Genomic DNA, 57,545 nt, shown 5'->3' with positions numbered 1-57,545 from the left:
GAAACGGAAATGCTTCAGCATCAAATGGGGCCATCGCCAAACTTGATACCGCTTCCTCAATTTCTACTGCGTTCATGAAGCTCCTCGGGATAGAACTCGTATTCGTATAGACCAATCAAAGGGGCTTTGTCCCTGAAATCATGCAAACACAGAAAAATTTAAAATCGCGCCGCCAGTAACTTACCAAGATTTACTGCTCGATCGTCAACGGCAACTCTTTTAACTGCGTTGCGAACGGCTTCTTGGCAACCAACCAGCACGATCTGCTTTACCGAGCGCGTGATAGCCGTGTATAGCATTGAGCGCTCAACGTTCCTTGCATCCGCCATTACAGGCATCAGCACGCGATCCCACTGTGATCCTTGAGATTTGTGCACAGTTATTGCGTAAGCCAAAGAAACGTTTTGTAGGTCCGATTGATTTGCCTCGATGCTATTTCCCTCAAAGCTGATAGTGCAGAGTGTATCTTGAGCTTCGCGTGCTTCATGGACCGCTGAAACCAGCCCCATAGAGCCGTTTCGCAAATCTCTATCGTAATCATTGATCTTAAATATCACTGGGTCCCCGACTCGGTACCGCCCAAATGCAATCTTGTCAGAGAGGTTCACATCCGAGTGCCATGACGCAATTTCCGATGAGCTGTTATATTTTTCTTGGCAACGGACATTTAATTCGTCACAGGCCTTAACCAATGGAGCAATAATCTGAACGCTGCCCAGCCCCAGCAAACGTCCGTAAAGATCTACTACCGTATCGAGCGGAGACCCTGAATTAATAAAAAAAACGCCCTCTTCAGCAGACAAGTCACCAACTTCGCTGACTCCAATCTCAGGCCACTTTCCTTCCCTAACATTCCCAGCTACTAGTGGGATGCCAGTTTTACCCGATTGACGCTTAACGACTTTCAATTCGACACGACCCAATGAAGGAAGATCAACAAGGGCATTCAACACCTTTCCCGGTCCGACTGGTGGCAATTGATAGGGGTCGCCAACTAGGACTATACGGCATCCGCTTGGAAGACGAGATAGGATATTTGCGAAACTCAACACATCAACCATGCTGGATTCATCGATCACAATCCATGATCCAGGCGGTATGTTGTCTTGATCGTTATTCTTGGTGAAAGCACATATCGTGCTCGCTGGCCTGGCCGTTGCATCGGTCATGCGTAGTGCCGCTTTCCCGGCCAGAGCCATTTGATAGATTTGAGCGAACGGCTCTGAGGCGTTAATGACCTGATACAAACACTTGAGGACCGTTGTCTTCCCAGTGCCGGCACCGCCTATTATCAAGCATAGCTTGTTAGTAGCCGCCATTCTCACTGCATCTTTTTGCTCTGCAGTGAGCTCGTACCCTTCCTCGACCTCAAACTTTGCGATAGTCGCGTCAATTGAAGGATGCTTGTTTGAAAGTTGCAGCTGGGACGCCTCCATCTTAGCGCCGGCAAGCAATTCTATATATTGAGCTACGCTGCGTTCTATCAGCCAAGACCCTGTAGTAGCCAGCATTTGATCATGCTCTACAACATTGCCACTTTCGGCAGCAATTGTGAGAGCGCTCTCCGATAACTTAGAGTCACCCAGGATTGAGTCAACAAGCTTTCTCTTTACTTGCGTACGAGACGCGCACGTAGAGCCAGTCTTCAAAATTCGGTAGAGCGCTTCTTCAACTGCCGCGCATAGGCGCCTCGTGTCATTTATCTTCACACCGACCCGCTCTCGCGCAAAGTGATCAACACGATTCCATTGTGACTCGAAACTGAGCATTCGATACGGGTTGCCCGTTATCTTCTTTTCCGCTTGGTCGCCGTAAAAATTCAAGATTTTTGTGGCAACATTTGGCTTTAGACCGACGCTATCAAGCCACGAAATTGTAGCTATCTTTGACTCTGCCAATAGCGCATCACAGAGGGTTTCAGAAGCTTCTGGTGTCAACACTCTAGACAGTGCGGCCACATCTCGCGCCCGAATTATTTCGATGAGCGAATCCCCAAACTCTTTAGTGAGCATCCATACCTTCTTGCTCCCAATACCTTTGCAAGCGGGGCTACCCGAGATCCAGCGAGCCAGGTTGGGTTGGCTAGGCTTCAGAGCATAGGCTTCTTCTGCAGACAACCAGTTTTCACGGCGTGTATAACCTCCTTTTTTCACGAGTACACTTTTGACGGGACCCGATACAAACCAAATTTGCCCCGGATGCAGGTGTTCGTAGTTTGGGAGTTGTTTAAAATTCAATGCTACCGCGTACTTTCTACCGTAGATGCACTCGCCCCAGAAAATGCCTCCGCCATTGTCCCCCTTGCTACGCCTTCGGAGCACTTCAACTTCGAGAGTAACCTCCCCACCAAACTGCGCCGAAACATTGTGCTCGTCGGCGAAGGTCACAGCGGCAAAGCTCTCCCCGTTTCAAATAGATGTGCTTCAAACAAATTGGCCTTTTTCAGTCTCTCCTTCAGACTCTCGCACTCTGCTCGAAGCTCCGCATTTGCGGACTCTAATTGCATTATTCGTTGTTTATCCTTGCTCAGAGAATCCCTATGAACACGTGGCTCAAACCCCTGATCAACCGGTGTTTTGAATACACCTTCAGATCTTAACCTCTTCTCAAGTTCCTCACGGGATGCACGGATGCGAGAATTTTGGCCAAGCGCTCGCGCATTAAAGCCAAGTTTTGTAGATACCTTTACGGGACTAAAAACCGTCAATGTTTTATCCGCGAAGTCTATCCAATCTAGTCTCTGTTCTCTGACCCTGACGAACTCCTCCCAAAGCTCAAAGTTCTTATCCCCGGCCGTCTTTGTTGCTTTTCCCTTGATAGGCTTCTTTGGACTATTCATCGTTGCTTTCAATAACACGGCGAAGAGGGACCACCTTATTTGATGTATCAACCCTTCGATCTTCGATCATCAACAAATCTCGCACCAAGGGACTAAACTTTTCGGCAGCTAATCGAACCACTTCAGCCGCGTTAACACTCTCCTGTTCCTTAAGTCTCTGCTCTGTGGTTCGAACCCGCGAAACAAGCACTTCTTTTTTTTCAGCGATACGCCCACGCCCACGGTTCTCAGCCACTTTCAAAAGTCTGTTATTCTTCGCAACCTCAAGCTCTGCATTGACCTTTGAGAGATAAGATCGAAACTCTGGTGCAAACGAAGCATCTCTACTTAGATACGACTTTTCTAAACCTACGCCCATAGCAATCGTCGCACTAAAGATATGCCATGTTTTCTTCGCTTTAAAATGATGCCTCTTAGTACTTTTTAAGATGTAAGCTAAACGCTCTTGCTTAGCTTTCTCTGTGTAAACAAAAGCCATCTTCCCTCTGTCGTTCGCACGCGCCCATTCAGGGATGTCTAAGTCGTCGTCAGAGAGCCTAGCCAAATCCTCGAAGTAATCCATATCTATATATTCTCCCGGTCAACATCTCCTAGCACATCGCGATATTTGGAAATAATCGCGTGCTGCGGATTCATCTCTTGGATACGTGATAACGCTTGACGAAGAAACTTGCGCGACTCCGCCAGAAACTCCTCTGGAACATCGCCAGCTTTCGATGATTGCAACAACGCCATATGTGGCTGAGAGCTAAAAACAATGTAATCGATGTTAGAGGACTTGCCGAAGTAGTTAATGCACCCTAGACACAACGACGGCGACGCTCTGTTCGTGTTAGATTTTTTATCGCTAGCACATTTGGAAAGGTGATCAGTCGATTCGCGAACGATACAAAAACCCCACGGATTGGCGCTCAGGGACACGATGTTCGGGATTATGCCATCCAGACTTTCAGCAATAGAAACATCATTGAGAACGGTTGTGGCAGATACTGCTCTCGAGAGAAATTTGTGAAACTTGCCTGCGTAGCCTTGACCTTCTTCTACCAGCCATCCGTGCACAAGATTGGATACAACCTTACCCCTTAACGTTTCGTGAACTCGTTGGCTATCCTTTGACTGGATATATGCAACAAACATTGCTCGAGAAATATGCTTAAAATTACTTCTTATCATCCAGCCCGCATCACCATCGAATCGACGGTAAACAGCTTCGGCCCACATGTGTCTGAATGCATGTGGCGTTGGATATAGACAATCACCTATGAGCTCCTCCGCAAGCTCCTGACTAAGTTCCCTGTCAAGTTCATTAGACTTGAGAAACAACTTTGATTCTTCGGAGAGGTGCTCGTCTAAAGTTGCAATATCAAGCACAGAAAGCTGGTGCTCATCGCCGCGCAAGTACGCTTGGTAATGTTGCGGCCAAATGTTTGCACCAGTGCGTGAGTGTAAAGTCACACGCTGCAATTCGTTTGAGGCTCGATGAAGCTGTAAATTCAACAAACGATCTTTTCGGAAAAGATCGAATGATTCCCAGTCAAAATCTGACAATGCGGTCCTCGCATCTTCGCCGTAATCCTCGATATATTGGAACCCTCGGCGAAGGATCTTGAACGGCGGGTAATCCTGTACGAAGGCTCGCCAATTCAAAGGAATCCGCAGGCGCACCCGCTGAGAACAAAGCTGCTTTGAAAAATTGTCTTTCGAGGCTGAACGAGACCCATAGCCAAAGAAAAGATAAGGCTCACTATCTCCTTGACTAGATAAAAACATACCGATTTGATGAATCAACACGCGAGCACGCGCCGTAAGCTCACGGGCCACCTTAACGTCGCCATGTGTTTTAAAAACATGCCAACTGACCTGGTATCGAAACGGGCTCGCATATTGATCTATGGGGTCTTCATTTGGCAGTGTCTCAAGAGACGACTCGGGAAACCCAAATTCGCTTGCGCGCCACCCAAGCATGGCTACGATCGATGTAATACCCGCAGCATGTACAGAGACGGGGAACGAGTAAGCGTCGCTCTGTACACCTTTCAGCGTCGGGTCAGCAGTGCTAGGGGCCACATCACCCCATTCAGGAATCTCATGTTGCTCGATTGCCTTCTCAACACTTCGAACAGCAGATTGAAAGCTTTCTAGTTTTATTGGGCGTTTGAAACGTCGTAATAAATCACTTAGATCGCTGTCAGTGCTATTAACCGAATTTTCAAAAATAACCGTTCTCAATCTATCGATATCGGTCTCGATATCAAGCTTATTGCGTGAACCATCACTTATACCTAACTGACAAGCGACTGATGTAACTCCCGATTCAGACAGAATATAAAATCTTCTTGAAAAGCTTCGATAATGTGATTCAAACTCAGAGCGGATCAGGGGTCGCAAAGTCGAAACATGCTGCTCACGCCCACTCGACATTTTTCCTTTTGGGGGGACATACGAGGCCCAGCGTGATATGGCTTCGTGATTGTTCGTTAGAAGATATCCAACCACGGAGCTGTGGTTGAGCGATATCCCGGCTTTTACCAGTATTTCCTTCGAACTCGCTATGGTTTTCTGCATTGCGTACGCAAACGCTGCGTTACGCTCGAAGTACTCTAAACAGTGATGAACGTAGTATCGACCCATATCTAACGAAAGGGTATCCAGCGACCCTCCCTTCTTCCATTCATCGAAATTCAGTTCCCCGAGGGAAAGAACATCGACTAATTTCTTTACTTCCTGAATAAAAAGACTTTCGCTCAGTTCTCGATCCACAACCGGAGGAAAGTCTAAAACAGACGTAATCGTTCTGAGTTTTGAAAGAAACACCAAAAAGTATTTGAAAAACACGTAGCCTTTTAGTCTTCGTGTTGGCCTTATTCGGTCGTTTACGACTGAGTGGGTTAAAACGAATTCAAGAAAATCACGGAGATCTTCTCGTCTAATGGTCTTTTTACCCGAATCTGCTAAATATCTTAGCGTCAAAACTAGAGCTGCACGGTCATCATTCGGCCTCGAAAAAGATCGAATTTCCTCTGTAAAAACAAGCTTTGCAAAATCTACAGCTGCCAAATTGCAGTGGCGTAGGTATTCAATACCGGAGAACTGAGCTTGATTAAAAATGCCGAAGTCGATCGAAAATCCAGAATTTCGATAGACCCACTTCTGCGACTCCCACGAGCAGACCTCGCTCTGAAATTTCGCTTCGAACAGCTTCGCAAAATTCCCCTTAGATTGCTCTGCGAGAAAATTAGCTTCAATCATAAGCCGTTAATCCATTAGCTATTTCGTCAACAAAAAGTGGGGGCAAGACGCTCTTTATTTTCTGGTATTTATCAGATGCAACCGCAATATTTTTTCGCGAGAAAACACTTAGACAATGGTGAATCCACTCGACGTTAACAACAACAGTTTCACAAAAAAACGCCAAATTTCGACGCTTCAATGCGTCAGCATTCCGATCAGCTTCCGCCAAGTAATGAAACATCGTTACTGCTGTATTGACGGAGTCATATACAATCCGTTCATCTCCGCTGTCATCATCCATGAGCAACGGACTCAAAAGCTCTGACCTTAGGCGAAGGTCAGTTGAATTTGTCGTTGACATCACTTTGGTGGCTAGAATTTTTTCACGCGCATCGAGATCAATATCATATAAATACCTTTGCCCTAAGACGTTAGTGATGTCATCGATAACAAGGCGAGTAATTCGACCGACCTGATTAACCCAATCTTTATTGTCGTCAGTTAGATAGGACAGCTTTTCCGTTTGGGAAGAGTGCGAATTGGCGTCAATCAAGTCTTCATCTCGATAAGCATCAGTTCGAGCGTGAACTGCGCTGTTCTTTATTAATGATGGGCCATAGATAAATTGCGGCAACGGTTTTGACGCCGCTTGCCTAAAAACGGGGTGGCCAATACCTGATTTGCTGCTCCATTCTTGTGTATCAGGCCCGCACATCGCATTGATAGCATCAACAAAGACATGCCCACCAGTCGGTAACGAACTCCTCAGAATTTCCCTAATAATTGGATTCGTCAAAAATTGTGTAAACGACCTCGCCGCGCCGGAATAGCTATGAGTTATGTAGGGGTTTCTGAATCTGAACCTGACTACCTCGATGACCCCGTTCTTCGATGCCGCTTCGTCCCTAATTGCTGAGAAAATCCATCTGAATCCTCTGTCTTCTACAGCTTTCAGATACCTTAAAAAAACTCGGGCAACCGGGTCACTGGCATTCAGCAGCGGCGTCTCATACTTTTTGTTAGAGCGACCTTTAAAATAGACAATCTGGAGCGAGCGGACACGGCCGTTAGGCTTCTTTGTGATAACGAAGTTAGAGCTTTTGAGGTTTATGGCGTCAGACGGCTGGACTGTTTGTGCAACCACTAGGTGATACACAAGCAATTCGATTAAGGCAGAGATATCGGGTGTTAATGCATGGGGGCGCATAAACACAGTCAACTGTTGCTTTCCGAGTGCCTCATCGCGCGTCGCATACCAATGATTTTTCATGAATTTATCGATGCTACTACCAGCGTCACTACCCGATAAACACTTAAGCGATTCCTCTGGCAGTTTCTCGAGATGCTTCGGCGCGATAATTTCGGCAATCATCACTTGCTGCAGCAACCACATATTTCTCGATGGCGGCCCTACTTGAAGAGACGACATTAGTTCGCTGAATAGTTTTCGGCCGTTCGCTTTCCGATTGCCGACATCACTTTCGACCAAAACCATTGCGGAATAAGCCGAAAGTAACGTTGGTCTTCGGAGTAACTCGTCTCTCGCCTCGAGCAAAACGTCGGCCAAATTGGAATAGGCAAGAAGAAAAGACTTCATCAAGCGCTTAGGGCTTGCAAGCGCTATGTAGGCATCACCCATCACCTCTCTGATCCAACCCACCTGGGCAAACCAACTACCAAGACTTCTCGATTCAACTTGCCATGCGGATTTTTTTGTAAGATTTCTCGAATTGTAGATGTTGCGAACAATCAATAGTGTCTTGCCTGAAACCATTGACTGCTTAATGATGTGCGCGAAGACTGTGGTTACAAAACGCACAGAGGATGCCTGTGGCTTTAGTCCTCGCTCGACATCTCTTTTTTCTATGTCACCGAGCAATGTGTATGGGACTGTCGGCATCTCAGACAAGTATTCTAAAAACTTACTTAAAGCAAAGTTTTTAGTTGCTTTCGACTTTTCAGCTAGTCCGCGATACTTAGAGCTACACAGATATGCCCCAATACCCTGAACGATAGCCTTGTGCTCAGCTGTGTCGTATGGGACTGACCCTAGAGCTACACCATTGACCATAATCTTCGCGATCGATGGTGTGGGGAATACAATCACCTCGTCGGATACCTCGCGCGCCCCATCAGAAAGGTCATTTAATAGATAGTCTTTTTCTTTGAAGTTATCCTCGATTTGATTTTCCTCATTCATCAATCGATATCCTCAATTGCGAGCATTGCATCTTTTAGGCGGATATATCTGGTAGTAACCTCTCCGGGTCTACCATCTCTACCCAGCGCATGTCCTAAGCGCTGGGCGACGATCAGAAGAGCGGCACTCTGTGATCGCGTTTCATTGCCGTGCCGGTCGAGAAGGCTCTGATGGTATAACTCGGTTGCGAACGTATGCCGTAAATCGTGGTACCCCAGAAGTGGATCAAGGTGTGGAACGAGTTTTTTGTAAGTCGAAAATCGATCCGACGCTAGACGGTCCGAAATTGGATGCCCAGCAAACCGACTATCGTTGTTTAAGAAAAACTCATCTGGTTCCGGGTAAACGTTGCTATTTTTGGCAACAGTTTGTCTCTCACCTAGGTAGTACGCGCGCATGGCCGTGACCAAAGATCTACTAAAATAAATTAATCGAGACTTGCCGCCCTTGGTTTTTGCACGCAGTAGATACTCAAATTGGTTAACACCGGAGAAATTAGAGTCATCCAGCTCAGAAAACACCCGCAGCAGTGAGTCTTTTCGTGACCTCTTCGAACCCTCGAGAAACAACCCGCAGTTTTCACGAGCTCGAAGCCCCACCTCAAACCCCATACGCAAGATAAGCACGTCCCTGAGGCTTGAACACTTTTGGAGCAATATCGTGCGATGGTCTCTAGCTACGTATTGCAGGTAGTGTTGAGAATCCTCGTTGGAAGCAGCCGCTTGACGCGCTCTTCTCTCAACCTCTATTGCAAAAGATTCACGGATCCCTACTCGATCAATAAAAGTAAAATATGCTTTTAAAGCTGCTGCATGGGCATGCAGTGACGATGATGCCAACTCACCTGGAAGAACTCTATTTACGTATTCACGAACTTTTGATGCTTGAATCTCGTGTGCGTTGTGAACGCATGGGAAGCCTTGTTCGCCACTTAGGTGGTTATTTTCAACGTATCGCAAAAATCGGAATAGGTGGTTTTGGTAGCTTTGCGCAGTATCCCTGCTCACAGGCTCAGGCTTCCACAGCGAGCCTCTTTTTCCATCGACCTTGATGTCTTGGACTACGATTACGCTCCCGAACGTATCGAGGTGGAGGGAGTAGATCAAAGGTAAGAGCAGTGGCACTCCATCGCAATCAAAAAACACCTGGATGGAGTTGTATGTCCGGGATTCAAAGGTAGCGCCCTGTAGCCGGAAATTCTTTAGCTTAGTTTTTCGCAGAGGAATCCTCTGAGGAGGTAACGTCCTCGCGAGTAGTACAATTAATATGACTAATTAAATACAACGCCTATTCTCAGGTAATCTAAACAAAAATACAACTAAATAGACAGCTAAATAATACAAGCCATAACACGAACAACACACATTGCCGACCGGCCCCACGCTCAGCCTCGCCCACGGACACGGCCTCACGGATGGCTTTGACGCCGTCCATAACGGCCGAAAGCTTGACCATGCGACTGCCGCTGGCATCGCAGAGGAGCTGCGCCAGCGTGGTTTTCCCCACGCCCGGCGGCCCCCAGAGAATCATGGAGTGCAGGGGCTCTCCCCGCAGGCAACGCGCCAAAGGCTTTCCGTCGCCGAGAAGATGACTCTGCCCTACCACCTCTATCGCCGCTGTCGGTCGCAGGGCCGCCGCCAGGGGCTGGGCCGGCGCCGGTTGTGCAAACAGATCGTCACTCATGGGGACGCTTAGTAGTCAGAGGGTTCGTAAACATCGACGCCCGGGGGCGGCGTGAATTCGAAGTCCCCTGCTGTCAGAGCTGCGGGAGCTGCATCAGGGGTCAGGGCAAGATCAATCGTCTGCCCGCTGCGATCCACGACCGCCATAGCAACAACCGCCTCGTCCTTCCAGGTGATATCCACAGAGGCAAAGCCCGCCTGAGGAAAAGTCGGCACCAGGCGTACCTGCCCGGGGCCCAGGACCTGGGTGGTAAATTTTTCTCGCAACTCATCGCTATCGCCGGCGAGAAGCTCCAGAGGCGTAAACTCATTGGTCTGGGAGGTATCCCGCCGCGTTGCAGCGGCCAGATCGCGATCGTAATGCCAGAGGTCGGTGCCCGACACGACGATTAACTGCTGATCGGGTTCCTGTATTTCCCACCGGAAAAAGCCCGGCCGCAGCACTGCGTAGCGGCCCCGGGTGCGTTCCAGGAGCTCCCCGTCTTCATCGGACAGCTCCTGTACAAAGCTGCCCCGGGCCTGGGACTGGGAAGCGAGGAGCGCCCACACGTCATCGCTCTCGCTCCGGGCGAGTCCAGGGGCCGCGTTGAGCAACAGTCCTGCTGCTAGCGCTCTGATAATTGCCTTGAACACGTTGTTAATCCTCAAGGGGAGGCGGTGCGATGACCTCCCGCTGACCATTGCTGCCCATTTCCGTGACCACACCGGCCGCTTCCATGGCTTCGATAAGCCGCGCTGCACGGTTGTAACCAATGCGCAATTTGCGCTGAACGCTGGAAATCGACGCCCGCCGGCTCTTGGTGACAAAGTGCACCGCCTCATCGTAGAGGGCATCACTTTCATCATCACCCTCCGATGCCTCCGACTGCAGCTCTCCCGGCGTCACCGCCGTACTGCTGCCCTCGTCCAGCAGCCCCTCGATATACGCGGGCTCGCCACGACGCTTCCAGTCGGCAACCACACGGTGCACTTCGTCATCGGACACAAAGGCACCGTGTACCCGCGTCGAGAGACTGCTGCCCGGTGGCATGTAGAGCATATCGCCGTGACCCAGTAGCTGCTCAGCACCGCCCTGATCAAGAATCGTGCGGGAATCGACTTTCGAACTCACCTGAAAGGCAATACGCGTAGGGATGTTGGCCTTGATGAGGCCGGTGATGACGTCCACGGAAGGACGCTGGGTGGCAAGTACCAGGTGAATCCCCGCCGCCCGTGCTTTTTGCGCGATACGCGCGATCAGCTGTTCCACCTTCTTGCCGACGATCATCATCATGTCGGCAAATTCATCGATCACCACCACGATAGCGGGAAGCGCTTCCAGCTCCGGAGCGCTCTGCTCCTCCACGGGCGTCATGGACAGTTGATCGGGCACCCATAGTGGATCCTCAAGCGGCGTGCCCGCCTTCGCCGCGTCCTGAATCTTACGGTTGTAGCCCGCGAGATTTCTGACGCCAAGAGATGCCATGAGTTTGTAGCGCCGCTCCATTTCCGCGACGCACCAGCGAAGCCCGTTCGCCGCATCTTTCATGTCCGTAATTACCGGCGTGAGCAAATGGGGAATGCCATCGTAAACGGACAATTCCAGCATCTTTGGATCCACGAGGATCAAACGCACATCGGCCGGCGTGGACTTGTACAGCAGACTGATGAGCATGGCATTGACGCCCACGGACTTACCGGAGCCGGTGGTACCCGCTACCAGCAGGTGTGGCATGCGGGCGAGATCTGCGACCACCGGTTGACCGGAAATATCATGGCCGAGGGCCAGAGTCAGCGCAGACTTGGACTGGTCGAAGGTGCGCGAGGACAAAACCTCGCGGAAATTTACAATCTCCCGATGCTCGTTGGGGATCTCGATACCGACGACGCTTTTGCCCGGGATCACCTCCACCACGCGCACGGAAATCACCGCGAGGGATCGCGCCAGATCCTTGGCGAGATTCGATATTCGCGAAACTTTCACGCCGGCCGCCGGCTGGATTTCAAAGCGTGTGATCACAGGCCCGGGGTACACGGCGGTCACCTCTGCGGTGATGCCAAAATCCGCGAGCTTGAGCTCAAGAAGCTTGGAGAGTTTTTCCAGGGCTTCGGGGGAATACCCCTCGCTGGCATCCCGCTCCGCGGGATCGAGAATCTCCAGAGGCGGCACTTCTCCGGTCACCGGGGCATCAAACAGCGGCACCTGCTTTTCCCGCTCTACCCGTTCGGACTTCTCCGGCGGCGGTTTCAGCGGTTTAATCTTGGGTGGCGTGCGTTTTTTCTCTTTCTCGACGTGTTGGTCGATGACCTGCCGGCGGGCTTCGAGCTGTTTTTCCCGGGCTCTGCGCTCGGTGATACTGTCTCTAAAAGCCAGAACACGGGTCTTTGCCTCTCCCGCGCCGTGGAGTGCAAGACCGCCGAGGCGATCCATGAGCCGCAGCCAGCTGAGATCCGTAAAAATGGTCATGCCGAACAGAAACACCGCCAGAAGAATCAGCCGCGCGCCAAAACCACTGAAGGCCGTATCCATGGCTGAGCCCAGAGCCAGACCGATGATGCCCCCGGCACCCTGAGGTAAAGAGACCACACCGCCCATATTCAAGGCCGCCAGCGCTGTTCCCGACGCCATAACAAGAACCAGCCCCAGGGCCCGCACACTCAGCACCGCGCCGGAAAACGCACGAGGCTGCTGTCGCTCGGCAAACAGCAGCGCAGCGCGGTAAGCAAGCATCAGAGGAAAAAGGTAGGCCAGGTAACCCACCAGGGAAAAGCAGACGTCCGCAAGCCAGGCCCCCGTAGGACCTCCCAGGTTCTTTACCGTGCCGCCGGAGCCCGTGCCGGACCAACCGGGGTCTGCCTGGGAGTAACTGACGAGACTGACCAGCAGATAGGCGCAGATCGCCGCCACGGCAATAAGCAATCCCTCCCGCAGACGCGGGGAGACAGTATCCTGAGCCTCTGTCTGTTGCCGGGGCATTTCAATAACCTCTGTAGCGAGGGCCTAGTTTCACGATGTTTTCTATTTTATTCAATAGCTTAACGTAATTTCCTGATATTAATTTGATCTTTGCTCGATGCGCGGTGTTCCATTACCATGAGCGCCTTTTTACTTGAGACCTCTACACCATGGCCGACGTTCAACATCACAAGCTGATCATACTGGGTTCCGGCCCCGCGGGTTACACGGCAGCCGTCTATGCGGCCCGCGCCAACCTCGACCCCATAGTGATCACGGGTATGCAGCAAGGGGGACAGCTGACCACCACCACGGAGGTTGAGAACTGGCCCGGCGGCGCCCACGATCTCCAGGGTCCCGGCCTCATGCAGGATATGCTCGAGCACGTGGAGCGTTTTGGCACCTCCGTGATCTTTGACCATATTGATTCCGTGGACCTCAGCTCGCGACCCATCCGGCTGAAAGGTTCCGGAGAATACAGCTGCGATGCACTGATCATAGCCACAGGGGCGTCGGCACAATACCTCGGGCTTCCCAGCGAAGAGCGATTCCTCGGTAAGGGCGTCAGCGCCTGTGCCACCTGCGATGGCTTTTTCTATCGCAACAAACGCGTCGCCGTCGTGGGCGGCGGAAATACCGCGGTGGAGGAAGCCCTGTACCTCTCAAATCTTGCGGAGAAAGTGATCCTTGTGCACCGCCGCGACAGCCTACGAGCGGAGAAAGTACTGCAGGACCGTCTGTTTGCCCGGGAGGCGGAAGGCAAGGTTGAGTTTCGCTGGAACCATACCCTTGCCGAGGTCCTCGGCGATGACTCGGGTGTGACCGGTATGCGCATTGCCCCCACCGATGGCAGTGCTCCTGAAGATGTGGAACTGGAAGGGGTATTTATCGCCATTGGACACAAGCCCAACACCGATATTTTTGTCGGACAGCTGGAGATGAATGGCGGTTATATCAAGGTCCACAGCGGTACCGAAGGCAACGCCACGGCCACCAGCGTACCGGGCGTGTTTGCCGCCGGTGATGTCGGTGACCATATCTATCGACAGGCGGTAACCTCCGCGGGCTTCGGATGCATGGCGGCCCTGGATGCCGAAAAGTACCTCGATGAGATAGCCAACCAGCAGGCCTGAAGAATTAGTGCCCCTCCTCCATTATCTGGAGCCCGGCGAGGATTTCCCTCCCAGCAGTGAAGCCCTCGCCTACCCCAGCGGTCTTCTGGCCGCCGGGGGTCGCCTTGACAGTGCGACACTCCTCAAAGCCTACGGGCGCGGCATTTTTCCCTGGTACGAGGCACCTCAGCCGGTGCTCTGGTGGACTCCAGACCCCCGTTCCATTTTGCCTCTCGAAGACCTCCACGTTTCCCGATCCCTGCGAAAGACCCTTCGTCGCGACGCATTGACCCTCAGCATTGATAAGGCCTTTGCCGATGTGATGGAGGCCTGCGCCGCCCCTCGTGACGGTCAGCGGGGAACATGGATCGACAGGGACATGATCCAGGCGTACCACAGGCTCAGTGAGGAAGGTCATGCGCACTCCATCGAAGTGTGGCGTGAGGGAACCCTCGTGGGCGGCCTGTATGGCGTCGCCATCGGTGGGGCCTTTTTTGGTGAGAGTATGTTTTCCCGTGAGACGGATGCGTCCAAGATCGCTCTGGTGGCTTTGGTGTGGGTCCTCAGGAAGCGCGGCGCCGTCTTTATCGACTGCCAGATTGAAAGCGAACACCTGAACAGTCTCGGGGCAAGGAACGTGTCCCGAGTGGACTTTGAGAATCGACTTCAGCACACTGTGGACATGTCGCCAGCTACAGACAACTGGGTCCTGCCCGAGAGTACCGGAGCGCTCCTTTGACGCCTCCAGCAAGCTTCAATGCGAGAGCGATCGCATGACTTCCTCACTCCGCGACCTTAAGGTGTACACCACCTACCCGCACCGCTGCAGCTATCTCGAGGAAGAAGAAGCCACCACCCTGTTCATCGACCCGCGCCAGTCGGTGGATCAAACCCTCTACAGCAATCTGTCGATGCTCGGATTTCGGCGCAGCGGCAACCACATCTATCGCCCCCACTGCAGTCATTGCAACGCCTGTATCCCTGCCCGGGTGCACGTCAATGATTTCAAAGCCAACCGTAGTCAGCGCCGCTGTCTGAAGCGCAACAGGGATTTGGAAGTCACCATACGCACCTCGGTATCCAACGATGAGAGCTACGCGCTCTATGATCGCTACATTCGTGCTCGCCACGCCGATGGCGATATGTATCCCCCGGATCGCGATCAGTTTGAGTCCTTTCTCAATAACCCCTGGGACTGCACCGAATACTGCGAGTTCCGTGCTGAGGGGCGACTGGTGGCGGTTGCCGTTGTCGACATGATGCTCGACGGACTCTCTGCGATTTATACTTTTTTTGACCCCGACGAAACCACCCGAAGTCTGGGCCGCTACGCAGTGCTCTGGCAGATTGAGAGAAGCCGAAGTCTGGGACTGCCCTACGTGTACCTCGGTTACTGGATCCGCAACTGCGACAAAATGTCCTATAAATCGGACTACCAGCCCCTCGAACTACTGATTAATAATCAGTGGCAGCGTTCCACGGAAGGCTTGATAGAAACCTTTTAGGCAGGTACCCAAGTGCCAGTTTTCACACACTTTTACGGTAGCTCTTGGAGGGCTTTTCGGGCAGAATGCGCGCTGATTTTTTACTGTAGTACAAGATGAATGGCTAAAGAAGACCAAATCGAGATGGAAGGCGAAGTGGTAGACACCCTGCCCAACACCACCTTCCGCGTCAAACTCGAAAACGATCACGTGGTAACCGCGCACATCTCCGGAAAGATGCGCAAGAACTACATTCGTATTCTTACCGGGGACAAGGTGCGCGTAGAACTGACGCCTTACGACCTCACAAAGGGTCGTATTACTTACCGCGAACGCTAGTACCGCGAGCGCCAGGATTACCTACGTCACCGGTTTCATCCGGCTATGACGCCGCGGGGCTTAACGCCCCGTAACTCCAAGCCTTAACTTACGGTCATCTCATCTTTGGTGGAGTCTTCCGCCTCGGGGACCGTAACTTCCAGCCCGTCGCCGTCGGCATTCAAACGCACCAGTGCTGTGCCCCCGGAGTTCGACAGCGCCCCGAACAAGACCATCTCTGCCAGGGGTTTCTTGATGTGATCCTGAATCACGCGGTCCATGGGTCGGGCTCCCATGTGCTGGTCGTAGCCCTTCTCTACCAGCCACAGTCGTGCGTCTTCATCCACATCCAGCGTGATGCGCTTCTCATCCAGCTGCCCCTGAAGCTCCGCGAGGAACTTGTCCACCACCGTGAGAATGACATCCTCACCGAGGGGCTGGAACTGCACGATGCTGTCCAGACGGTTGCGGAATTCCGGCGTAAACATGCGGCTGATGGCCTCCATGCCATCGGTGCTGTGATCCTGAGCAGTAAAACCAATGGAGCGACGACTGATGGTCTCCGCACCCGCGTTCGTGGTCATGACCAGAATAATATTGCGGAAGTCAGCCTTGCGACCGTTATTGTCGGTCAGGGTGCCGTGATCCATCACTTGCAATAGCAGGTTGAACACTTCCGGGTGAGCCTTTTCGATCTCGTCCAGCAACACCACGGCGTGAGGATGCTTGGTAGCCGCGTCCGTAAGCAAGCCGCCCTGGTCAAAGCCCACGTACCCCGGCGGCGCACCGATGAGGCGTGACACCGTATGGCGCTCCATGTACTCGGACATGTCAAAGCGAATCAGCTCAAGGCCCAGTATCTTGGCCAGCTGCCGCGTAACCTCGGTCTTACCCACGCCCGTGGGTCCGGCGAGAAGGAAGGAGCCGATGGGCTTGTCACCGCCACGAAGTCCCGCCCGCGCCATCTTGATGGACGTAGACAGGCTGCTTACGGCATCGTCCTGCCCAAAGACCACCATCTTCAGATTGCTCTCCAGCTTGAGGAGCACATCCTTGTCGTTGCGGTTCACGGACTTTGGTGGGATTCGCGCAATCTTCGCGACCACGGCTTCCACATCGTGCTTGCCAACGACTTTCTTACGCTTGGAAGGCGCCTGAAGCTGCTGAAAGGCGCCTGCTTCGTCGATGACATCAATCGCTTTGTCGGGCAGGAATCGGTCGGTGATATAGCGAGCCGACAGATCTGTCGCTACCCGCAGCGCCTGATCCGTGTAACGCAGACCGTGATGCTCCTCAAAACGGGACTTGAGGCCCTTGAGAATCTTGTAGGCATCGTCGGTGCTGGGCTCCATGACATCGATCTTCTGGAAACGACGACTCAGGGCCTTGTCCTTATCAAAGATTCCCCGGTATTCCTGAAACGTTGTGGACCCAATGCAGCGAAGCCTGCCGGAGGTCAGCAAAGGCTTGAGCAGATTGCTGGCATCCATGACCCCGCCGCTGGCCGCTCCCGCGCCGATAATGGTGTGGATCTCATCGATAAACAGCACCGCCCCCTCGCGGCGCTTGAGCTCCGCCAGAAGGCCTTTGAAACGCTTTTCAAAGTCTCCACGATACTTCGTTCCCGCCAGCAGTGAGCCCAGATCCAGGGAATAAACCTCAGCACCTTTAAGCATCTCAGGCACGTCGCCATCTTCAATGAGCTTAGCCAGGCCCTCGGCGATAGCGGTCTTGCCGACACCGGACTCACCCACCAACAGGGGGTTGTTTTTGCGTCGGCGCGCCAACACCTGAATGACGCGCTCCACCTCCGCTGAGCGCCCGATAAGCGGATCAATGCGTCCTTCGCGGGCTTCCTCATTAAGATTGGTTGCAAAGCTGTCCAGAGGATTGCTCTCGCCCTCTTCTGCCGCGCCCTCGGTTCGCTCCCCTTCGGGTTCACTGGCGCCACTGTCTTCGCCCTCGTCGACTTTGGATATGCCGTGGGTGATGTAATTGACGACATCGAGGCGGGAGACGCTCTGGGTCTTCAGAAAATAGACGGCCTGGGACTCCTGCTCGGAGAAGATCGCTACGAGCACATTGGCGCCGGATACTTCGCTGCGCCCGGAGCTTTGCACATGAAACACGGCGCGCTGAAGCACGCGTTGGAACCCCAGAGTTGGCTGGGTCTCCCGCTCCTGCTCCTCTTCGGGAATCAGGGGTGTGGTGGAATCGATGAACTCCACAAGATCGCCTCGAAGCGCGCTTAACTCAGCGCCACATGCCTTGAGCACTCGGATAGCGTCGTTGTTATCCAGCAGTGCGAGTAGCAGGTGCTCCACCGTCATGAATTCGTGTCGGCGTGAGCGCGCGGAACGAAATGCGTCGTTCAGCGTCTGCTCTAATTCTTTACTTAGCATGCACTATCTCCTTCGATGCGCTAGTCCTCGGATGCTTCGATTTCACACAGCAACGGGTGCTGATGGTCCCGAGCATACTGATTGACCTGTGCAGATTTGGTCTCCGCGATGTCCTTGGTGTAAATCCCACAAACCCCCTTACCGTGGGTATGCACGGTGAGCATGATCTGCGTAGCCTGTTCGCGGTTCATTTTGAAAAACACTTCCAGTATCTCAACGACAAATTCCATGGGCGTGTAATCGTCGTTAAGAAGTACCACCTTATAGAGGGGCGGCCGTTTAACTTTTGGCTTTGCTTCCTGCAGGGCGAGTCCACCGTCGTCGCCGCCATGCTCCTCGTTTTTGTCTGCCGACATGAGCCAGGGCCTCGCACGATGAGCGTTGGCACCCATGAAAGGGGCCGGGTTGTAAGCCGGGTTCATCGCCGGGTTCACTGCGTCAGTTGACCCGGTCACAGGAATTGGAGGAGCCGTTTGGTCAGGGCCTTGAGCAGGTTCAGCGCTTTGCTGGGCAGCCGCGGGCGGCTGCATAAAAGCGTGATCATACGACCCGTGTGCACCGCTGGATCCGGTGGAAACTGGCAGCGGCTGCCCAGGCTCCCCGTTGGTATTTTGCGGAGCAGACGGCGCTTTGATTAGACAAATATGGCTTTGCATTGTCTCGATTATAAAGCTTTTGAAAGGGAGCGCGAGGCTTCGGGAGCAATGCTTTCAAATTTCTCTCAGCCACTGGCTTTCTGGGCTTATGGGGGACTCAGACGCAAAAAAACCCGCACGGGTATTCCCGGCGGGTTTCAGCGCTAGCACGCTCTGAGGCGATCCAGCGAGGGAAACTGAGCGGAACCCAGGCGTGAGAGATAAGCCCGGGTTTCCGCCGGACTATCACATCGCAGCGATGATTTTTTCGCCAAATCCCGAGCAACTAACCAACGTTGCCCCTTCCATCAGACGCTCAAAGTCATAGGTGACCGTGCCGTTCTGAATCGCTCCGTTCATGCCATCAATGATGAGGTCGGCGGCTTCATTCCACCCCATGTGGCGGAGCATCATCTCGGCGGAGAGAATCAGGGAGCCGGGGTTCACCTTGTCCTGACCTGCGTACTTGGGCGCGGTGCCGTGGGTCGCCTCGAACAGCGCAATCTTGTCCGACAGATTCGCTCCGGGCGCGATACCAATACCGCCAACCTGGGCAGCCAGGGCGTCAGAAAGGTAATCACCATTGAGGTTCAGGGTGGCAACCACGGAGTAATCCTTGGGCCGCGTCAGAATCTGTTGCAACATCGCGTCGGCGATGACATCTTTGATGATGATCTCCTTGCCGGTGTTGGGGTTCTTCACCGATACCCAGGGACCGCCATCGAGCAGCTCGCCACCAAATTCTTCCTGAGCCAGCTCGTAACCCCAGTCCCGGAAGGCGCCTTCCGTGAACTTCATGATGTTGCCCTTGTGTACCAGGGTAACCGAGGGGAGATCCTGGTCGATGGCGTATTGAATGGCCTTGCGCACCAGGCGTTTGGTCCCCTCTTCGGAAACCGGCTTGATGCCGATACCTACGTTGGTGGGGAAACGGATTTTCGTGGCGCCCATTTCCTTGATGATGAAATCGACGACCTTCTTCGCCTCGTCGGTCCCTGCTTCATATTCAATACCCGCATAGATGTCTTCGGAATTTTCCCGGAAAATCACCATGTTGCAGTCACCAGGCGCCTTCACGGGCGATGGCACGCCTTCGAACCAGCGCACAGGACGGAGACAGGTATAGAGATCCAGCTCCTGACGAAGGGCCACATTCAGGGAACGAAAACCGCCCCCTACCGGTGTGGTCAACGGCCCTTTGATACCCACGGAGTATTCTTTAATGGCTTCCAGGGTCTCTTCAGGGAACCAGTCGCCTTCATAGAGCTCTGCCGCTTTCTCTCCCGTGTAAATCTCCATCCATGAGATCTTTTTCTTGCCGTCATACGCTTTGGCGACGGCCGCATCCACCACATCAATCATCACCGGGCTGATATCGACGCCGATGCCATCGCCCTCGATGTAGGGGATAATGGGATTGTCAGGCACATTGAGGCTGTTGTCGTCGTTAACGGTGATGCGTGTGCCGCTGTCTGGCACCTTGATATGCTGATAACCCATAAAACCACTCCAGATTTGCTTAATGACTGATTACTGGTAAACGATATCGAGCCCTGCCCTTTTTTTGAAGGACGGCTCCTTTGAGACCGTTTCTTTCGTTAGGCGTCTTATTGCTGGTATCGCTGGTGTTACTCGTGTGTTACTCGTATCAGCGCTCGTAGCAATAAAAAGCGTTTCGCGTTTTTTGATCGGGAGTACCCCGCAAAAAATCGCGGCTCATGTTATCAGAACGGAGGGCAGCATGGCGGCCTTTTCACTGAATTTCCATTGATGTCAGAGCTGATTCTTTTTCATAAACCTTACCGGGTGCTGAGCCAGTTTACGGATTCCGAGGGTCGTGGCACCCTTGGGGACTTCATCACCAAGGCCGGATTCTACGCCGCCGGACGTCTCGACTATGACTCCGAGGGCCTGCTCCTGCTGTGCAACGATGGACGGCTGCAGCAGCGTATCGCCGACCCGCGCTTCAAGCTGTGGAAAAGCTACGCGGTGCAGCTCGAGGGAGACATAACGGAAGCGGCTCTTTGCAGCCTCAGGGACGGCGTTGAGCTGAAGGACGGCGCGACCCTCCCGGCCCGCGCCTCGATCATTCGCACACCGGCGTTCTGGCCGCGGAACCCACCCATCCGGGAGCGCAAGACCCAGACTACAAGCTGGGTAGAAATCAGCATTCGCGAAGGTCGCAATCGTCAAGTGCGCCGCATGTGCGCAAAAGTGGGTTTTCCCGTGCTCCGCCTCATCAGGACCCGTATTGGCGATTGGGGCCTCGACGACCTGGCACCGGGAGAGTACCGCACAACACAGGTCAATCTGCCCACAAGCGACGGCAACACTAAGGCGTCTTTTAAGAAGCGAAGCCGCAGGCGCTCTCCATGAGAAAGGCCCCATGCGCCCCGTTGAAACAACGGCCAGACATGGCGTCATTCTGTTAGAATGCAGCGCCTTAAAATTCGCTGTCACAGTCGGAGTAGGTGCTTAACGCCCCTTCGATTTTTTCAGCAGCAACGTCACTTACGACCGGAGCAGTCTTAAGGCTTTGGCAACTTTCACGGCACAGTCATGACCGCACCCGCTAAAAACACAGAAAAAGTTATTGTCGGCATGTCCGGCGGCGTAGATTCGTCCGTGGCGGCCCTGATACTGCTGGAGCAGGGCTACGACGTGGAAGGCCTGTTCATGAAGAACTGGGACGAGGACGATGGCACGGAGTACTGCACCGCGAAGGTCGATTACGCGGATGCCCAGGCCGTAGCGGACAAACTGGGGATTACCCTCCACGCAGCGAACTTCGCCGCGGAGTACTGGGACAACGTCTTTGAGCACTTTCTCGATGAGTATCGCGCCGGACGCACGCCCAACCCCGACATACTCTGTAACCGGGAAATCAAATTCCGGGCTTTTCTGGATTACGCTCTGGAACTGGGTGCAGATCGTATCGCCACGGGTCACTATGCACGCCGGGGCATGAGGCATGGACGGCCTGCGCTCTGCAAAGGCCTCGATAACAACAAGGATCAAAGCTATTTTCTCCATGCCGTGGGCCACGCCGAGCTGTCGAAAACGCTATTTCCTTTGGGAGAGATCGAAAAACCTGAGGTTCGAGCCCTCGCCGAGCGCGCGGGCCTGCGCACTCACGACAAAAAAGACTCCACGGGTATCTGCTTTATCGGGGAGCGACGCTTCAAAGACTTTTTGCAGCAGTATCTCCCCGCGCAACCCGGCATCATCAAGACCCTGGAGGGCGATACCATCGGCGAACACAGCGGCCTGATGTACCACACCATCGGACAGCGTCAGGGTCTGGGCATCGGCGGCCTTGCAAGGCATAACGAGGCACCCTGGTACGTGGCGGGCAAAGATCTCGCCAATAACGTTTTGCTCGTTGTCCAGGGCAATGATCACCCCGCCCTGTTTTCTCAGGAGCTGTGGACGGACACGCTTTTCTGGATCGCAGGACAGGCGCCGCAATTCCCCCTCCACTGCGCAGCCAAGGTGCGCTACCGCCAGGCGGATCAGAAATGCACCGTATTTGAGGACGGGGGTCGTTACCGAATCAACTTCAGCGCCCCCCAGCGGGCCATCACACCGGGGCAATCCGTGGTGCTCTATGACGGGAACATCTGCCTGGGGGGCGGCGTCATCACCACAACCACGGCTGCCCTGGCACTCGCAGCATGAGTCTTTTACGTGAGCAGACCATCGCCCTCGCGGGCGTCGCACAGGCGGCGCGCATCGTCGATCAGATTTCCAAAACCGGCAGCTATCCCCTGGAGTTTCTCGAAAGCTCCGTAAACAGCCTCTTTGTCTTCGATCTCGAGCGTGCCGAGGATATCTACAAAGGCTTGCCCGGGGTCAGGCTCGGTCTCCAGAATCTCTGCGCCCTCCTCGCCAACCAGGGCGATCAGGAGCAGCGTGACGCGGTGCGTTATTTCTTCAACATCCTGCACCTGGAACGCCGTTTCGCCTCCGATGAGCAATTGCGCGAGGTTGTGCGGTCACGGTTGGAGCACGCCAGTTTCCGGGCCGAGCACTTCGCCGGCAATGTCGGTGACATTTGCCATAGCGTGTCCGGGGTGTATCAGGACACCTTCAGCAAGCTGCCTCAACGTATTAAGGTGATGGGCAGTGCCCAGCACCTTGAGAACCAGAAAAACGCCGATATCGTGCGCAGTCTCCTCCTGGCCGGTATACGCTCCGCATACCTGTGGCGGCAATTGGGCGGGCGGCGCTGGAAACTGGCTATGCAACGAAAAGCGATGCTGAGAAACGCCCAGGAACTCTCCCGCGGTCTCGGCCTCGTCTAACGACAAAAACCAGACTCAAATAGAAGCTCGGAAAGGAAACGCCATGTCCACAGACGGCCTCACGCTTACCCCCCTCACTGCGGTTACGCCCCTCGATGGGCGCTACGCCAGCAAAACCCGCCCCCTTGCGGAGGTTTTCAGTGAGTACGGCCTCATCCGTCGCCGCGTCCTTGTCGAGGTTCACTGGCTCCTGGCCCTGTCCCGGGAGCCTCAAATCACGGAGGTTGCGCCCCTGTCCCCTCAGGCGGTCGCAAAGCTCGAGGCCATTGCCAACAATTTCTCTGTCGATGATGCAGCGCAGATTAAGGCCATTGAGGCCACCACCAATCACGACGTAAAAGCCGTTGAATACTTCATCAAGGAGCGCTTTGAGAACAACGACGAGCTGCAGCGCATCAGTGAGTTTGTACATTTCGCCTGCACCTCCGAAGACATCAATAATCTCGCTCACGCCCTGATGCTCCGCGATGGGCTCACGGAGGTACTGGTACCGGGCTTCGAAAGCCTGGTAAGGACCCTGGCGGGCATCGCCCACGACCTGGCGGATCAACCCATGCTGTCGCGGACTCACGGACAAACGGCCAGTCCCACGACCATGGGTAAGGAAATTGCCAACAGCGTTGCGCGCCTTAGACGTCAGCTGACCCGTATTAACGGGGTGCCTCTCCTGGGGAAAATGAACGGCGCAGTGGGTAACTATAATGCGCACCTGGCAAGCTATCCGGATATTGACTGGCAGTCGTTCAGTGCACACTTCATCGAGGGTCTGGGGCTGGCGCAGAACCCATACACCACGCAGATCGAGCCCCACGACTATATGGCTGAGCTTTTTGATGCCATTGGCGGCGCAAATACCGTGCTGCTGGATTTTGCTCGGGATATTTGGGGCTACATCTCCCTCGGTTACTTCAAACAGAAAACCATCGCCGGGGAGATCGGCTCCTCCACAATGCCCCACAAGGTGAATCCCATCGACTTCGAAAATGCCGAGGGTAATCTGGGCCTGGCCAACGCGGTCTTCGCCCATCTGAGCGAAAAACTACCCGTAAGCCGCTGGCAGCGCGATCTCAGCGATTCCACAGTGCTGCGAAATATGGGTGTGGGTTTTGCCTACACGCAGATTGCCCTGGAGTCCCTGGCCAAGGGCATTGGCAAGCTCGAAAGCAATCCCGCGCGCATGGACGATGATCTCGATGCCAGCTGGGAAGTCTTGGCAGAACCCATACAGACGGTGATGCGGCGCTACGGTGTCGAGGAGCCCTACGAAAAACTCAAGGACCTCACGCGTGGGCAGCGCGTAACAGCCCAACGCATTCGCGATTTTATCGACACCCTGGATATTCCCGAGACAGCGAAGGAGTCTTTGCGGGAGCTGACGCCCGCCAGCTACGTGGGTAATGCCGCCGAACAGGCAAGAAACATCTAGCGGCGTGCCGGACTATCACCTGAAACTGGATGTAGAGCACTTCCTCGCGAGGCACTGGCAGCGTGAGCATCTCTTCATCCCCGGAGGCTTCGGGGATTTTGAGGTACCCGGTGATGGGGATGAGCTGGCGGGATTGGCCATGGAAGCCGACATCGACGGCCGCATTGTCACCACTGACGGTAACCACTGGCATCAGGAACGCGGCCCGTTTACGGCAGAAAGCTACCAGCGCCCTGGTCAATGGACCTTGTTGGTACAGAGCGTCGATCAGCATTGGGACGAGGCCGCTGAGCTTCTGGGCGCCGTATCCTTCCTACCCTCCTGGCGCCTCGACGATATCATGATGAGCTACGCCACGGATGGCGGCAGCGCGGGCCCCCATTACGATAATTACGATGTGTTTATCATCCAGGGTGAGGGCCAGCGGCGCTGGCAGATAGGCCCCCGATGCGACAGTAACAGTCCCCTCATGGATAACACCGACCTACGGCTCCTCGCTGACTTTGAACCCCGCTGCGAGTACCTGATGAACACCGGGGATGTGCTGTACGTTCCGCCCGGCGTGGCGCATTACGGCGTCAGTGTGGGCGAGTCCACCAGTTTCTCCATTGGCTTCCGGGCACCGCGACAGAGTGATCTCCTGGCCCGCTGGGTCGACAACACCCTGAACACCGTCGAGGACGACGCTCTGTTTGAGGATCCTGCGCGGGAACCGGCGCACCGTAGCGGTGAAATCACCCGGAAAGATCTGGAGCGTGCCCGGGGGCAGCTGCTCCGGGCCTTTGATCAAAAAGATGCCCGCTGGTTTGGTGAGGTGGTGACGGAAACGGGCACGACCCCTTCGGAGTCATCGGAATCCCCACCGGACTTCGACACCGCCGTGGGATGGATTACGCGAACACCGGGTAGCCGTATTGCCTGGCATCGACTGGATGACGAGCTTCTGGTGTTTGCTCACGGCAGCGCTCGCGAAGCACCCCTTGCGTTGCAGCCGCTGCTGGAAACCCTATGCAGTCACCATGACCTTGATGTTGCGGAGGCACGCGAGGCCCACGATGGGGCGTCGGGATTCCTGCGCTGGCTCCATGACGAGGGAACGGTTCTTTACTATGAATAGTCCTGACAAGCCTCGGGTTCGGGAAGCAGTTTGGCCGGCAGATGCCCGTGAACTAGAGCGCATCCGCAGCGCTGTTTTTGTCATGGAACAGGGAGTGCCTCGGGATATTGAGTGGGACGGGCGCGACAAAGACGCAGCTCATGCCATCGCCGAACTTGAGGGCGCGGCAATCGGATGCGGACGTTTGCTCACCGATGGCCGTATTGGCCGCCTTGCCGTGATTGCCCGGTACCGCGGTCAGGGTGTCGGCGCGAAGCTTTTACAGTGTCTCCTGGGTCTCGCCCGCCAGCGAGGGCAAAAAGAGCTTTACCTTCATGCTCAGGCTGATGCCGTAGCGTTCTATGAGCGTGCAGGTTTTATAGCCCGGGGGGAGCCCTTTGAGGAAGCGGGTATCACTCACCGCGATATGCATCTGTCCCTGGATTATAGCGACTGGAACGAGCCTATCCCCCATCTGCAATACCCCCGACCCTTCTCGGAACTGGTGGTCGCCCAGGCTCGTCTGGCGCGTCGGGAGCTACGTATTCTCAGTCCCAGACTGGACAACAGGGTCTTTGATCAGGAAGACCTGGTATCAGCGATACGCCTGTTTCTGCGCGACGGCAATCTCAATAACGTTCAGATTCTGGTGCAGGACGCGCGCGCCATCGTTCAACGGGGACATCGTTTATTGGCCCTGAGCCGCCGCCTGCCCAGCAGAATAGAGATTCGCCGGCTTGGGGAGCATCCCCAATGGAATGATGACACCCTGGTGCTTCGCGATAGAGACAGCGTCCTGGAGCTGCCCGGAGAAGACGCCGATGCCGGTTTTTATCGGCCGCAGAACCGGCCCAGAGCGGAAGCGGCTATCAACCGCTTTGATGAACTTTGGCGCCTGGGACAGATTGATCCGGAGTTTCGAGCGCTGTCTCTCTAGAGGCCCTACTCATCTACACCGACGCTATTACCCTCGTAAACCAAATCGTGGATTTTAAGAGAAGCGCAGATTGCCGGTGACGGAGCCCCATCCTTCAGAGAAAACTGTAGCTGATGTTTAGGACAGATGAGCATCCCCTTGTCGATGGGTGCCGCATCCAGAACCTGCCCCTGATGGGGACAGTGGCGATCCACGAGTCGTAGAACGCCCGCCTCCTGAAAAAGTAGGGCCTGGCGTCCCGCGACTTGAACAGCCTTGCGGTAACCGTCGTGGAGGTTGATGAGCTTCTCAAGGGCGCGATAAGCCATGCTCAGCCTTCGTCCATCAGCTCAATTACCCGCCGGGCAGCGGCATAGGGCGTTATCGTCTGGGACTCAACATCCATTTCCAGTTTGGGCAACGCCGCAGCAACGCTGGGGCTTTCCTTGAGGCGCTGCATCAGCAGGGACTGCACCAGCTGCTGCATCCACTGACGATTTTGCGTGGCGCGCTGTCGCTCAAAAAACCCGGACTCCCGGGTTGAGGCGACATAGGATTGAATGGTGTCCCAGACTTCCCCGAGACCGGTGTTGGCGAGGGCGGAGCAACGCATTACCACAGGCGTCCAATGACTTTCGTTCCGCAAAAGGCTGAAGGCGGACTGGTACTGGGTCTGGGTTGCCGCGGCGATACCGGCGCCCTCGCCGTCTGACTTATTGATCACCAGGGCATCCGCGAGTTCGACGATGCCCTTCTTGATTCCCTGAAGCTCATCGCCGCCGCCCGGCAGCATCAGGAGCATAAAAAAGTCGACCATCCCGGCAACCTGGAACTCCGACTGCCCCACGCCTACGGTTTCCACGATAATGACATCATAGCCCGCGGCCTCACAGAGGAGCATGGTCTCTCGGGTTTTTTGCGCAACACCTCCCAGGGTTCCACCCGAGGGTGTGGGACGAATAAACACGTTTTCTTCCCGGGACAACTGCTCCATGCGCGTCTTGTCACCCATGATGGAGCCACCGGCGACGGGAGAGCTGGGGTCTACGGCCAGGACTGCGAGGCGTTTACCCGCCTTGAGAAGCAGTTGACCAAAAGATTCGATAAAGGTGGATTTTCCAACGCCGGGCACACCGCTGATACCTATGCGAATGCTGTTCCCCGTGTGGGGCAGCAGGGCTTCGAGCAAGCGCTGAGACTCTTCACGATGGGCCCCAAGAGAGCTTTCCGTGAGCGTTATCGCTTTAGCGAGCGCCCGCCGGTTCCCGTCGAGAATACTTTGGGGATCAGGCGCAGGCACGCTCTACTCCGCGGCGGCGTTTACCGCCTCAAGCACCTCTCTGGCGGCAACCGGTATCGCTGTTCCGGGACCAAAAATACACTGGACACCGGCCTCGCGCAGGGCTGGATAATCCTGCTCGGGAATCACCCCGCCGGCAATAACCACGATATCCTGAGCGTTGAGCTTGGCGAGCTCTGCTATGAGTTCTGGCACCAGGGTCTTATGCCCCGCGGCCAGACTGGAAGCACCGACGACATGGACGTCATTTTCCACGGCCTGCCGCGCAACTTCCGCGGGCGTAGAAAACATCGGCGACAGATCCACATCAAAGCCTACATCTGCAAAGGCGGTAGCGACGACCTTAGCGCCGCGGTCGTGGCCGTCCTGGCCCATTTTGCAGACCAGCATGCGCGGGCGCCGGCCGTGGCGCTCTACAAAGCTATCGATATCGGCACTGATCATGTTCCAGTTCTCGTCTTCCTGAAATGCCGCGCCATAAACGCCAGAGACCGTCTGCGCGTGGGCGGTGAACCGCCCGAATTCTGACTCCATAGCGTCGGATATCTCGCCCACGGTAGCACGGAGACGCACGGCATCAATCGCCAGTGCGAGGAGGTTACCCTCGCCGCCCGCTGCGCAGGCCGTAATCTTTGCGAGGGCCTCGTCCACGGCGTTCTGATCCCGGGATTCGCGGATCTTTTTCAGTCGCGCAATCTGCGAATCGCGTACCGCTGCGTTATCGATATCCAGAATATCAATGGGGTCCTCCTGAGAGGACGCGTATTTGTTCACGCCGACAATGACATCGTCGCCCCGATCGATACGAGCCTGCTTCCGCGCCGCCGCCTCTTCGATGCGCAACTTGGGCATTCCCGTTTCAATCGCTTTAGCCATGCCACCGGCCTCTTCCACCTCGGCAATGAGCTCCCGCGCCTTATCAGCGATTTCCTGGGTCAGAGACTCCATCATGTAGGAACCTCCCCAGGGGTCTACGACCTTTGTAATGCCCGTCTCTTCCTGAAGAATCAGCTGCGTGTTGCGGGCGATCCGCGCGGCAAACTCCGAGGGCAAAGCGATAGCTTCATCCAGGGCGTTAGTGTGCAGGGACTGGGTGCCCCCGAACACCGCAGCCATGGCCTCGATGGTAGTGCGTATGACGTTATTGTAGGGATCCTGTGCCGTCAGGGACCACCCGGAGGTCTGGCTGTGGGTGCGCAGCATGGAGCTCTTGGGATTCTGTGGCGAGAACTCCGCAACAATTTCGTTCCACAGGAGCCGCGCCGCGCGCATCTTGGCGATCTCCATATAGAAATTCATGCTCACACCCCAGAAGAAGGACAGCCGCGGTGCAAACTCATCGATACCCAGTCCCGCAGCGATGGCCGTGCGAATGTATTCCTTACCGTCTGCCAGGGTGTAAGCCAGCTCCAACGCCGCGTTCGCCCCGGCCTCCTGGATGTGATAACCGGATATGGAAATGGTATTGAAACGCGGCATATTCCGGGAACAGTAGGAAATAATGTCACCAATAATGCGCATGCTGGGCGCCGGCGGGTAAATGTAGGTGTTGCGCACCATGAATTCTTTGAGAATGTCATTCTGAATGGTGCCTGCCAGCTGATCCTGCGCAACGCCCTGCTCTTCCGCAGCGACGATGTATCCCGCCAGCACGGGGAGCACCGCACCGTTCATGGTCATGGAGACAGAGACTTTGTCGAGGGGAATCTCATCAAAGAGAATCTTCATATCCTCGATGGAATCAATGGCAACGCCCGCTTTACCCACATCGCCCGTTACCCGCTCATGGTCCGAGTCATAGCCGCGGTGGGTAGCCAGATCAAAGGCAACGGAAATACCCTGTCCCCCGGCCGCGAGGGCTTTGCGATAAAAGGCATTGGACTCTTCCGCCGTGCTGAATCCCGCGTACTGGCGAATCGTCCAGGGTCGGCCGGCATACATCGTTGCCTGGGGGCCCCGCAAATAGGGCGCCATACCCGGCAGGGTGTCGGCATGCTCGAGGTTCTCGATATCAGCCGCAGTGTAAAGGGGCTTTACGGGGATACCCTCGGGTGTATCCCATATCAAGTCGTCGGGGCTTTTGCCCTTCATCTGCTTTGTCGCCAGGGCATCCCAGGCAGCGAGCTGTTCCGGCGTGGCCTTGTTACTGTCGCTCATAGCTATTTCTCAGTGTTCGTCGGCGGGCTGATTCAGTTCCACAAGAATACCGTCACAGCTTTTGGGATGAATAAAAATGGTGAGTGAGTTATGCGCACCGGGAGACGGCGCGTCGGTGATAAACGCATAGCCCTTGGCCTTGAGCCGCTCCACATCCGCATAGATGTCGTCGGAGCGGAAGCACAGATGATGGAGTCCGCCTCCCCGTTTCTCCAGATACTTGGCGATGGGGCCCTCACCATTGAGGGGGTGGACCAGCTCAATATTGGTGGGTGGCAGCGGTATGAAGGCCGTGGAGGTCTTGGCAGCTTCCACGTCCTCCGTACCATCCAGGGGAAGTCCAAAGTCCTCACAAAAACGTTGGATCGCTTTTTCGAGGTTGGGCACGGCGACGGCGATGTGGTCCAGAGCGGTGATCATAGCTTGAAACTCCTGAAGTGGCGCATCTACTGGGATACTAGATTATTTCGAGATAGCGGGCCGTCGCAGCACGCCGTCGCGCGGCAATCTCCTCGGGGGATTCCACCACTATTTTTTCGTCGGGGGTGATCCGGAATACCGGCTGCCCCTTGCTGATAATCATGCCATCCCCCTCAACGAGCACCTCATCGACGGTGCCGGCAAACGGCGCATAAACCTTGTTGAACATTTTCATGACTTCGACGATGTACAAAGGATCACCGGCGTCAAAGTGATCGCCTTTTTCCACGTACAGCGGTGAATCCGGTGTTTCTCTGCCGTAGAACATACCGCCGCTGGCCGCGATGATTTCGTCGGACTTGGCAAGGGGGGGCGGCACAAGGACCTTGGCCATGGCGCTCTGGAGCTCGGCGTCGTTGAGGCGCTCGGGAATATCAATGGTGAGATCGTCATTCACGGCCAAAGAGAAGTAAGCCGTGGTCTCGGCGATAGCGGGAAGCACACTGAGGATAGAACAGCCGGACTGATAGCCGCGATGGGCAGATTGCACCGCCGCCCATTCCTCCTCTGAAAGCGCCACGCCCTCGGGCGCATGATCCTCGGAAAGCAGGGTTTGCATGGCCAGCCAATCCTCCGCCGGCAGGATGGCGTCGAGTCGGGCGTAGAAAGCCTGGGCGTCGCTCAGAATGTCGTGATCATGCTCCCAGATCATGCCTGCCGCCGGAGCACCGGACACCAGATCCATGTTCAGGTAGTGATAGATGTCCGCCAACAGCTCCATGGGGTTCTCATTCCAGCTCACATGACCGTTGATCATGGTGTAGCTGTCCCGGTGGATGCTCAGCCAGCCGCTAAGGAGATGGGGCTGGTCCAGAAGAATTTGCAGGGGTCGCAGCAACAGGGTGTGTTTGAGATCCAGGGTCAGGGCCAGGGAAGCATCGTCGGAGCCTTCTATACCTCCACCGTTTGCACCTTTGGCACCTTCGATCTCCCTTGCGCTGAGCTGTCGCCAGGCGTGTTCCAGGTCGATGTTCTGAGCTTCGCGCTTCAGCTCACCCACCGCCGTTAAATAGGGCACGATAAAGCGCGTGGTTGGCCGCGCATTGATGTTCTGGCCCAGGAACCAGTTCACCAGGCCATAATGAAATTCGAGATTCGTGGCGAGGTCCTTACCACGCATTTGCGTCTGACGGATGGTTTCGGCCATGCCCTGATAACATTCCAGCCGCGTGTTCCCCACGGTGAGGAGCAGCGCTATGTTGGAATCGTAGGCGCCCGCCAGGGTGTACTTCATGAACACATCCGTGTCCGGATTGTGCAGACTGATGCCCTGGTCATCACGAATCTCGCCATCGATGGCATCCGACCAGTATTCAATGACGCCGCCGGCACTGGGCTGCAGCGCCTGGTTTGTCGCGTTGAGGCGAGCCTCCACGCTGTCATTGTGCCGAGGTACGCGGTGGGGTTTGGGAAGCCTGGGACCGTGGGCCGCCAGAAGCACCATCGCCTCTACCAGGGACTCCACGATAAAGTGATCCTCGGAGTTTTCAGGATTCGCGAAACGCAGGGCGTAGCAGAGTTCGGTGACCCGATGCTCAACCTGTATGCGCGTATTCATCTCCATAAAGAAGTGCTTGTCGCGGTCAACGATGCATTCGAAGGTCGACACGGAGTCCAGTCCCACGGCCTCACCGAAGCGCGCCGCCTCGTCCTCCATCTGAGACAAAGTATGGATATCCTGCTCCAGTACCGCCGCTTCCGTGGTCTTGCCCTGTGCTTTGGCCTCCTCGAGGGCCAAGTGCAGGGACTCCAGGGTCACGGAGACCTCGAGGAGCTTCTGCTCGTGCATCTGTAAAGAGCAATCGCGGCCACCCAGACTCATGCTCCATTGACCGTTACCAATCACCTGAATTTCCTGGTGACGCGTGGTTTCTATGTTCAGCTCCACCAGAACGTTTTTGTTATCGCCGACCCCGGTGGTTTTTACCTCGTTAAGGATCTCACGCACCATTTCGCCGGCGCGCTCAGCCTCACCAATGCCGAGGATTCGCTGTCCTTTCCCCCCGCCACCGCTGATAGCCTTGAGGCGCACGCGGTTGCTGGGATAGTCCTCGCTCATGCGCAGTACGGCTTCCGTCACGGTTTCGCTGAGCTCATCAACGGTGTAAAGATCCACGCCTTTGCTGTAACTCGCTGCCAGCACCTGATCGGCGGCCGCTTCGAGATCCTCATCCAGGTTTGCCGGATCCAGGGGCAGACCCTCGCTCTCAATGAGCGCTTTCAATGCTGCGTGATCGGGGTGACGTTTGAGCAGCGTGAGCGCCGTGGCGTTATCAATACCCGGCGTCACGGATACACCGGTCTTCAATGCCGTGCGCTTCGCCTCGTCCTTCAGGCCCGCATCATGCACCGTGCGCGAGCAGGGACCGATGAAGTTCAGTCCGGCGGTCTCCATGGCAGCCACCATGGTCTCGTCCTCTGCCATAAAGCCGTAGCCGGCAAAGATGGCGTTGTATCCGTTGTCCCGGGCAATGCCGATGATCTGCTGGATGCGCTGATCACGCTCTTCTTTGTTGACACCGGTGTAGTCGGGCACGCGATGGACCCGTTCGGGGTCCGGCATGACACGTAGCTCCGGGGCCAGCGCGTTCTGATAAACGATGGAGTCTTTCTCGGACAGTAAAATGCCGATATGCCGGATCCCCATCTCCCGAAAAACGTCGATGGCCTCCTTGCGAATGGGTCCCCGGCAGATAATCAGGGGCCGGATATGGGTGCAATCGAATTGACTCACCCAGGGACTGCTTCGTCGCCCAAGCTGTCGATCGCTGTGAATCAGGGGATTGTGCAAATAATGTTCGTTAGACACGGCAGCCGGTCCTTAGCAAATTGGTAGGTATCAATGAAATTCCCGCTGAACGCCTTCCATGGGCGCAGGCTCGTAATTGCGGAGACAGAAGTCCATGTGCTCCGCGAGCACCTGGCGCAAATCTGAGGGCATCACGATCTGGGAAATAGAACCGAGGCTGAGCGCCTCATTGGGATTCATGAGCTCCCGCTCGTAGCGCTGCGCCAGAAGATGCTCTTCGGCCTTGACCCAGCCATCCACAAGCGCCTTGGCCGCCTCCGCCGCCTCAGAGTCGCCGAGTCCCGCGGCCTTCTGCGCCTCCGTTTCCTTGAGCAGGCGCGTTTTTGCCTCGCCGCGAAGCTTCCGCAACTCATCCTTGTACACGTACTCCACGCCCGCTGGCCCCATCACAGCGACACGCGTAGTCGGCAGTGCTACTACAAAATCAGCACCCGTGGGATAGTTGTTGTAGGACGCATAAGCGCCACCGAAGGCGTTGCGCACAAGCACCAGAAAACGCGGTGTACGCAGATCGACAATGGCGTCGAGCATTGCCCTGCCGGCCTGGACGATGCCTCGGGACTCCTGTTCCTTACCGGGCAAAAAGCCCGTGGTGTCCTCGAGGAAAATAATGGGAATGTTGTAGAGATTGCAAAAGCGGATAAAACGCGCGTTCTTGTAAGCCGCGCCGATATCAATTTGCCCCGAGGCCACCGCAGAATTGTTGGCCACAAAACCGATGACATTACCGCCCATGCGTCCCAGGGCCGTGATGGTGTTTCGGGCGCGCTCCGCCTGCAGCTCGAGAAAATCGCCATGATCGCAAAGCTGCTGGATCAATACGGTGATGTCGATGGGGGTATTGAACCCCGTGGGGGAGTTAAAGGCTTTTTTCAGGAGAATGTCGATATCCCAGGTCTTTCGCGAAATGGGATCCGATGAGGGCTGATGGGGCGCCGCCACGCCGTTGTGGCTGGGCAGGTAATTGAGCAGTGCCCGCACCTTTCTCAAGGCTGCGACTTCATCGGGCACCACAAAATCGGTCACCCCTGACTGGCTGTGAACCCCGGGGCCGCCCAATTCGTCGGGGGTAACATCCTCACCCAGTACCGACTTCACCACACCCGGCCCCGTGAGGCCAAAGAAGGTGTCGTTGGGTTGAATCAGAAAGCTCCCCTGTCTCGGAAGATAGGAGCCTCCGCCCGCGTTAAAGCCGAACATGCACATGATGCTGGGCACGATGCCGCTTATCTTGCGAAGGGCGGTGAAGGCGTCAGCGTAACCATCCAGTCCGCCTACCCCCGCAGGAATGTAGGCGCCTGCCGAGTCGTTCAAGCCCACCAGGGGAATGCGCTGCTTCGCGGCCAGCTCAAAGAGTCGCGCCAGCTTTTCACCATTGGTGGCATCCATGGAACCGGCCCGCACGGTAAAATCGTGCCCATAGATCGCGACGTCTCGACCGCCCACGCGAATCAGGGCCGTTACCAACGATGCACCATCAAGGTTGGGGCCCCAATTCTGGTACAGAATGCGGGGAGGCTCATCGGCAAGACAATCGATACGCTCCCACACGGTCATGCGTTTTTTGAGGTGCTGGCGCTGTATACTTTGTACGCCCGCGGCGGTGTGCGGTCGACGTTGGAGGGCAGCACCCGCCTTCATGGCCTCTTCAAACAAACCAGGAGCACTCTGAATCTGCCCCGGCACTTCGAAATGCTGTTCCTCTGCACCTCCGAAGGGATTGGCCAAGGTGGCAAAAGGCGTCTTGGGATTGTCTGCTTGGTCCTCGCCGGTTAACTGCTTCTGTTTCGGGAGGTGGCCGTTCGATGAATCACTCATAGATGCGAATAACTCTCTGCGGAAGAATGCGGTTGCCGACGGCGGGCCGTCGATTTTATGTTCTTGTGTAACGCGTCTTGTTTCTTGTCCGCCGAGGCGGGATGTTCAGACCTGTCTTGCAAGCCTTCGACAGGGCTCCGTTTGGACAACACATCAAACGTGTCAAACCAAAGAACACAGCGGCCCGCGTTTTGAGCCAGTACGCGGAAAAGACGCGGGCTTAGACTAGTTATCAGACAATTGAAAGTCAATTTAAACAATAGCTTATGTCAACTATCGGCATGAGCCGTGAGCATCGAATCCATGGCCCCTGAGACAGCAGGCAGACGGGAACGAAGCATCCCGGTCCCCTACTTTGCAGACCCCTGCTCCCTCTACGACAGGATCCGCTCCCTGGGGCAGGCTGTGCTCCTGGACAGCGGCGATGATGCATCCCGGGGTCGCTTCGACATCGTGGCCGCGCAGCCCGATGCGTCGAGGGGTCTGCGGCTGGAAGCAGGCTGTTCCGGGGAGGCCTTGCATGAGGCGCTGAGCGGCTGGCAGCGCATGGCCGAAGAGCAGGCCCCGTCCTCTCCCCTGAGGGACCTGCCCTTCACCGGCGGCTACATCGGTCATTTCAGCTACGAGCTTGGCAGAAGACTGTTGAAACTCCCGGCCACGTCCCCGGGCGCTTTGCCCATCGCGGTTGTTCATTACTACCCCTGGGCGGTGGTACAGGACCGTCTGGAACAGAAGAGCTGGCTCGTGGGAGAGCCCGATGCCGTGGACGGGATAACAGACACGGTCCAGAACCTCCTGGGTAACGGTGAGGCCAGCGAGTCGCCCCCCGGGTTCAGACTGGAGGAGCCCTTCCGTCATCCGTGGTCCCTCGAGGCATACCGCCAGTGCTTCGAGAAGGTTAAGCATTACATTGCCAGCGGTGACTGCTATCAGATCAATATAGGTCAGCCGTTTTCCGCCGCCTTTACCGGCGACCTGTTCCAGGCCTACCGCCAACTCAGAGCGATCGCGAAAGCCCCCTTCAGTGGTTTTTTTCCCCTGGCACGGGATCACGCCCTCCTCTGCCTGTCGCCGGAGCGCTTTCTTACGGCAGATCAAGGGCGCGTGGAAACACGGCCCATCAAAGGAACGCGCCCCCGTCACGAGAATGCGGAAACAGATCAAGCCCAGGCTCAGGCGCTCATGGGCTCCCCCAAGGAGCGCGCGGAGAACCTGATGATTGTGGACCTGTTGCGCAATGACATCGGCCGCTATTGCCGCCCGGGCACCGTGCGCGCCGATGAGCTGTTTTCTCTGGAAAGCTACTCCACGGTGCATCACCTGGTAAGCGTTGTGACAGGAGAACTTGCACCGGGCCGCAGCGCGCTGGATTTACTTCTTGGCTGCATGCCCGGCGGGTCGATTACCGGCGCACCCAAACGGCGTGCCATGGAGATCATCAATGAGCTGGAACCCGCTCCGCGGCAATCCTGGTGCGGCGCTCTTTTTTACCTGTCCCGCCATGGCCGACTCGACAGCAACATCACGATCCGCACCCTGTACAACACCGGGGATATGCTCCATTGCTGGGCCGGCGGCGGTCTGGTGGATGACTCCCGGCTTGAGGCTGAGTATCAGGAACAGCGTGACAAGGTGGGTGCGTTTCTCACCGCTCTGGAGAAAACACTATCGTCCGACGGACACCCCTAGGAACTAGTACTCGGGCAGCTCCAGATCACCAAAGAGCTCATCAAGTTCTGCGCGCGTTTTTCGTTGAAAGGCGTCCTTTACCAGGTCACGGCTCAGGTGCGGTGCGAAGTCCTCAATAAAGTCATACATGTAACCGCGAAGAAAGGTTCCCTTTCTGCAGCCGATGCTCGTCACACTGCTCGCAAAAAGGTGTCGGGCGTCCAGGGCGACGAGGTCATCATCGATCTCTTCGTCATGGGCCATATCCGCGACAATGCCTATCCCCAGTCCAAGGCGCACGTAGGTCTTTATGACATCGGCATCCGCGGCGGTAAAAACGACGCGCGGCGTCAGTCCCGCGGTAACAAAGGCATCGTCGAGACGGGAGCGCCCCGTAAAACCGAACACGTAGGTCACGATGGGGTGCGCGGCCACATCCTCCAGAGAGAGCCTCGACACCTGGGCCAGGGCGTGATCCCTGGGCACGATCACGCAGCGGTTCCAGCGATAGCACGGCATCATGATGAGATCACTAAAGAGCTCCAGGGCCTCCGTAGCGATAGCAAAATCCACGGTGCCATCGGCCGCCATCTCGGAGATTTGCATGGGTGTTCCCTGGTTCATATGTAGGGACACCTCGGGATATTTGCCGATAAAACTACGAATCACATCCGGTAACACGTAGCGCGCCTGGGTGTGCGTGGTGGCAATGGACAGCGCTCCCCGCTTTTCATCGGAGTATTCCTGGGCGACGTGCTTGATGCTTTCGACCTTGCGAAGCACCTCGCCAGCGGTCTCAAGAATCACCTGTCCTGCCGGTGTGACGTGGGTCAGATGCTTACCGCTTCGGGAAAAAATCTCGACCCCCAGCTCATCCTCCAGAAGACGGATCTGTTTACTGATGCCGGGTTGCGAGGTGTAGAGGCTTTGTGCGGTCGCCGATACGTTGAGATCGTGGTGGGCGACCTCCCAGATGTAGCGGAGTTGCTGAAGCTTCATAACATGAGTGCCTCTGACGTCTAAAGAACGGGCCGTTGGGACCGTACGTTAGTCAGAATAGCCATTAGCCACCAAGACTTTCAAGCCTTTTGGATATAAGGCCCCAAATTTCTCCTTAGCGCTCGTTGGCAACCCCGTGGGGAACATGGCCCGTGGCAATATGCGGGGACGCCAATGCGCAGTGGGCCGGCTGGTCATCAAAAAACACATCCGCCTGATACGCACGGAGGAATTCCGTCTTATCGAGCCCCCCGAGGAAAATCGATTCATCGATTCGGATGTTCCAGGCCCGCAGGGTGCGTATCACCCGCTCATGCGTGGGGGCGGACCGCGCGGTCACCAGAGCAGTTCTGATAGGCGGGTCCTCTGCAGGCAGGGCCTGCTGGATATCGTGGAGGGCCGAGAGAAACGACTTGAAGGGGCCGCCGGACAAGGGCGTACGCGCCGAGGCCTGCTCGCTGGCCGTGAAGGCATCGAGTCCCTGGGCCTTAAACACGCGCTCGGCCTCATCGGAGAACAAGACCGCGTCACCGTCAAAGGCAAAACGCAATTGATCCGTGGATCGATTGGCGCCCTTGTTGGACACCAGGGTCGCCGCTGCAACCCCGCATTCCAGGGCGTTACGTACGTCCTCCGCTTCACTGGACAAAAACAACTGACAGCCAAAGGCGTTGATGTAACGCCAGGGGCTCTCTCCCCCGCAGAAAGCTGCGCGACTGATGGTAAGTCCATAGTGCTGGATAGAGTTGAAAACGCGAAGACCGGTATCGGCGCTGTTGCGCGACAGAAGAACAACTTCGACACCCTTGTCATCACCGAGACGGGCGTTAATCCTGAGCATCTTCTCCACCAGGGGAAAGGCCTCCCCAGGCTCCAGGGGCTCCTCCTCGTGCTCAATCTGATAGTCAGAGTAGGCGTTAAGCCCCTCTTCCTCGTACACCTGGTGACTTTTGCTGAGATCAAACAAAGCCCGCGAGGAAATCGCGATGACCAGTTTTTTATCCAGTGTGGCACCCATGTCCTGAGCATACCCTCCCGGGTGCCAGCGGCAAAACGAAAACTACCTCGTTAAACCGCCGGTAGTGGCGAAAACAGGCCTAGCGCTGGAAGTATTCCCTGGACAGGCGGAACACCAGGGGCCCCAGGAGCAGCAGCGCAATAAGATTGGGAATCGCCATAAAGGCGTTGAGGGTGTCGGCAATCAGCCAAATGAGATCCAGTTGCACCACCGTACCCACGGGAATGGCCAGCACCCAGGCCAGGCGGAAGGGTATTACGCCTTTTGTGCCCACAAGAAATACCACGCAGCGCTCTCCGTAGAAGGACCAGCCAATCATGGTGGTGAACGCAAAGATACAAAGCCCGAAGGTGACGATGATGTCGCCACCCGGAAACGCGTTGCCAAAGGCCATGCTCGTGAGACTGGCGCCGCTCACGCCGCTAGGAATCACGTCCATGATCACGATCACCAGACCGGTGATGCTGCAGACGATCAGGGTGTCGATGAAGGTTCCGAGCATAGCGATCATGCCCTGCTCCACCGGCTGGTCCGTGCGCGCAGCCGCATGGGCGATGGGCGCACTCCCCAACCCGGCTTCGTTAGAGAAAATACCCCGGGCCACGCCAAAACGAATCGCCGCCCAGATGGTGGCGCCGGCGAAGCCGCCCATGGCCGCAGAGCCCGTGAACGCTGACTCAACAATGGTGGCCACAGCGGAGGGTACGGCGGTGATGTTCATGGCAATGACGATGACACCCATGAGGAGATAGCTGCTTGCCATGAGCGGCACAAGCAGACTGGCGACGCTGGAGATGCGCCTGATGCCGCCCAACACCACCGCCCCCACGAGGACCATAAGGGTCAGGCCGGTGTAGATCGGCTTGACCGCGTAGCTGTCGTTCAGGACCTGAGCCACGGAGTTGGACTGCACCGTGTTGGCAATACCGAACCCGGCAAAGGCTCCAAAGAGCGCAAAGGCAAAGGCAAGCCAGTGCCAGTGGGCAGCAAGACCGTTGCGGATGTAATACATGGGGCCCCCACTGTATTGCCCCTCGCTATCCTGCTCCCGGTAATGCACCGCACACACCGCTTCGGCATATTTGGTCGCCATACCAAAGAGCGCGGTAATCCACATCCAGAACAAGGCGCCGGGACCGCCAAGAGTGATCGCTGTTGCCACGCCTGCGATATTGCCCGTGCCGATGGTTGCCGACAGGGATGTCATCAGCGCGCTGAACGGTGAGATGTCGCCGGCGCCCGCGCCTGTGCGGCCACCAAACAACAGGGCAAAACCCGTGGGCAACTTACGGAGTGTCAGGAAACCCAGCCCCAGAGTGAGATAAATACCGGTGCCCAGGAGCAGCACCAGCATAACGGGCCCCCAGGCGATGCCGTTGATGGTGCCAATCAGTTCAGCCATGGGTGCAAGGTCCTTGTGGGTTCATTGGCCTGGAGTCACAAATGTCCGTAGGAAACAGGTGCGGGGAATCAGCCGATACTTTTGAGGGTTCCCTTGGGAAGCACGGCATGGATGTGCACACGCTGGAACTTGAGCTCAACCTTCTCGCTGACGTTAAGCACGACGTAGTTATCATCGAGGCTCACGATCTTGCCGAGAATCCCCGAACTGGTCACTACCTCGTCACCCTTGCCCAGGGCCGCCACCATGGCCGCGTGCTCTTTCTGGCGCTTTCGCTGGGGACGGATAGCAATGAAGTAGAACAGGACAAACAGGCCAACGAGAAAAATAATCTGAAACAGCTCCCCTCCGGCGGGGGCGCCTGCCGCGGCGGACTGGGCATGGGCTGATGCTATAAACACGGTAACTCCTTACGAGTAGTTCACGGTAGTCTCATGAGTAACTCACGAGGGGTTCATGCTTGACGAGTGAGTCAGTCACGAGTCGCTCATGAGTCATTTACAAGCCAATGAAATGTTATTGCTAAGTCGCCGGCGGGCTCTGCCTCTTGAACAGGGAGCGCCGCCTTTGAATCGCGACGGAATGTAACGGTTTTGCGGTGCGCCGGCAAACGCCCGGTTCTCTCAGGCCTTGATTTCCAGCGCGTACTCCATCACCTGGGGCGCGTGATCCGAAAAACGCTCATCGGTATAAATTGAAGCCGCCCGCACCGCAGGCACCAGCTTCGGCGTAATCATCTGGTAATCCAGTCTCCATCCCACGTTATTGGCCCAGGCCTGGCCGCGATTGGACCACCAGGTGTAACGATCCGGCTCCTTATCAATCACTCGAAAGGAGTCAACAAAACCAATCTCATCATAGATCCTGTCCAACCAGGCCCGCTCTTCGGGTAAAAAGCCCGAGTTCTTCTGGTTGGGCTTCCAATTCCGAAGATCGATATTCTGATGACAGGTGTTCCAGTCCGCACAGATGATAAAGTCCCTGCGCTTCCGTTTGAGCGCACGAAGATGCTCGTAGAACAGCTCCATGAACGTGAACTTCTTCTCCAGGGCCGCATCGCTGCTGGAGCCTGAGGGCACGTAAAGGGAGATCACCGAAAGACCGTCAAAGTCACACTGCAGATAACGTCCCTCGCTATCCACCGGCTCCCAGCCGAGTTGCGTGGTCACGGCCCGGGGTTTTACCCGGGAGTAAACGGCAGTGCCGCTATAACCCTTTTTTACCGCATCGTTATATATGCAGTGATAACCCCGGGGATGGAACACCTCATCGGTGAGCTGATGCGCCTGAGCCTTGGTCTCCTGCACGCAGACAACATCGGGGTTAAAACGCGCCATCCAGTCGAAAAACCCCTTGCGACTGGCCGCGCGGATGCCGTTGGCATTAAAGCTGACGATGCGTGCTGTAGACAGAGAATTGCCCACGACGCTAGAGCCCCAGTTCCTTGATGAGCGTCAGGACGTCATCGTGATGGCTTTTGGTTTTTACCTTGTCCATAACATGCTTGAGTCGACCGTCCTTGCCGATGATGAATGTCGTGCGCAGAATGCCCATGAACTCCTTGCCCATAAACTTCTTGAGGCCCCAGCAGCCGTACTTCTCGGCGATGGCATGATCCTCATCAGACAACAGCGTGAAGTTCAGATCCTGCTTTTCGATAAAGCGTCCCAGACGGTTCACGGGATCAGGGCTCACTCCCAGCACGACGGTGTCGAGTTTTTTCAGAGCCGACTGGCTATCTCTCAGGCCACAGGCCTGCGTCGTACAGCCCGGCGTCATCGCCTTGGGATAGAAGTACAACACCACATTCTTCTTATCGCGAAAATCCTTGAGACTGACCTTGTTACCGTCCTGATCGAGTAATGAAAAAGCGGGCGCGAGGTTGCCTGTTTTTGGAAAAGCCATGGATATCTCCTGTTCCTCAACAATAAATAGAGTATGGACCTGGGTCCATTTTCGATCTTTAAATCCTTAGGGGCTGACGCAGGGCGACATCAAGGGACTACGCCGGCGGCCGCCGGGAGCGAATCGCCTTGACCGCCATGGGGAACTCGTCCCGGCGGCGGTCATCGAAATACGCTCTCAGGGTTTCCTCAACGACGGGAAAAGCAATCTGGTCCCAGGGCACTTCACTCTCGGTGTAGAGCGCCGTCTCCAGACTCTCGGGCCCTACGCCAAAAAGCCCGTCATCCAGAGAGCAGAGATAAAACATATAAACCTGACTGATGTAAGGGACGTCAAACACCCGGTAGAGCCGCTGATGACTCACCCGGGCCCGGGCCTCCTCCCAGGTTTCCCGGGCAGCACCCTCTTCCGTTGTCTCACCGTTTTCCATAAAGCCCGCCGGCAGGGTCCAGAGGCCGTGGCGCGGTTCGATCGCGCGTTTGCACAGAAGCACCTTGTCCTCATAGACCGGAAGGCAGCCTACGATCACCCGGGGGTTGATATAGTGGACATAATCACAGTCATTGCAGACAAAACGGTCCCGGTCATCACCTTTGGGAACACGCAGGGCAATGCCTCCCCCGCATTCGCTGCAAAACTTCACCGCAGCCCCCGATACCCGCCGCCAAAAAACACCAGGGGCGGTTGAGGATCAACAGCACTCATGCGCGTCACGCGCCCCATGAGTATGATGTGATCACCACCGTCGTAAGTCTGCTCAAGGCTGCATTCAAAATTCACCAGGGCACCTTTGATCAGAGGCGCACCGTTATGGCCCGCTTCAAAGTGCGCGTCGGCCAGACGATGTCCGCCTTTCTGGGCGTAGCCATTGGAATACTCCGCCTGGGCCTCTGAGAGCACTGCGATGCAGTATTTCTGAGCCGTGGCATAGACCGGATAAATATCGGCATCCTTTTGCAGGCTCCACAGCACCAGCGGTGGATCCAGCGACACGGAAGAAAAAGAGTTGATGGTCAGGGCTTGCGCAACGCCCTCATCATCAATCGTCGTGACCAGACATACCCCCGTGGCAAACTGCCCCAGGGCATCCCGCAATTCGCGGGAATCAATATTCATGCAGTGGCGCCCCTACTCCAACGTTTTGCGCGATCATCATCTGCGCTCTTTGCTTTCACCCAATGCCAGCTACCCTTCGTATCGCGCTCACGCTTCCACAGTGGTGCCGACACCTTTAAATAATCCATCACGAACTCACAGGCGCTGAAGGCGGCGGCGCGGTGCCCGGAGCCCACGGCAAGCCACACGATGGGCTCCCCCGGCTTCAGCTCGCCGACGCGGTGCACGACCTGCACCGCCTGCACGGGCCAGCGTCGCGCAGCACTTTCGATAGTCTCCATAATGCTGCGCTCGGTCATGCCCGGATAATGTTCCAGTGCCAGGGCAGTAATACCCTCACCGCGAACAAAACCCGTGAAGCTTGCAACGGCGCCCGTGCCGTTCGGGCTTCGCGGAAAGTCGCGCGTCAGCCCGGTCACGTCGATGGGCGACGCCGTAATATCGACGGAGAACATACTCACCCTCCGGTCATCGGTGGGAAAAAAGCCACCTCATCAGAACTCGCCAGGCGGTGCTTTTCACCCACCACCTTCTGATTAACGGCGCAGAAAACATTCGGATCCTCGAGGGACTCGGCTAATTCGGCGTTGACGACCAGCTGGAGCTTCTGACGCAGAGCGCCCACATCCGCGGGGCAATCCTCATCGGGGATCTCCACCCACTCTTTGCCGAGTTGTTCCTTGAGCCGGGCAAAAAACAATATCTTCATATGCTACTCCTCACCCTCGCCCGGGCCTGACTCAGATGCCGCAGAGCGCTCCCAAACACCCGATCGTCCGCCTTCCTTACGCAGGAGACAGACCTTTTCGATCACCATGCCCTTGTCCACGGCCTTGCACATATCGTAGATGGTCATGGCCGCTATGGAGACGGCGGTAAGCGCTTCCATCTCCACCCCGGTTCGCGAGTGTACCTGCGCGTCCGCCGAAACACGGACGCCGGGGAGCGCGTCATCCAACTCAAAGTCGATATCCACGCTATCCAGGGGCAGGCTATGGCACAGGGGAATCAGCTCATCGCAGCGTTTTGCGGCCAGAATGCCAGCCACTCGCGCGACGGCGAGCACATCGCCTTTAGCCAGGCTGTTTGTGCGGATCTTTTCCAGGGTCTCGGGGCGCATTCGGACTTCACCGCTGGCTACGGCGCGCCTGGCCGTCACGGGCTTTTCGCCAACATTAACCATGCGGGCGCGTCCCTCGTCATCAAGATGCGTGAGCGTCGTCATAAGTTCGGATGAATTTGAGAAAGGCGCCAGTCTAGCCAAAGGCCTTCGCGCATACCAGCGTGAAGATCGGTTTCCATCATCGACGAAATTCTGGCAATGTTGCGCGCTCAAAAATTACCGCCAACCCTGATCATCGAGTGTCCTATCTTGCCTGAGCACCCTGCCCCCCCGACGCCTCCGGAAACCGCACAGTCCCCGACACCCCCGGGAAGCGACTATTCCCCCGCTTACAAAAACTTCGTGCTTCTAATGCTGACCCTGGTCTACGCGTTCAATTTTATTGACCGGCAGATACTGGTGATTCTCCAGGAGCCAATCAAAATCGATATGGGCCTCTCGGACGCCCAGCTCGGCCTCCTCAGCGGCTTCACCTTTGCCGTTATCTACGTCACGGCCGGGATACCCATCGCCTATTGGGCTGATCGCAGCAACCGTCGGAACATCGTCGCCATCTCCCTAACGGTATGGAGCGGTATGACCGCTGTCTCAGGGCTGGTGCAAAATTACGGTCAGCTTCTCCTTGCGCGCATCGGCGTGGGTCTTGGCGAAGCCGGCGGCAGTCCGCCGGCACACTCCATGATCAGCGACTATTTTCCGCCGCAAAAACGGGCCACAGCCCTCTCTGTGTACACCTCGGGCATCTACGTCGGTATTTTGCTGGGTTTTGCCTTTGGGGGCATTCTGGCGGAGGCCTTTGGCTGGCGTAAGGCGTTCATGATCGTGGGCATACCCGGCGTGGTGCTCGCCGCACTCCTGGTGCTCACGGTACGGGAACCCCTCCGGGGTCGATGGGACAGCGCCACTGCAAACGCGGATCGGCCCAGCTTCAAGCAGACCATGGCGGTCCTTCGTCAGCGACGCTCATTCTGGTACTTCGCCATGGGCTGCGCCCTGACTTCGTTTATTGCTTACGGTAACGGCAACTTCCTGCCGTCGTTTTTATACCGCAATCACGGCATGAGCATCGGCGATATCGGGCTGGTCTTGTCTCTTGTGTCCGGGGTGTCCGGCGCCATTGGGACAATTGCGGGAGGGGTACTGGCGGACAGGCTCACCCTGCGAGACCGACGGTGGTACGCCTGGGTCCCACTGATCGGCGGCGCTCTGGCCTTCTTTCCCTATTTTTATGTGCTCACCAGCGGCAACACCACGGCAATTCTGGTGGTGCTGTTTTTGCTGAGCATCGCCAATTCCCTGTATCTCGGGTCGAGCATCGCCGTGTCCCACGCCATGGTCCCGCCGCGGATGCGCGCACTTACCTCCGCGGTACTTTTTTTCATACTCAATATGATTGGTCTCGGGCTTGGCCCCTTCCTCACCGGGCTCAACAGCGATCTGCTGGCGTCTGTCTCGGGAGAGGACAACCTCCGTCACGCCATGCTGATCACGAACTGCGTGGGCATTCTTGCGATGCTTATGTTTTTCAAGGCATCACAGCATGTGATTGACGACTTGCATGCCAACAACGGCACGCGGCAAAACCTATAGCCTCTCCGCGACGCCCGGGCCGCACAGCCCAGGATCTGGCTTAAAGCAGCTCCAGTATCGGCTCGTTGGGGTCAGCGAGCTCCAACTCAAGATTCAGGGACAGGGCCACCTCCCTCGCTGCCCGCTCACCGCTATCGTAAGCCCCGTGGACTGTTCCCACGTCGGCGGGATCGGCGGTGGCTTCTCCGGCAAAGAACACGGTGCCTCCCAGGCTTCGGGCAAGCTCCAGATGGGTTAGGGTCGTTGCAGCCTGCGTTGCCGCTCCGCGGCTGAATTGCTCCGATAGCCAGTTTGTGGCACCACTCCACCTCGCAGCATCCAGGGACGGCAATGCCTCAAAGGCCGGCTCAAAGGCACGAAGCGCCAGTGCCAGTTGCAGGGATTCCGGTTGACCGGCCAATGCGTCAGCTCGGGCGCCACGAAACTGCGCTTCCAGAAGCAGATCATTTTCAGCACCGCCGGGAAATGCGCGGAGACGCGTCGTGGCGTCCTCAAAAAGCCAGGGCTGCGAAGGATCCCTTAGCCGGGCGCTCCCCGGCGGAAACAAAAATGCAAAACTCAGCGCGGGCTCCAAATTCAGGGCATTCAAGGCCTCAAGCTTGGAAACAGGCAGTGCGGGGGAGATGGCTAAGGCACCACTTCGCAGTACGCCTGCTGGCAGGGAAATCACCAGGCGACGAGCGGTCACAGCGCTACTGAGACCGCGATTCATATAGTTCACGCCCACAAGCCCCTCCCGCCAGAAAACCTCGCGCACCGCGCTGTCTAACTGTACGCGCCCTGTGGAGCTCTCTGCCAGGGCGCGTACCAGGGCAGACATACCCGGGTAGAGACCCAGGCTTCCATCGGAGAATTCATCGACATGGAGGCCGAGACGTTCCGCTACGGGCCAATCGGCACCCAGAGATTGCTTGAGAGACAGCGCACCCAGATCCGCATCCCGAGAACTACTGGCGCTGCCTACGGAATGAACGCGACCACCGATGCGATCGCGAGCCTCAAGCACGAGCACCTTGATCTCGTCATCCAGACTCACGAGACGCTCAGCGGCAGCAAGACCTGCAACCCCGGCACCGAGCACGATGACATCGTAGTCCGTTCCCAGCCCCTGAGCTGCGGCCTCCTGCGACGACGCAGCGGCCAGCAAAGGCACACCGGCGGTGAATTGGAGTAGCTTTCGTCGCGTGAACAAACTGATAACCGGACCTTTCAACAGCCTCTGACAGGCGGAGCATACCCCAGCCAGAGTCGCAGTACAGCCGAGCAGCGCCAGCTTGTGCGATGTGTCTCAATTACCTATCTTGGAGCTTCGGTAAAAAGTGCGGATTTAGCTCCGCCCATTCGACAAACGTTCAGCGCCTGCTGCACCGCACGGGCCCCTTTGGAGACTTAAATTTATGCGAACGTCACTCCCCCTCAGAGGATCCCGCGCCTGGGTTGTCGCCCTTTGCCTGCTGTTCACCCACGCAGCTATCGCAGACAGCCACCCCGAGGCCATGGCCATTCCCAGTGTGTCGCCCGCCCGGGAGGGGTTTTCCGGCGAGCGCCTCCAGCGTATTAACGACCGCATGGAGGAAGCTGTTGCTGACGGCATTATGGTCGGCGGTCAGGGCGCCATAGCCCGCAATGGCGTCGTCATTTTTAATGAGACCTGGGGCATGGCGGATCGTGAGGCCGGCAGACCCATGACGGATGACGCCCTGTACCGGATTTACTCCATGAGCAAACCCATCACCGCGGTTGCGGTGATGATGCTGTACGAGCAGGGGCACTTTCTCCTCGAAGATCCCGTAAGCCTGTATCTGCCGAGTTTGGCGGGGCTCACGGTGGCGCAGGAAAACGATGATGGCGAACTGGTGAGCAAGGCGCCTTACCGCCAACCGACAATCCGCGATCTTCTCCGTCATACCGCGGGAATGAGCTACGGCATTTTCGGCAACACAGCGGTGGACAAGCTCTACCGCGAAAGCAATTTACTGCGCGCCCCTACGCTCACGGAATTCATCGATCGTCTGGGCAATCTTCCCCTGCTCTTCCAGCCGGGCTCACGCTGGCATTACAGTGTTGCGGTGGATGTCCAGGGAGCGCTGGTTGAGGCTGTCAGCGGCCAGCCCTTCGGTGACTTTCTCAGGGAGCATCTTTTTACACCTCTGGGCATGTACGACACTTTTTTTGTCATACCTGAGGAAAAGCGGTCCCGACTGGCTCAGCTCTACACCCCCAAAGGCACGGTCATGGACTGGAACAGCCCCTGGCAGTTCAGCGCTGAGACCGAACTCGTACCCGCAGACCCGGAACTCACCCAGGGCTATCTTGACGGCAGTCTCTTTGAGAGTGGCGGCGGTGGCTTGATCTCCAGTACCGATGACTACCTGCGCTTTGCCCTGATGCTTGCCAATGGCGGGAGCCTGAACGGCGTGCAAATTCTGTCGCCAAAAACAATTGAGCACATGCGCAAGAACCACCTCGGCACCGCGGACTCCAGCGGCCTTTGGGGCATGGATGGTTTTGGCCTGGGCGTGGGAGTCATCGAAAGCACCGCTGGCAAAAGCGGCGAGCTGGGCGCGGACAGTGCCTACGGCTGGGGCGGCGCTGCCGGCACCAATTTCTGGGTAGACCCCGTGGACAATGTCGTTGGCGTTTTTATGGTGCAGAGCGTTCCCCACCAGACGCCCCTGGCGAAAAGGTTCCGGGTCCTGACCTACCAGGCCCTCGTGGAGTGACACGGGGATAGCGGGAACAAAACAGGGAAATATCCGGAACGTATCAGGCATATAATGCGCCGGAGGTGACCACGACCCGTCCGCCTATTTGTCTTCCCCCGGGAGTATCACCGCCTCTCCCACGGGCTCCATGCTTTCGGGATTCTTATTGCGGGCATTTCCTGCTGCCTTGCTAATGGAGGGTCGGCAACGATTCTGACGAAATCCTCCAAAAAGCGCATTAACCATCTGTTTTACAAGCCCTAAATTAACTATTTCATCGCGTGCAGACGATGCGTTACCTGCCGTATTCCCACACCCAGTAGCCAAAAGCCGCGGCACATAAAAGCCATGTGCCAATAACGACTGCGGCCGCAACGTGGCTGATCGGCTTGGTTGCCACTTTAGCTGCTTTCGAGCGACTCGCTTCTATCACATTCGATGGCGTCAGCTTGATGACAAGGACGATGCCCAGCGGGACCAAGATAATGTCGTCAAGATAGCCCAGGATCGGTATGAAGTCCGGAATGAGATCAATTGGACTCATGGCGTACGCTGCGATTGCGAGCGCAAGCAGCCGAACGACTATGGGGGTATTCGAGTCTCGCGCCACAAAATAAACCGTCAGCGCATCATGCTGAATGCGTTTTGCCGCAGCTCGCAGCCTGCCAAAGGTCACGGTAGACATCTAAACTTCTCCTTGCGCGATTGGCATTACTCGCAACTCTCAGGGATGATCAGGCCGAGACAATAGCGGGCTATTTAGCCAGGCTTGTTTGTAGTTGTTTCAACTGACCCTGGAGGACAGCTTTTTCCTGCAGTAATTCGCGATTCTGATCGTTGAGGAACTGGTTTCGGTCGTCAGCCGCTGCCACGCGCTCTCTGAGGTCGGAGATCCGCTGCTGGCAGGCCGCGAGATGTTTTTCAGAATCCGTTAGGGCCGCACCAAGCTTCTCCCGGTGTTCGGCGTCGCTATCTCGCTCCAGCTGGAGGCGGTCGACTGTCGCTTCCAGCGTTTCTGTTCGCGTTGCCCATTGTGTTATGACGGCCTGGCTCGCGTGCAACTTTTCTTTCAAGTTTTCAGCGTGATCCTGACTGGCCTCATAGCGCTGGTTTATTTGGTCGCGATGTTGTCTCAGCGTGTCGCGGTCCTGTTCGCTGGAGCGGAGCTGCTGCGTCAGCTGATCCACCTGACCCTCCAGCCCTGACTGGGTCCTGTGGAACTGGTCCCGTTCATGACGGCGATCCTCGGCAATCTCCTGCTGGTAGTGCTCGAAATGGCTGCGGATATCGCGGTTTTCCTGCTTCATCTCTTGGACGGTTGCAGTGGTCTCACTGAGTTTCTCCTGACTTGCCTCCAGTTTGGACGTGAGTGAGGCCGCCCGGTGCTGTTCCTGTTGCAGAGCGTGGGCCTGGGCATCGCTTTCGTTGCGAAGCGCTTCATTGGCCTTCTCCAGCCCGCAGCGTTGCTCTTCCAGTGACTCGCACCGCTGCCGCACCTCTTCCAGCTCGGTGCGCCATTGCTGTTCCAGCGTCTGGTGCGCTTCGCGCTCCTGCGTAATACGTTCATCGGCCGCGTATTGAGCTCGCTCATGCAGGGCTTTCACGGCGGCCACCAAGTCAGCCGGGAGTCCGTTCAGATCCGCTGCGGCTTCGCTGCCTGTTTTCCAACGTTTCAGCATTGGCCCGAGAGTGCTGCGACTGCCGGTACCGAGCTCCGATCGCACCCGGTCGACAGTGGGCTCGTCACCGCGTTGGCGGACGCGTTGCGCAGCGTTGGCGACATCCTGGTAGGTAATTCCGGCGCGGGCCATGACATGCCTCATTTTTATCATATAACGTGATATGTAATATTACGTTATTTATGAGATAATTAACAAAGTTAATTTAATACCCATAACGCACGTTAAAGCGTATTAACGTGCGTTAGAGTGTGGTCTGCTCTATTCTGCCCCTGTAACACCGGTACACCACCGGCTCTTGAGAGCACGCCTCGAATTGGAGTGATCATGGATCCAAAACCCACCACCAGGTCCACATTACGTAATACGGAAAAGACCCTGTTAGCCGATTCGGCTAATCGGTACATCCACATGGCCACCACGGACAACACGCGCCGAACCTACCGTGCGGCCATTCGAAGCTTTGAGCGCTGGGGCGGACGTCTACCGACACAGCCGGCGACCTTGGCGGCCTACCTGTCCGACCAGGCAGTCGCGCTTAATCCTCGCACGCTGGATGTCTACCTGACGGCCCTGGGGCGCTGGCACCAGACTCAGGGATTGCGTGATCCCGCTCGGGACCCTGGCGTGCGCAAAACGTTGGAAGGGATTCGTCGCGTCCATGGTCGGCCGAAACGGCAAGCCCGGGCGCTGCGCCTCGAACACATTGCCGTCTTTCTGCAAACACTCCAGCAGCAGCCTGACTCGCTCAAGAAGCATCGCGACTGGGCCCTGCTGCAGGTCGGTTTTTTTGGGGCGTTTCGCCGCAGTGAGTTGGTGACTATTGAAGTGGAGGATTTGTCGTGGGAGCCGGAAGGGCTTGTGGTGACTCTGCCGCGCTCGAAAACGGATCCTCACGGTGAGGGGCTAAAGCGGGCCCTGCCTCGGGGCAACGGGCCGGTCTGCCCGGTCAGTGCCCTCGAAAACTGGCTAAAGCGCGCGGGCATTCACGAAGGACCCGTCTTTCGAGCCGTCAATCGCTGGGATCGGTTGCAACCCCAAGCCCTCTCAGGCGGGTCAGTGAACCGTATCCTGAAGGCGCTCGGGGAAACCTGCGACCTGGACTTCGTGCCGACCCTGAGCAGTCACAGCTTCCGGCGCGGTTTATCCACCGCCGCCGCGCGGGAGAAGGTCGACTTTGCGCAGATCAAGCGTCAGGGCGGCTGGAAGCATGACGGGACGGTGCGGGGCTACATCGAGGAAGGGCAGCAGTTTACGGACAACGCCGCAAGCACCCTGCTGGCCAAAGTTGCTAGCCTGATCGAGGGCTCCGATTAATGTTTAGTATGACAGTGGTTGGCTACCCATCCTGAGAGAGTTCGCAATGCATTGGACAGGTATGGACTATCACAGTCACATGCACAAGTGATGCGTTATCCGTTTGGATACGATCGCGGTAATGACCGGGCGGCTGAGGGTCATGGGTAACGACCGCGACAATCGCAGCATACAAGTTAGGCCCAATCGACCAAACATGAAGATCACTCACGCGCGTATCGCCGCATTCTACCGCTCGTTTAACGCCCTGCTGGATACCGGTTTGCTGTTGATCGAGTAACACGCGCGATGTGGCTTTCAATAATCCCCAAGACCACCGGGTAATGAGAATGGCACCGACGATACCCATTGCCGGGTCCATCCAGTTCCACCCGGCGTATTTACCCGCAAGCAGAGCCACGATGGCCAATACAGAGGTGAGCGCATCGGCCAACACGTGGAAATAGGCCGCACGGCGGTTGTGGTCGTGATGGTCATGAGAGTGGTGTGAATCGTCTTCCTGGTGGGCATGACTGTGGTCATGGTGGTCGCCAAGAATTTATGCCGACACGCCGTTGACGATTAGTCCGATGATCGCTACGAAAATAGCGCCGTTGAACGAAATCGTGACCGGATGGATAAAGCGATCAATGCTCTCAACCACCATGAAGAGAGCGAAGCCGGCCAGGAGTACGGCGCCCGTGAACCCTCCCAGCGCATTCACTTTGCCGGTACCGAAACTGAACCGCGAGCTCGATGCGTTTGAGTTCGGCAACCCCGTTGGGGCGAATCACACCGGCGAGTTGTAGAGCCTGGAAAGCACTGTGGGGCGCGTTATCCAGTGGGTGGCGCGTCCTTTTTATTTGGGCCAGTAGATGTGACGATCATCAACGACAAAGTCATGCTCGTGAGCCCTCGGATGGCACCAAGGCATTTTGACATTTTAAGGCCAGTTTTAACGGGACGATCTCGCGATCACTTCTGACCCATCCGATTCCGATATATCTCAAGATCGTCCCGCAGTGGTTCCAGATCATAGCCGGCTGCGCTGGCTTGGCTGAGCAGGTCCGCGATCGGATAGTGAGCCGCCTTGGCATAGGCCCACAAGTGGATGGCGCGCTTCCCGGTGCGACAATAGCCGAGAACCGGGTCCGTGGATGATTGCAAAGCGCTGGCAAAAGCCTCGATATCCTCAGGGGCGTACTTTCCCGGTTCGACTGGAATTTCGTACCACGTCATGCCCAGGGACTCTGCCTTGTTTTTCAGGGTTTGGGTATCAGGCTGGTCGTCCGTTTCATTTCGAGCTCTGCTGGCAATAATCGTGCGGAAACCCGCGTTTGCCAGTTGTTCAATATCGTCAATACCAGGTTGCGCCGTTACACTAAAGCGCTCATCAAGTTGTTTGATATCCATCGAATATCTCCTTTAATTTCAGGGAACTTCTGAATAAGTTTATGTCAGCTCATAGCGGCTGGGTTTATCCAAAAAGAGACCGGCGAGAATGCCAGCAAGGATCGCTATCGCCAGGGCACGATCGAGGCCGGACTCAGTACTCAATGCAGAGTGCTGCGCCATTGGGTAACAATCCATGCTTACAAACGTCACGGTTGCTTTCCGCATGCCAGATTTGCAGGCACGGCAACATCCATCAGTTTGGGGTCGGGCAAGTTAAGATTATTCATGATCCGGGCGTACTCGGCTTCCGATTTGCCCGCCAGACGTGGGTTGTAATGCTTCTCCTCGTAGATGGAGGAGCTCAGCATTCCTTTGTAGTCATGCGCTGGATATACCAACGTATCGTCAGGTAAGCGGAACAGTTTGTTAACGATAGAATCGTAGCTCTTGCGTGGGTCGCCGCCCTGAAAATCAGTCCGGCCACTACCGCGAATCAATAACACATCGCCAGTGAATACCGCCTTCTGGTCGCCCTGATTCCAGTAAAAACTGAAGGATTCATCAGTGTGACCCGGAGTGTAAATGGCTTCCAACCGAATGCCGTCGATATCAATTCGATCACCTTCCGATACATGTTCTGATACGCATTCCGCGTTAGTAAATTCACCCATGATGGTGACGCATTGGGTGGCGTCACGCAGATCACCAAGGGCAGTGACGTGGTCAGCATGAGTGTGGGTATCAATCGCCCGGACAAGCTTAAGATCAAGTTGATTAATTAACCCAAGATAGGCCTCCGTCGACTCTTTTACGGGGTCGATGATGAGCGCTTCTCGACCCCGGCCGGACGCAATGAGATAGGTGTAGGTGCTGGATGTTTTGTCGAAGAACTGACGGAACAGCATGAATTTCAATCTTGCGAAAAACGCTAAAAGATATAAGGGTGTAACTAAATGTAATAATAGCAAAGGTAGCTGTCAATCGCAGGGCGAGTGGGCGCCATGCCTAGTGTCTCGCCCTTCGGGAGGCCCTGCTTTTTTTGGTTGGTGAGGTTAGCGTACCTCCCTTCAGCCCTTAATTTTGTGTACGCCTCGTTCACGGACTGTCTTGTTCTTTAATCAGGTAAAAGCCGAGTTTTCAAGCCCATCCTGGAGCGATGTGATTAATGGGCATTCAACATTCCCACGCTGAGCGCAGCATTCCTGCACTAACCCGTCCAGCGCACGCTCGATGCGTCGCAGGCTTGAAATTTTCGCCCGCACACTGGCTAGTTTTTGCTCGCCCAATACCCGTGCTTCATCGCAATGGGTACCGTCCTGCAGTGTCAGCAGCCCTCCGATTTCATCCAGACTGAACCCCAGCCACTGGGCCGTTCGAATAAAGTGCAGGCGGGCCAACGCCTGATCGTCGTAATGGCGGATGCTTCCATAGGGCTTTTCAGGCTCTGCCACTAACCCCCGGCGCTGGTAATAGCGGATGGTTTCCACTCCCATACCGGCGGCTTTGGCCAGGGCTCCAATGGTCATTGAGTGTTGTTTTTTGGACATAGGGGTTGATTCCGTAGCTGACTACGGGAGTAACCTTACCTCAGTCACCCATTTTTAGAAAGGAGCCATCGTAATGTCAGAGTCCAAAAAATCCGGTCGCGGTTCGCTGATCGCAGGAGGGATTGCCGCTGCTCTGGCGTCTGCCTGTTGTCTTGGCCCCCTGGTCTTGATCACGTTGGGCATTTCCGGTGCCTGGGTCGGCAGCCTGGCCGCCCTGGAACCCTATCGGCCCTGGTTCATCGGTGCGGCACTGGTGGCGATGGTCTTTGCCTGGCGCCGGATATATCGACCTGTCGGGGCCTGCCAGCCGGGCGATGTTTGCGCGGTACCGCAAGTGCGCACGGCCTACAAGGTCGTTTTCTGGATCGTCGCGCTGCTCATTCTGACTGCGTTGGCTTTCCCCTTCGTCTTACCGCTGTTTTACTGAAACCTGATCCACTATGTTGACTGAGAGGCACTACACCATGAAAAAGTCCCTGATTGCTGCCGTACTGTTTACGCTGTTCAGCCTGCCTGCCCTGGCTGCGCAACAAACGGTGACCTTATCCGTTCCAGGCATGACCTGTTCGGCCTGCCCGATTACGGTTAAAGCTGCCCTAAAGCGGGTCGACGGCGTGAGCGCTGTGGATGTCCGATATGAGGAACGTGATGCGACGGTTACCTACGACGATGAGAAAACCTCCGTTGAGGCGCTGACTCAAGCCACGACTAACGCGGGTTACCCGTCCACGTTGAAACAGCCCCAGGCGAAACAGGAGTAACCATGCGAACCCCAAACCTTGTTGCGGGTGAGCATCATTTGCACCGTGCTGGTCGCGCTGTTTCACGCCGATACTGGTGGTTTTGCTAGGAACGTTAGGCCTGGCTGCCCTGACCGGTTATCTCGACTACGTGCTGTTGCCCGCACTGGTCTTATTTATTGGCCTGACCTGTTATGCCGTCTGGCGCAAGAAGAAACACGACGCCTGCTGCGATAGTCCATCAACTAAGGAGTAACATTTATGAGTGACGACAACCTGCACATTGCTGTGATTGGCAGCGGCGGTAGTGCCATGGCTGCCGCCCTGAAGGCGACTGAACGCGGTGCCCGGGTGACACTGATCGAACGCGGCACCATTGGCGGAACCTGCGTCAACATTGGCTGTGTGCCCTCTAAAATCATGATTCGGGCGGCTCACATCGCCCACCTTCGCCAGGAAAGCCCGTTTGATGACGGCCTGAGCGCCCAGGCGCCGGTGGTGAATCGTCCGGCGCTGCTTGCTCAGCAACAGGGACGAGTGGAGGAACTGCGCGAGTCCAAGTACCAGAATATTCTCAATGACAATGCCGCGATTACCGTCCTCAAGGGCGAGGCGCGGTTCGTGGACGAGCGCACGCTGACGGTGACGCTCAACGCCGGCGGCGAACAGACGGTGAGCTTTGACCGGGCCTTTATCGGCACGGGCGCAAGACCCGCCGAACCACCCGTTCCGGGGCTGTCCGAAACTCCCTATCTCACCTCCACCAGTGCGCTGGAACTGGATCACATTCCCGAGCGCCTCGTCGTAATCGGTGCCTCGGTGGTGGCCATCGAACTGGCGCAGGCCTTTGCACGCCTCGGCAGCCAGGTCACGGTTCTGGCCCGCAGCCGGGTGCTGTCACAGGAAGATCCGGCGGTGGGTGAAGCCGTGGAAGCGGCCTTCCGTCGTGAGGGCATCGAGGTGCTCAAGCAGACCCAGGCCAGCGAAGTGAGCCACGACGGTCAGCTGTTTACCATACAGACCAACGCCGGCACGATACAGGCAGAGCAACTGCTGGTCGCCAGTGGTCGCACACCCAATACCGAAAACCTCAACCTGGAGGCCATCGGCGTTGCCACCGAGGGCGGTGCGATCCAGATTGACAAACATCTCCAAACCACTGCGTCGGGCATCTATGCCGCGGGCGATTGCACCGACCAGCCCCAGTTTGTCTACGTGGCCGCCGCCGGTGGTAGTCGGGCCGCCATTAACATGACCGGCGGTGACGCCAGCCTCGACCTCAGCGCCATGCCCGAGGTGATCTTTACCGATCCACAAGTGGCCACCGTCGGTCTGTCCGAGGCGGAGGCCCAGGCTCAGGGATACGACACCGACAGCCGCACCCTGACCCTCGATAACGTGCCCCGGGCCCTGGTTAACTTCGATGCCGGGGGCTTCATCAAGATGGTCGCTGAGCGTGGCAGCGGACGATTGCTGGGTGTCCAGTCCGTCGCGGGCGAAGCCGGTGAGCTGATCCAGACGGCCGTCATGGCGCTGCGTGCGCGTATGACCGTGAACGACATTGCCGATGAGCTGTTCCCGTACCTGACCATGGTGGAGGGGCTCAAGCTCTGTGCCCAAACCTTCACCAAGGACGTGAAGCAATTGTCGTGCTGTGCGGGATAAGACGGTGCCGCCAATGTATAACATGGATGAGATCGTGGAACGGCTGGGTCTGACCGGCGAAAGGGAAGCCGCGCTTCATGTGACGCTGTTGCGCGAGCTTGCCCTGGGACAACCGGTCACTGTTGAGCGGCTCGCGAAGTCGCTCAACTGGACGACTGATGAGGCAGAGTTGGTGCTGGAAAAACTGCCCTGCGGGACCATCGAGTACGACGGCCAGGGACGGCTGATCGGCTACGGCATCACACTGCGTGAAACACCGCATGCGTTTGTCGTAAACGACCAGACACTCTACACCTGGTGTGCACTTGATGCTTTGATGTTTCCAATCGTCATTGACGAACATGCGCAGGTTCAATCGCCTTGTCCGCATACCAACAAACCGGTCACCTTGACGGTTACGCCACAGGGGGTGCTTTTGCTCCAGCCGGAGGACGCGGTCGTCTCTTTAGTCTCGGTGGCCGCAGAGGGAGACATTCGAAGTGCCTTTTGTTGCGACGTCCTCTTCTTTGCCTCTCGACAGGCCGGGGAGGCCTGGTGCCGAGATAAACCGCAC

Annotated in this window: 56 protein-coding genes and 1 pseudogene (2 of these 57 only partly in view); 19 read left to right on the top strand and 38 right to left on the bottom strand. The window is 56.3% G+C overall.

Annotated elements, in window-relative coordinates:
* The 10 genes from KT71_RS09535 to KT71_RS09490 form a co-directional block, all read right to left on the bottom strand.
* A protein-coding gene (locus tag KT71_RS09535) for a class I SAM-dependent DNA methyltransferase (RefSeq protein ID WP_023659536.1) crosses the window boundary here: on the bottom strand, positions 1 to 76 show its 5' portion. It extends 2,702 nt beyond the left edge of the window; the window shows 76 of its 2,778 coding nt (coding positions 1-76); it begins with the start codon at positions 74 to 76; its stop codon lies beyond the left edge, outside the window.
* Between the two features lie 82 nt (positions 77 to 158).
* Positions 159 to 2,387 carry an AAA family ATPase gene (locus tag KT71_RS09530; protein WP_008295623.1) on the bottom strand — a complete coding sequence of 743 codons (2,229 nt, stop codon included), beginning with the start codon at positions 2,385 to 2,387 and terminating at the stop codon, positions 159 to 161.
* Positions 2,384 to 2,839 carry a hypothetical protein gene (locus KT71_RS09525; protein ID WP_008295624.1) on the bottom strand — a complete coding sequence of 152 codons (456 nt, stop codon included), beginning with the start codon at positions 2,837 to 2,839 and terminating at the stop codon, positions 2,384 to 2,386. Before KT71_RS09525 ends, KT71_RS09530 begins: the two co-directional genes overlap by 4 nt.
* Positions 2,832 to 3,401: a hypothetical protein gene (locus tag KT71_RS09520; RefSeq protein ID WP_008295625.1), complete on the bottom strand. Its 570-nt coding sequence runs from the start codon at positions 3,399 to 3,401 to the stop codon at positions 2,832 to 2,834. Before KT71_RS09520 ends, KT71_RS09525 begins: the two co-directional genes overlap by 8 nt.
* 2 nt (positions 3,402 to 3,403) lie before the next feature.
* A complete protein-coding gene (locus KT71_RS09515; RefSeq protein WP_008295626.1) occupies positions 3,404 to 6,088 on the bottom strand; it encodes a hypothetical protein in 2,685 nt (894 codons plus the stop codon).
* Positions 6,081 to 8,270 carry a hypothetical protein gene (locus tag KT71_RS09510; RefSeq protein WP_008295627.1) on the bottom strand — a complete coding sequence of 730 codons (2,190 nt, stop codon included), beginning with the start codon at positions 8,268 to 8,270 and terminating at the stop codon, positions 6,081 to 6,083. Before KT71_RS09510 ends, KT71_RS09515 begins: the two co-directional genes overlap by 8 nt.
* Positions 8,270 to 9,277, bottom strand: coding sequence for a tyrosine-type recombinase/integrase (locus KT71_RS09505; protein ID WP_152025206.1), 1,008 nt, complete (start codon positions 9,275 to 9,277; stop codon positions 8,270 to 8,272). The genes KT71_RS09510 and KT71_RS09505 overlap by 1 nt, the downstream gene beginning before the upstream one ends.
* Before the next feature lie 295 nt (positions 9,278 to 9,572).
* Positions 9,573 to 9,953 (bottom strand): AAA family ATPase, encoded by a 381-nt coding sequence (locus KT71_RS09500; RefSeq protein WP_008295629.1) that lies wholly within the window; start codon positions 9,951 to 9,953, stop codon positions 9,573 to 9,575.
* Between the two features lie 8 nt (positions 9,954 to 9,961).
* On the bottom strand, positions 9,962 to 10,585 hold the full coding sequence (gene lolA / locus KT71_RS09495) for an outer membrane lipoprotein periplasmic chaperone LolA (RefSeq protein WP_023659533.1): 624 nt from the start codon (positions 10,583 to 10,585) through the stop codon (positions 9,962 to 9,964).
* Between the two features lie 4 nt (positions 10,586 to 10,589).
* Positions 10,590 to 12,908 (bottom strand): DNA translocase FtsK, encoded by a 2,319-nt coding sequence (locus tag KT71_RS09490; protein ID WP_008295631.1) that lies wholly within the window; start codon positions 12,906 to 12,908, stop codon positions 10,590 to 10,592.
* A 149-nt stretch (positions 12,909 to 13,057) separates the two neighbouring features.
* Between KT71_RS09490 and trxB the strand changes: the two genes are divergently transcribed.
* The 4 genes from trxB to infA all read left to right on the top strand — a co-directional run bounded on the left by trxB (position 13,058) and on the right by infA (position 15,822).
* Positions 13,058 to 14,020 (top strand): thioredoxin-disulfide reductase, encoded by a 963-nt coding sequence (gene trxB / locus KT71_RS09485; RefSeq protein WP_008295632.1) that lies wholly within the window; start codon positions 13,058 to 13,060, stop codon positions 14,018 to 14,020.
* A 7-nt stretch (positions 14,021 to 14,027) separates the two neighbouring features.
* Complete coding sequence (gene aat, locus KT71_RS09480; protein ID WP_008295633.1) at positions 14,028 to 14,738, top strand: leucyl/phenylalanyl-tRNA--protein transferase; 711 nt, start codon at positions 14,028 to 14,030, stop codon at positions 14,736 to 14,738.
* Between the two features lie 34 nt (positions 14,739 to 14,772).
* The gene (locus KT71_RS09475) at positions 14,773 to 15,504 is read left to right on the top strand and encodes an arginyltransferase (protein ID WP_008295634.1); all 732 of its coding nucleotides are present in this window, start codon (positions 14,773 to 14,775) and stop codon (positions 15,502 to 15,504) included.
* Between the two features lie 99 nt (positions 15,505 to 15,603).
* Entirely contained in the window at positions 15,604 to 15,822 is a 219-nt protein-coding gene (gene infA, locus KT71_RS09470; RefSeq protein WP_008295635.1) for a translation initiation factor IF-1, read from the top strand.
* An 83-nt stretch (positions 15,823 to 15,905) separates the two neighbouring features.
* On the opposite strand, the gene clpA is transcribed toward infA, so the two are convergent.
* From clpA to icd, 3 genes are all read right to left on the bottom strand, one after another.
* Positions 15,906 to 18,203, bottom strand: a complete 2,298-nt coding sequence (clpA, locus tag KT71_RS09465) for an ATP-dependent Clp protease ATP-binding subunit ClpA (RefSeq protein ID WP_008295636.1) — start codon at positions 18,201 to 18,203, stop codon at positions 15,906 to 15,908.
* Between the two features lie 20 nt (positions 18,204 to 18,223).
* The gene (clpS, locus tag KT71_RS09460) at positions 18,224 to 18,559 is read right to left on the bottom strand and encodes an ATP-dependent Clp protease adapter ClpS (protein WP_023659531.1); all 336 of its coding nucleotides are present in this window, start codon (positions 18,557 to 18,559) and stop codon (positions 18,224 to 18,226) included.
* A 525-nt stretch (positions 18,560 to 19,084) separates the two neighbouring features.
* Positions 19,085 to 20,338, bottom strand: a complete 1,254-nt coding sequence (icd, locus tag KT71_RS09455; RefSeq protein WP_008295638.1) for an NADP-dependent isocitrate dehydrogenase — start codon at positions 20,336 to 20,338, stop codon at positions 19,085 to 19,087.
* 270 nt (positions 20,339 to 20,608) lie between these two features.
* Here icd and KT71_RS09450 point away from each other — a divergent pair, with 270 nt between their 5' ends.
* The 6 genes from KT71_RS09450 (at position 20,609) to KT71_RS09425 (ending at position 26,601) form a co-directional block, all read left to right on the top strand.
* On the top strand, positions 20,609 to 21,214 hold the full coding sequence (locus KT71_RS09450; RefSeq protein ID WP_008295639.1) for a pseudouridine synthase: 606 nt from the start codon (positions 20,609 to 20,611) through the stop codon (positions 21,212 to 21,214).
* 183 nt (positions 21,215 to 21,397) lie between these two features.
* A complete protein-coding gene (mnmA, locus tag KT71_RS09445; protein WP_008295640.1) occupies positions 21,398 to 22,516 on the top strand; it encodes a tRNA 2-thiouridine(34) synthase MnmA in 1,119 nt (372 codons plus the stop codon).
* A complete protein-coding gene (gene hflD, locus KT71_RS09440) occupies positions 22,513 to 23,142 on the top strand; it encodes a high frequency lysogenization protein HflD (protein WP_008295641.1) in 630 nt (209 codons plus the stop codon). Before mnmA ends, hflD begins: the two co-directional genes overlap by 4 nt.
* 43 nt (positions 23,143 to 23,185) lie before the next feature.
* Complete coding sequence (gene purB / locus KT71_RS09435) at positions 23,186 to 24,568, top strand: adenylosuccinate lyase (protein WP_008295642.1); 1,383 nt, start codon at positions 23,186 to 23,188, stop codon at positions 24,566 to 24,568.
* Positions 24,569 to 24,572: 4 nt separating this feature from the next.
* Entirely contained in the window at positions 24,573 to 25,685 is a 1,113-nt protein-coding gene (locus KT71_RS09430; protein ID WP_152025205.1) for a JmjC domain-containing protein, read from the top strand.
* Positions 25,678 to 26,601: a GNAT family N-acetyltransferase gene (locus KT71_RS09425; RefSeq protein WP_040362291.1), complete on the top strand. Its 924-nt coding sequence runs from the start codon at positions 25,678 to 25,680 to the stop codon at positions 26,599 to 26,601. The genes KT71_RS09430 and KT71_RS09425 overlap by 8 nt, the downstream gene beginning before the upstream one ends.
* A 5-nt stretch (positions 26,602 to 26,606) precedes the next feature.
* On the opposite strand, the gene KT71_RS09420 is transcribed toward KT71_RS09425, so the two are convergent.
* From KT71_RS09420 to KT71_RS09395, 6 genes are read right to left on the bottom strand one after another with little or no spacing between them, the layout of a single operon-like run.
* Positions 26,607 to 26,909 (bottom strand): Rieske (2Fe-2S) protein, encoded by a 303-nt coding sequence (locus KT71_RS09420; RefSeq protein WP_008295645.1) that lies wholly within the window; start codon positions 26,907 to 26,909, stop codon positions 26,607 to 26,609.
* 2 nt (positions 26,910 to 26,911) lie between these two features.
* Positions 26,912 to 27,880 carry a methylmalonyl Co-A mutase-associated GTPase MeaB gene (meaB, locus tag KT71_RS09415; RefSeq protein ID WP_008295646.1) on the bottom strand — a complete coding sequence of 323 codons (969 nt, stop codon included), beginning with the start codon at positions 27,878 to 27,880 and terminating at the stop codon, positions 26,912 to 26,914.
* A gap of 3 nt (positions 27,881 to 27,883) precedes the next feature.
* Positions 27,884 to 30,037 carry a methylmalonyl-CoA mutase gene (gene scpA / locus KT71_RS09410; protein WP_008295647.1) on the bottom strand — a complete coding sequence of 718 codons (2,154 nt, stop codon included), beginning with the start codon at positions 30,035 to 30,037 and terminating at the stop codon, positions 27,884 to 27,886.
* A 9-nt stretch (positions 30,038 to 30,046) separates the two neighbouring features.
* Entirely contained in the window at positions 30,047 to 30,457 is a 411-nt protein-coding gene (gene mce, locus KT71_RS09405; protein ID WP_008295648.1) for a methylmalonyl-CoA epimerase, read from the bottom strand.
* Positions 30,458 to 30,494: 37 nt separating this feature from the next.
* A complete protein-coding gene (locus KT71_RS09400) occupies positions 30,495 to 33,326 on the bottom strand; it encodes an ATP-binding protein (protein ID WP_023659529.1) in 2,832 nt (943 codons plus the stop codon).
* 30 nt (positions 33,327 to 33,356) lie between these two features.
* Entirely contained in the window at positions 33,357 to 35,144 is a 1,788-nt protein-coding gene (locus KT71_RS09395) for an acyl-CoA carboxylase subunit beta (RefSeq protein WP_008295650.1), read from the bottom strand.
* A gap of 288 nt (positions 35,145 to 35,432) precedes the next feature.
* On the opposite strand from KT71_RS09395, the gene KT71_RS09390 reads away from it, so the two are divergent.
* Positions 35,433 to 36,833 carry an anthranilate synthase component I family protein gene (locus KT71_RS09390; protein ID WP_008295652.1) on the top strand — a complete coding sequence of 467 codons (1,401 nt, stop codon included), beginning with the start codon at positions 35,433 to 35,435 and terminating at the stop codon, positions 36,831 to 36,833.
* 3 nt (positions 36,834 to 36,836) lie between these two features.
* Here the strand turns inward: KT71_RS09390 and cysB are convergent, their stop codons facing one another.
* The 11 genes from cysB to moaC all read right to left on the bottom strand — a co-directional run bounded on the left by cysB (position 36,837) and on the right by moaC (position 44,477).
* Positions 36,837 to 37,811 (bottom strand): HTH-type transcriptional regulator CysB, encoded by a 975-nt coding sequence (cysB, locus tag KT71_RS09385; protein WP_008295653.1) that lies wholly within the window; start codon positions 37,809 to 37,811, stop codon positions 36,837 to 36,839.
* A gap of 115 nt (positions 37,812 to 37,926) precedes the next feature.
* Positions 37,927 to 38,829: a 5'-nucleotidase gene (locus KT71_RS09380; RefSeq protein ID WP_008295654.1), complete on the bottom strand. Its 903-nt coding sequence runs from the start codon at positions 38,827 to 38,829 to the stop codon at positions 37,927 to 37,929.
* 79 nt (positions 38,830 to 38,908) lie between these two features.
* Positions 38,909 to 40,231 (bottom strand): alanine/glycine:cation symporter family protein, encoded by a 1,323-nt coding sequence (locus tag KT71_RS09375; RefSeq protein WP_008295655.1) that lies wholly within the window; start codon positions 40,229 to 40,231, stop codon positions 38,909 to 38,911.
* A 68-nt stretch (positions 40,232 to 40,299) separates the two neighbouring features.
* Complete coding sequence (gene yajC / locus KT71_RS09370; RefSeq protein ID WP_008295656.1) at positions 40,300 to 40,632, bottom strand: preprotein translocase subunit YajC; 333 nt, start codon at positions 40,630 to 40,632, stop codon at positions 40,300 to 40,302.
* Between the two features lie 222 nt (positions 40,633 to 40,854).
* Positions 40,855 to 41,655 carry an exodeoxyribonuclease III gene (locus KT71_RS09365; protein ID WP_008295657.1) on the bottom strand — a complete coding sequence of 267 codons (801 nt, stop codon included), beginning with the start codon at positions 41,653 to 41,655 and terminating at the stop codon, positions 40,855 to 40,857.
* Positions 41,656 to 41,659: 4 nt separating this feature from the next.
* A complete protein-coding gene (bcp, locus tag KT71_RS09360) occupies positions 41,660 to 42,136 on the bottom strand; it encodes a thioredoxin-dependent thiol peroxidase (protein ID WP_008295658.1) in 477 nt (158 codons plus the stop codon).
* A 97-nt stretch (positions 42,137 to 42,233) separates the two neighbouring features.
* Positions 42,234 to 42,779 (bottom strand): NUDIX hydrolase, encoded by a 546-nt coding sequence (locus KT71_RS09355; RefSeq protein ID WP_008295659.1) that lies wholly within the window; start codon positions 42,777 to 42,779, stop codon positions 42,234 to 42,236.
* Positions 42,776 to 43,252, bottom strand: coding sequence for a flavin reductase family protein (locus tag KT71_RS09350; RefSeq protein ID WP_008295660.1), 477 nt, complete (start codon positions 43,250 to 43,252; stop codon positions 42,776 to 42,778). Before KT71_RS09350 ends, KT71_RS09355 begins: the two co-directional genes overlap by 4 nt.
* Entirely contained in the window at positions 43,249 to 43,707 is a 459-nt protein-coding gene (locus KT71_RS09345; protein ID WP_008295661.1) for a molybdenum cofactor biosynthesis protein MoaE, read from the bottom strand. The genes KT71_RS09350 and KT71_RS09345 overlap by 4 nt, the downstream gene beginning before the upstream one ends.
* 2 nt (positions 43,708 to 43,709) lie before the next feature.
* Positions 43,710 to 43,961, bottom strand: a complete 252-nt coding sequence (locus KT71_RS09340) for a MoaD/ThiS family protein (RefSeq protein ID WP_008295662.1) — start codon at positions 43,959 to 43,961, stop codon at positions 43,710 to 43,712.
* A gap of 3 nt (positions 43,962 to 43,964) precedes the next feature.
* Positions 43,965 to 44,477 (bottom strand): cyclic pyranopterin monophosphate synthase MoaC, encoded by a 513-nt coding sequence (moaC, locus tag KT71_RS09335; RefSeq protein ID WP_008295663.1) that lies wholly within the window; start codon positions 44,475 to 44,477, stop codon positions 43,965 to 43,967.
* 147 nt (positions 44,478 to 44,624) lie between these two features.
* Between moaC and KT71_RS09330 the strand changes: the two genes are divergently transcribed.
* Positions 44,625 to 45,965, top strand: coding sequence for a spinster family MFS transporter (locus KT71_RS09330; protein WP_023659527.1), 1,341 nt, complete (start codon positions 44,625 to 44,627; stop codon positions 45,963 to 45,965).
* 40 nt (positions 45,966 to 46,005) lie between these two features.
* Here the strand turns inward: KT71_RS09330 and KT71_RS21070 are convergent, their stop codons facing one another.
* Positions 46,006 to 47,178, bottom strand: a complete 1,173-nt coding sequence (locus KT71_RS21070; RefSeq protein ID WP_274518438.1) for a flavin monoamine oxidase family protein — start codon at positions 47,176 to 47,178, stop codon at positions 46,006 to 46,008.
* A gap of 184 nt (positions 47,179 to 47,362) precedes the next feature.
* Between KT71_RS21070 and KT71_RS09320 the strand changes: the two genes are divergently transcribed.
* Complete coding sequence (locus KT71_RS09320) at positions 47,363 to 48,688, top strand: serine hydrolase domain-containing protein (RefSeq protein ID WP_008295666.1); 1,326 nt, start codon at positions 47,363 to 47,365, stop codon at positions 48,686 to 48,688.
* A 277-nt stretch (positions 48,689 to 48,965) separates the two neighbouring features.
* On the opposite strand, the gene KT71_RS09315 is transcribed toward KT71_RS09320, so the two are convergent.
* Both KT71_RS09315 and KT71_RS09310 read right to left on the bottom strand, forming a co-directional pair.
* Entirely contained in the window at positions 48,966 to 49,355 is a 390-nt protein-coding gene (locus tag KT71_RS09315; RefSeq protein ID WP_008295667.1) for a YkvA family protein, read from the bottom strand.
* Positions 49,356 to 49,425: 70 nt separating this feature from the next.
* On the bottom strand, positions 49,426 to 50,481 hold the full coding sequence (locus KT71_RS09310) for a DNA-binding protein (RefSeq protein ID WP_023659525.1): 1,056 nt from the start codon (positions 50,479 to 50,481) through the stop codon (positions 49,426 to 49,428).
* Positions 50,482 to 50,676: 195 nt separating this feature from the next.
* Between KT71_RS09310 and KT71_RS09305 the strand changes: the two genes are divergently transcribed.
* Positions 50,677 to 51,666 (top strand): site-specific integrase, encoded by a 990-nt coding sequence (locus KT71_RS09305; protein WP_023659524.1) that lies wholly within the window; start codon positions 50,677 to 50,679, stop codon positions 51,664 to 51,666.
* 22 nt (positions 51,667 to 51,688) lie between these two features.
* Here the strand turns inward: KT71_RS09305 and dmeF are convergent.
* The 5 genes and pseudogenes from dmeF to merR all read right to left on the bottom strand — a co-directional run bounded on the left by dmeF (position 51,689) and on the right by merR (position 54,587).
* Positions 51,689 to 52,420 (bottom strand): annotated as a pseudogene (gene dmeF, locus KT71_RS09300) (CDF family Co(II)/Ni(II) efflux transporter DmeF).
* A 200-nt stretch (positions 52,421 to 52,620) separates the two neighbouring features.
* Positions 52,621 to 53,058 (bottom strand): protein tyrosine phosphatase family protein, encoded by a 438-nt coding sequence (locus tag KT71_RS09295; protein ID WP_008295672.1) that lies wholly within the window; start codon positions 53,056 to 53,058, stop codon positions 52,621 to 52,623.
* Between the two features lie 39 nt (positions 53,059 to 53,097).
* Positions 53,098 to 53,220, bottom strand: a complete 123-nt coding sequence (locus KT71_RS21230; protein ID WP_008295673.1) for a hypothetical protein — start codon at positions 53,218 to 53,220, stop codon at positions 53,098 to 53,100.
* A gap of 26 nt (positions 53,221 to 53,246) precedes the next feature.
* A complete protein-coding gene (locus KT71_RS09290; RefSeq protein WP_008295674.1) occupies positions 53,247 to 53,945 on the bottom strand; it encodes an MBL fold metallo-hydrolase in 699 nt (232 codons plus the stop codon).
* A gap of 213 nt (positions 53,946 to 54,158) precedes the next feature.
* Positions 54,159 to 54,587: a mercury resistance transcriptional regulator MerR gene (gene merR / locus KT71_RS09285; RefSeq protein ID WP_015077956.1), complete on the bottom strand. Its 429-nt coding sequence runs from the start codon at positions 54,585 to 54,587 to the stop codon at positions 54,159 to 54,161.
* Between the two features lie 73 nt (positions 54,588 to 54,660).
* Here merR and merT point away from each other — a divergent pair, with 73 nt between their 5' ends.
* The 5 genes from merT to merB all read left to right on the top strand — a co-directional run.
* Entirely contained in the window at positions 54,661 to 55,014 is a 354-nt protein-coding gene (merT, locus tag KT71_RS09280) for a mercuric ion transporter MerT (RefSeq protein WP_008295676.1), read from the top strand.
* A gap of 37 nt (positions 55,015 to 55,051) precedes the next feature.
* A complete protein-coding gene (gene merP / locus KT71_RS09275) occupies positions 55,052 to 55,348 on the top strand; it encodes a mercury resistance system periplasmic binding protein MerP (protein ID WP_023659522.1) in 297 nt (98 codons plus the stop codon).
* Positions 55,349 to 55,418: 70 nt separating this feature from the next.
* Positions 55,419 to 55,583, top strand: a complete 165-nt coding sequence (gene merF, locus KT71_RS20060) for a mercury resistance system transport protein MerF (RefSeq protein ID WP_434780716.1) — start codon at positions 55,419 to 55,421, stop codon at positions 55,581 to 55,583.
* Between the two features lie 5 nt (positions 55,584 to 55,588).
* Positions 55,589 to 56,992: a mercury(II) reductase gene (merA, locus tag KT71_RS09270; protein WP_008295678.1), complete on the top strand. Its 1,404-nt coding sequence runs from the start codon at positions 55,589 to 55,591 to the stop codon at positions 56,990 to 56,992.
* A 13-nt stretch (positions 56,993 to 57,005) separates the two neighbouring features.
* On the top strand, positions 57,006 to 57,545 hold the 5' portion of the coding sequence (merB, locus tag KT71_RS09265) for an organomercurial lyase MerB (protein ID WP_008295679.1). 84 nt of this gene lie beyond the right edge of the window; 540 of the gene's 624 nt are visible here — the first part of the coding sequence; the start codon lies at positions 57,006 to 57,008; its stop codon lies off the right edge, out of view.

The organism is Congregibacter litoralis KT71 (assembly GCF_000153125.2).
GTDB classification, from domain to species: Bacteria; Pseudomonadota; Gammaproteobacteria; order Pseudomonadales; family Halieaceae; genus Congregibacter; species Congregibacter litoralis.
Note: the sequence above shows the minus strand (reverse complement) of the source record. Positions and strands in the feature narration are given on the sequence as shown.

What these genes read in the sequence shown, in the direction of transcription:
- KT71_RS09320 (WP_008295666.1), top strand. Translation starts at nt 47,363, where the DNA reads ATGCGAACGTCACTCCCCCTCAGAGGATCCCGCGCCTGGGTTGTCGCC.
- KT71_RS09500 (WP_008295629.1), bottom strand. Translation starts at nt 9,953, where the DNA reads ATGAGTGACGATCTGTTTGCACAACCGGCGCCGGCCCAGCCCCTGGCG.
- KT71_RS09380 (WP_008295654.1), bottom strand. Translation starts at nt 38,829, where the DNA reads ATGGGTGCCACACTGGATAAAAAACTGGTCATCGCGATTTCCTCGCGG.
- KT71_RS09420 (WP_008295645.1), bottom strand. Translation starts at nt 26,909, where the DNA reads ATGGCTTATCGCGCCCTTGAGAAGCTCATCAACCTCCACGACGGTTAC.
- KT71_RS09345 (WP_008295661.1), bottom strand. Translation starts at nt 43,707, where the DNA reads ATGTTCTCCGTCGATATTACGGCGTCGCCCATCGACGTGACCGGGCTG.
- clpA (WP_008295636.1), bottom strand. Translation starts at nt 18,203, where the DNA reads ATGCTAAGTAAAGAATTAGAGCAGACGCTGAACGACGCATTTCGTTCC.
- KT71_RS09395 (WP_008295650.1), bottom strand. Translation starts at nt 35,144, where the DNA reads ATGAGTGATTCATCGAACGGCCACCTCCCGAAACAGAAGCAGTTAACC.
- merA (WP_008295678.1), top strand. Translation starts at nt 55,589, where the DNA reads ATGAGTGACGACAACCTGCACATTGCTGTGATTGGCAGCGGCGGTAGT.
- KT71_RS09375 (WP_008295655.1), bottom strand. Translation starts at nt 40,231, where the DNA reads ATGGCTGAACTGATTGGCACCATCAACGGCATCGCCTGGGGGCCCGTT.
- clpS (WP_023659531.1), bottom strand. Translation starts at nt 18,559, where the DNA reads ATGTCGGCAGACAAAAACGAGGAGCATGGCGGCGACGACGGTGGACTC.
- KT71_RS09315 (WP_008295667.1), bottom strand. Translation starts at nt 49,355, where the DNA reads ATGTCTACCGTGACCTTTGGCAGGCTGCGAGCTGCGGCAAAACGCATT.
- KT71_RS09425 (WP_040362291.1), top strand. Translation starts at nt 25,678, where the DNA reads ATGAATAGTCCTGACAAGCCTCGGGTTCGGGAAGCAGTTTGGCCGGCA.
- KT71_RS09305 (WP_023659524.1), top strand. Translation starts at nt 50,677, where the DNA reads ATGGATCCAAAACCCACCACCAGGTCCACATTACGTAATACGGAAAAG.
- KT71_RS09475 (WP_008295634.1), top strand. Translation starts at nt 14,773, where the DNA reads ATGACTTCCTCACTCCGCGACCTTAAGGTGTACACCACCTACCCGCAC.
- merP (WP_023659522.1), top strand. Translation starts at nt 55,052, where the DNA reads ATGAAAAAGTCCCTGATTGCTGCCGTACTGTTTACGCTGTTCAGCCTG.
- KT71_RS09340 (WP_008295662.1), bottom strand. Translation starts at nt 43,961, where the DNA reads ATGAAGATATTGTTTTTTGCCCGGCTCAAGGAACAACTCGGCAAAGAG.
- icd (WP_008295638.1), bottom strand. Translation starts at nt 20,338, where the DNA reads ATGGGTTATCAGCATATCAAGGTGCCAGACAGCGGCACACGCATCACC.
- KT71_RS09310 (WP_023659525.1), bottom strand. Translation starts at nt 50,481, where the DNA reads ATGGCCCGCGCCGGAATTACCTACCAGGATGTCGCCAACGCTGCGCAA.
- purB (WP_008295642.1), top strand. Translation starts at nt 23,186, where the DNA reads ATGTCCACAGACGGCCTCACGCTTACCCCCCTCACTGCGGTTACGCCC.
- merR (WP_015077956.1), bottom strand. Translation starts at nt 54,587, where the DNA reads ATGTCCAAAAAACAACACTCAATGACCATTGGAGCCCTGGCCAAAGCC.
- KT71_RS09525 (WP_008295624.1), bottom strand. Translation starts at nt 2,839, where the DNA reads ATGAATAGTCCAAAGAAGCCTATCAAGGGAAAAGCAACAAAGACGGCC.
- KT71_RS21230 (WP_008295673.1), bottom strand. Translation starts at nt 53,220, where the DNA reads ATGGCGCAGCACTCTGCATTGAGTACTGAGTCCGGCCTCGATCGTGCC.
- KT71_RS09520 (WP_008295625.1), bottom strand. Translation starts at nt 3,401, where the DNA reads ATGGATTACTTCGAGGATTTGGCTAGGCTCTCTGACGACGACTTAGAC.
- KT71_RS09295 (WP_008295672.1), bottom strand. Translation starts at nt 53,058, where the DNA reads ATGGATATCAAACAACTTGATGAGCGCTTTAGTGTAACGGCGCAACCT.
- mnmA (WP_008295640.1), top strand. Translation starts at nt 21,398, where the DNA reads ATGACCGCACCCGCTAAAAACACAGAAAAAGTTATTGTCGGCATGTCC.
- KT71_RS09515 (WP_008295626.1), bottom strand. Translation starts at nt 6,088, where the DNA reads ATGATTGAAGCTAATTTTCTCGCAGAGCAATCTAAGGGGAATTTTGCG.
- KT71_RS09350 (WP_008295660.1), bottom strand. Translation starts at nt 43,252, where the DNA reads ATGAATATTGATTCCCGCGAATTGCGGGATGCCCTGGGGCAGTTTGCC.
- infA (WP_008295635.1), top strand. Translation starts at nt 15,604, where the DNA reads ATGGCTAAAGAAGACCAAATCGAGATGGAAGGCGAAGTGGTAGACACC.
- hflD (WP_008295641.1), top strand. Translation starts at nt 22,513, where the DNA reads ATGAGTCTTTTACGTGAGCAGACCATCGCCCTCGCGGGCGTCGCACAG.
- trxB (WP_008295632.1), top strand. Translation starts at nt 13,058, where the DNA reads ATGGCCGACGTTCAACATCACAAGCTGATCATACTGGGTTCCGGCCCC.
- KT71_RS09290 (WP_008295674.1), bottom strand. Translation starts at nt 53,945, where the DNA reads ATGCTGTTCCGTCAGTTCTTCGACAAAACATCCAGCACCTACACCTAT.
- mce (WP_008295648.1), bottom strand. Translation starts at nt 30,457, where the DNA reads ATGATCACCGCTCTGGACCACATCGCCGTCGCCGTGCCCAACCTCGAA.
- cysB (WP_008295653.1), bottom strand. Translation starts at nt 37,811, where the DNA reads ATGAAGCTTCAGCAACTCCGCTACATCTGGGAGGTCGCCCACCACGAT.
- scpA (WP_008295647.1), bottom strand. Translation starts at nt 30,037, where the DNA reads ATGAGCGACAGTAACAAGGCCACGCCGGAACAGCTCGCTGCCTGGGAT.
- KT71_RS09450 (WP_008295639.1), top strand. Translation starts at nt 20,609, where the DNA reads ATGTCAGAGCTGATTCTTTTTCATAAACCTTACCGGGTGCTGAGCCAG.
- merT (WP_008295676.1), top strand. Translation starts at nt 54,661, where the DNA reads ATGTCAGAGTCCAAAAAATCCGGTCGCGGTTCGCTGATCGCAGGAGGG.
- bcp (WP_008295658.1), bottom strand. Translation starts at nt 42,136, where the DNA reads ATGGCTTTTCCAAAAACAGGCAACCTCGCGCCCGCTTTTTCATTACTC.
- KT71_RS09510 (WP_008295627.1), bottom strand. Translation starts at nt 8,270, where the DNA reads ATGAATGAGGAAAATCAAATCGAGGATAACTTCAAAGAAAAAGACTAT.
- moaC (WP_008295663.1), bottom strand. Translation starts at nt 44,477, where the DNA reads ATGACGACGCTCACGCATCTTGATGACGAGGGACGCGCCCGCATGGTT.
- KT71_RS09490 (WP_008295631.1), bottom strand. Translation starts at nt 12,908, where the DNA reads ATGCCCCGGCAACAGACAGAGGCTCAGGATACTGTCTCCCCGCGTCTG.